General features: G+C 62.8%; 63 protein-coding genes, 1 tRNA gene and 1 pseudogene (1 of these 65 only partly in view). 38 read left to right on the top strand and 27 right to left on the bottom strand.

Annotated features, from left to right (window positions below; translation table 11 throughout):
• From ribB to hisF, 6 genes are all read left to right on the top strand, one after another.
• Nucleotides 1-636, top strand: partial view of a 3,4-dihydroxy-2-butanone-4-phosphate synthase gene (gene ribB / locus AB0N24_RS18745; protein WP_364127592.1) — the 3' portion only. The gene continues 63 nt to the left of window position 1, outside the view; 636 of the gene's 699 nt are visible here — the last part of the coding sequence; its start codon lies off the left edge, out of view; the stop codon is at nt 634-636.
• Nucleotides 633-1,346 carry a GTP cyclohydrolase II gene (ribA, locus tag AB0N24_RS18740; protein ID WP_364127421.1) on the top strand — a complete coding sequence of 238 codons (714 nt, stop codon included), beginning with the start codon at nt 633-635 and terminating at the stop codon, nt 1,344-1,346. The genes ribB and ribA overlap by 4 nt, the downstream gene beginning before the upstream one ends.
• A gap of 60 nt (nt 1,347-1,406) precedes the next feature.
• Nucleotides 1,407-1,892: a 6,7-dimethyl-8-ribityllumazine synthase gene (ribH, locus tag AB0N24_RS18735; RefSeq protein ID WP_364127418.1), complete on the top strand. Its 486-nt coding sequence runs from the start codon at nt 1,407-1,409 to the stop codon at nt 1,890-1,892.
• A 114-nt stretch (nt 1,893-2,006) separates the two neighbouring features.
• A complete protein-coding gene (locus AB0N24_RS18730; RefSeq protein ID WP_028270786.1) occupies nt 2,007-2,270 on the top strand; it encodes a phosphoribosyl-ATP diphosphatase in 264 nt (87 codons plus the stop codon).
• A 59-nt stretch (nt 2,271-2,329) separates the two neighbouring features.
• Entirely contained in the window at nt 2,330-3,187 is an 858-nt protein-coding gene (hisG, locus tag AB0N24_RS18725; protein WP_364127414.1) for an ATP phosphoribosyltransferase, read from the top strand.
• A 58-nt stretch (nt 3,188-3,245) separates the two neighbouring features.
• Complete coding sequence (gene hisF, locus AB0N24_RS18720; protein WP_364127412.1) at nt 3,246-4,022, top strand: imidazole glycerol phosphate synthase subunit HisF; 777 nt, start codon at nt 3,246-3,248, stop codon at nt 4,020-4,022.
• A 95-nt stretch (nt 4,023-4,117) separates the two neighbouring features.
• Here hisF and AB0N24_RS18715 read toward each other — a convergent pair whose 3' ends face one another.
• Nucleotides 4,118-4,762, bottom strand: coding sequence for a TIGR03085 family metal-binding protein (locus AB0N24_RS18715; RefSeq protein ID WP_364127589.1), 645 nt, complete (start codon nt 4,760-4,762; stop codon nt 4,118-4,120).
• Between the two features lie 100 nt (nt 4,763-4,862).
• On the opposite strand from AB0N24_RS18715, the gene hisI reads away from it, so the two are divergent.
• From hisI to pyk, 11 genes are all read left to right on the top strand, one after another.
• The gene (gene hisI, locus AB0N24_RS18710; protein WP_364127409.1) at nt 4,863-5,324 is read left to right on the top strand and encodes a phosphoribosyl-AMP cyclohydrolase; all 462 of its coding nucleotides are present in this window, start codon (nt 4,863-4,865) and stop codon (nt 5,322-5,324) included.
• A gap of 86 nt (nt 5,325-5,410) precedes the next feature.
• Entirely contained in the window at nt 5,411-7,018 is a 1,608-nt protein-coding gene (locus tag AB0N24_RS18705; RefSeq protein ID WP_364127407.1) for an anthranilate synthase component I, read from the top strand.
• A 35-nt stretch (nt 7,019-7,053) separates the two neighbouring features.
• Nucleotides 7,054-7,677, top strand: a complete 624-nt coding sequence (locus AB0N24_RS18700; protein ID WP_364127404.1) for a Trp biosynthesis-associated membrane protein — start codon at nt 7,054-7,056, stop codon at nt 7,675-7,677.
• 88 nt (nt 7,678-7,765) lie between these two features.
• Nucleotides 7,766-8,053 (top strand): HGxxPAAW family protein, encoded by a 288-nt coding sequence (locus AB0N24_RS18695; protein WP_104174908.1) that lies wholly within the window; start codon nt 7,766-7,768, stop codon nt 8,051-8,053.
• Nucleotides 8,054-8,055: 2 nt separating this feature from the next.
• Nucleotides 8,056-8,874: an indole-3-glycerol phosphate synthase TrpC gene (gene trpC, locus AB0N24_RS18690; RefSeq protein ID WP_364127402.1), complete on the top strand. Its 819-nt coding sequence runs from the start codon at nt 8,056-8,058 to the stop codon at nt 8,872-8,874.
• A gap of 84 nt (nt 8,875-8,958) precedes the next feature.
• Nucleotides 8,959-10,290: a tryptophan synthase subunit beta gene (gene trpB / locus AB0N24_RS18685; RefSeq protein ID WP_364127399.1), complete on the top strand. Its 1,332-nt coding sequence runs from the start codon at nt 8,959-8,961 to the stop codon at nt 10,288-10,290.
• On the top strand, nt 10,287-11,105 hold the full coding sequence (trpA, locus tag AB0N24_RS18680; protein ID WP_181038921.1) for a tryptophan synthase subunit alpha: 819 nt from the start codon (nt 10,287-10,289) through the stop codon (nt 11,103-11,105). The genes trpB and trpA overlap by 4 nt, the downstream gene beginning before the upstream one ends.
• A gap of 3 nt (nt 11,106-11,108) precedes the next feature.
• The gene (lgt, locus tag AB0N24_RS18675; protein WP_364127397.1) at nt 11,109-12,296 is read left to right on the top strand and encodes a prolipoprotein diacylglyceryl transferase; all 1,188 of its coding nucleotides are present in this window, start codon (nt 11,109-11,111) and stop codon (nt 12,294-12,296) included.
• A gap of 263 nt (nt 12,297-12,559) precedes the next feature.
• On the top strand, nt 12,560-17,176 hold the full coding sequence (gene gltB / locus AB0N24_RS18670; RefSeq protein ID WP_214955020.1) for a glutamate synthase large subunit: 4,617 nt from the start codon (nt 12,560-12,562) through the stop codon (nt 17,174-17,176).
• On the top strand, nt 17,169-18,626 hold the full coding sequence (locus AB0N24_RS18665) for a glutamate synthase subunit beta (protein WP_364127395.1): 1,458 nt from the start codon (nt 17,169-17,171) through the stop codon (nt 18,624-18,626). The genes gltB and AB0N24_RS18665 overlap by 8 nt, the downstream gene beginning before the upstream one ends.
• A 72-nt stretch (nt 18,627-18,698) precedes the next feature.
• A complete protein-coding gene (gene pyk, locus AB0N24_RS18660; protein WP_364127393.1) occupies nt 18,699-20,189 on the top strand; it encodes a pyruvate kinase in 1,491 nt (496 codons plus the stop codon).
• Between the two features lie 136 nt (nt 20,190-20,325).
• Here pyk and AB0N24_RS18655 read toward each other — a convergent pair whose 3' ends face one another.
• Nucleotides 20,326-20,931, bottom strand: coding sequence for a response regulator (locus tag AB0N24_RS18655; protein WP_104174901.1), 606 nt, complete (start codon nt 20,929-20,931; stop codon nt 20,326-20,328).
• A 207-nt stretch (nt 20,932-21,138) separates the two neighbouring features.
• On the opposite strand from AB0N24_RS18655, the gene AB0N24_RS18650 reads away from it, so the two are divergent.
• A tRNA-Leu gene (locus AB0N24_RS18650) sits at nt 21,139-21,220 on the top strand.
• A gap of 87 nt (nt 21,221-21,307) precedes the next feature.
• Nucleotides 21,308-22,438 (top strand): tyrosine-type recombinase/integrase, encoded by a 1,131-nt coding sequence (locus tag AB0N24_RS18645; RefSeq protein WP_364127390.1) that lies wholly within the window; start codon nt 21,308-21,310, stop codon nt 22,436-22,438.
• Nucleotides 22,439-22,456: 18 nt separating this feature from the next.
• Here AB0N24_RS18645 and AB0N24_RS18640 read toward each other — a convergent pair whose 3' ends face one another.
• Both AB0N24_RS18640 and AB0N24_RS18635 read right to left on the bottom strand, forming a co-directional pair.
• Nucleotides 22,457-22,702 (bottom strand): hypothetical protein, encoded by a 246-nt coding sequence (locus tag AB0N24_RS18640; RefSeq protein ID WP_364127387.1) that lies wholly within the window; start codon nt 22,700-22,702, stop codon nt 22,457-22,459.
• Nucleotides 22,703-22,759: 57 nt separating this feature from the next.
• Nucleotides 22,760-23,035, bottom strand: coding sequence for a winged helix-turn-helix domain-containing protein (locus AB0N24_RS18635; protein ID WP_364127385.1), 276 nt, complete (start codon nt 23,033-23,035; stop codon nt 22,760-22,762).
• Between the two features lie 230 nt (nt 23,036-23,265).
• On the opposite strand from AB0N24_RS18635, the gene AB0N24_RS18630 reads away from it, so the two are divergent.
• A complete protein-coding gene (locus tag AB0N24_RS18630; protein ID WP_364127382.1) occupies nt 23,266-23,769 on the top strand; it encodes a hypothetical protein in 504 nt (167 codons plus the stop codon).
• Here the strand turns inward: AB0N24_RS18630 and AB0N24_RS18625 are convergent.
• A complete protein-coding gene (locus tag AB0N24_RS18625; protein WP_364127380.1) occupies nt 23,723-24,046 on the bottom strand; it encodes a helix-turn-helix transcriptional regulator in 324 nt (107 codons plus the stop codon). The two genes, AB0N24_RS18630 and AB0N24_RS18625, sit on opposite strands and share 47 nt — an antisense overlap.
• A gap of 311 nt (nt 24,047-24,357) precedes the next feature.
• Here AB0N24_RS18625 and AB0N24_RS18620 point away from each other — a divergent pair, with 311 nt between their 5' ends.
• Nucleotides 24,358-25,140: a hypothetical protein gene (locus AB0N24_RS18620; RefSeq protein WP_364127378.1), complete on the top strand. Its 783-nt coding sequence runs from the start codon at nt 24,358-24,360 to the stop codon at nt 25,138-25,140.
• A gap of 777 nt (nt 25,141-25,917) precedes the next feature.
• The gene (locus AB0N24_RS18615; protein WP_364127376.1) at nt 25,918-27,039 is read left to right on the top strand and encodes an NlpC/P60 family protein; all 1,122 of its coding nucleotides are present in this window, start codon (nt 25,918-25,920) and stop codon (nt 27,037-27,039) included.
• Nucleotides 27,040-27,420: 381 nt separating this feature from the next.
• Here AB0N24_RS18615 and AB0N24_RS18610 read toward each other — a convergent pair whose 3' ends face one another.
• The 3 genes from AB0N24_RS18610 to AB0N24_RS18600 all read right to left on the bottom strand — a co-directional run bounded on the left by AB0N24_RS18610 (nt 27,421) and on the right by AB0N24_RS18600 (nt 29,838).
• Nucleotides 27,421-27,675, bottom strand: coding sequence for a hypothetical protein (locus AB0N24_RS18610; RefSeq protein WP_364127373.1), 255 nt, complete (start codon nt 27,673-27,675; stop codon nt 27,421-27,423).
• A gap of 1,014 nt (nt 27,676-28,689) precedes the next feature.
• The gene (locus AB0N24_RS18605; protein ID WP_364127371.1) at nt 28,690-29,109 is read right to left on the bottom strand and encodes a hypothetical protein; all 420 of its coding nucleotides are present in this window, start codon (nt 29,107-29,109) and stop codon (nt 28,690-28,692) included.
• Between the two features lie 261 nt (nt 29,110-29,370).
• The gene (locus AB0N24_RS18600; RefSeq protein WP_364127368.1) at nt 29,371-29,838 is read right to left on the bottom strand and encodes a DUF2199 domain-containing protein; all 468 of its coding nucleotides are present in this window, start codon (nt 29,836-29,838) and stop codon (nt 29,371-29,373) included.
• Nucleotides 29,839-30,012: 174 nt separating this feature from the next.
• Between AB0N24_RS18600 and AB0N24_RS18595 the strand changes: the two genes are divergently transcribed.
• Nucleotides 30,013-30,705 carry a helicase associated domain-containing protein gene (locus tag AB0N24_RS18595; RefSeq protein ID WP_364127366.1) on the top strand — a complete coding sequence of 231 codons (693 nt, stop codon included), beginning with the start codon at nt 30,013-30,015 and terminating at the stop codon, nt 30,703-30,705.
• Between the two features lie 34 nt (nt 30,706-30,739).
• Nucleotides 30,740-31,654, top strand: coding sequence for a hypothetical protein (locus AB0N24_RS18590; RefSeq protein WP_364127364.1), 915 nt, complete (start codon nt 30,740-30,742; stop codon nt 31,652-31,654).
• 251 nt (nt 31,655-31,905) lie between these two features.
• On the opposite strand, the gene AB0N24_RS18585 is transcribed toward AB0N24_RS18590, so the two are convergent.
• From AB0N24_RS18585 to AB0N24_RS18565, 5 genes and pseudogenes are all read right to left on the bottom strand, one after another.
• Nucleotides 31,906-32,100, bottom strand: a complete 195-nt coding sequence (locus AB0N24_RS18585) for a hypothetical protein (RefSeq protein WP_364127361.1) — start codon at nt 32,098-32,100, stop codon at nt 31,906-31,908.
• Nucleotides 32,101-32,295: 195 nt separating this feature from the next.
• On the bottom strand, nt 32,296-33,315 hold the full coding sequence (locus AB0N24_RS18580; protein WP_364127359.1) for a PASTA domain-containing protein: 1,020 nt from the start codon (nt 33,313-33,315) through the stop codon (nt 32,296-32,298).
• 3 nt (nt 33,316-33,318) lie between these two features.
• A complete protein-coding gene (locus AB0N24_RS18575) occupies nt 33,319-33,507 on the bottom strand; it encodes a hypothetical protein (protein ID WP_364127356.1) in 189 nt (62 codons plus the stop codon).
• A 110-nt stretch (nt 33,508-33,617) separates the two neighbouring features.
• A complete protein-coding gene (locus tag AB0N24_RS18570) occupies nt 33,618-33,779 on the bottom strand; it encodes a class I SAM-dependent methyltransferase (protein WP_364127612.1) in 162 nt (53 codons plus the stop codon).
• Between the two features lie 58 nt (nt 33,780-33,837).
• Nucleotides 33,838-33,960, bottom strand: a pseudogene (locus tag AB0N24_RS18565) (class I SAM-dependent methyltransferase); the annotation flags it as partial.
• A 153-nt stretch (nt 33,961-34,113) separates the two neighbouring features.
• Here AB0N24_RS18565 and AB0N24_RS18560 point away from each other — a divergent pair.
• Nucleotides 34,114-34,479, top strand: coding sequence for a hypothetical protein (locus AB0N24_RS18560; protein WP_364127354.1), 366 nt, complete (start codon nt 34,114-34,116; stop codon nt 34,477-34,479).
• Nucleotides 34,480-34,494: 15 nt separating this feature from the next.
• On the opposite strand, the gene AB0N24_RS18555 is transcribed toward AB0N24_RS18560, so the two are convergent.
• Together AB0N24_RS18555 and AB0N24_RS18550 are read right to left on the bottom strand one after the other, a co-directional pair.
• A complete protein-coding gene (locus tag AB0N24_RS18555) occupies nt 34,495-34,881 on the bottom strand; it encodes a DUF4238 domain-containing protein (protein ID WP_364127351.1) in 387 nt (128 codons plus the stop codon).
• Entirely contained in the window at nt 34,875-35,492 is a 618-nt protein-coding gene (locus tag AB0N24_RS18550) for a DUF4238 domain-containing protein (protein ID WP_364127349.1), read from the bottom strand. Before AB0N24_RS18550 ends, AB0N24_RS18555 begins: the two co-directional genes overlap by 7 nt.
• Nucleotides 35,493-35,632: 140 nt before the next feature.
• Here AB0N24_RS18550 and AB0N24_RS18545 point away from each other — a divergent pair, with 140 nt between their 5' ends.
• From AB0N24_RS18545 to AB0N24_RS18535, 3 genes are all read left to right on the top strand, one after another.
• A complete protein-coding gene (locus AB0N24_RS18545) occupies nt 35,633-36,334 on the top strand; it encodes a hypothetical protein (protein ID WP_364127346.1) in 702 nt (233 codons plus the stop codon).
• Nucleotides 36,335-36,338: 4 nt separating this feature from the next.
• Nucleotides 36,339-36,665, top strand: coding sequence for a hypothetical protein (locus AB0N24_RS18540; RefSeq protein WP_364127344.1), 327 nt, complete (start codon nt 36,339-36,341; stop codon nt 36,663-36,665).
• Nucleotides 36,666-36,760: 95 nt separating this feature from the next.
• A complete protein-coding gene (locus tag AB0N24_RS18535) occupies nt 36,761-37,333 on the top strand; it encodes a hypothetical protein (protein WP_364127342.1) in 573 nt (190 codons plus the stop codon).
• A 41-nt stretch (nt 37,334-37,374) separates the two neighbouring features.
• Here AB0N24_RS18535 and AB0N24_RS18530 read toward each other — a convergent pair whose 3' ends face one another.
• Nucleotides 37,375-37,602, bottom strand: coding sequence for a hypothetical protein (locus AB0N24_RS18530; RefSeq protein WP_364127341.1), 228 nt, complete (start codon nt 37,600-37,602; stop codon nt 37,375-37,377).
• A gap of 136 nt (nt 37,603-37,738) precedes the next feature.
• Here AB0N24_RS18530 and AB0N24_RS18525 point away from each other — a divergent pair, with 136 nt between their 5' ends.
• Complete coding sequence (locus tag AB0N24_RS18525) at nt 37,739-38,566, top strand: PH domain-containing protein (RefSeq protein ID WP_364127339.1); 828 nt, start codon at nt 37,739-37,741, stop codon at nt 38,564-38,566.
• A 40-nt stretch (nt 38,567-38,606) separates the two neighbouring features.
• Here AB0N24_RS18525 and AB0N24_RS18520 read toward each other — a convergent pair whose 3' ends face one another.
• Both AB0N24_RS18520 and AB0N24_RS18515 read right to left on the bottom strand, forming a co-directional pair.
• The gene (locus AB0N24_RS18520) at nt 38,607-39,857 is read right to left on the bottom strand and encodes a GIY-YIG nuclease family protein (protein WP_364127337.1); all 1,251 of its coding nucleotides are present in this window, start codon (nt 39,855-39,857) and stop codon (nt 38,607-38,609) included.
• 276 nt (nt 39,858-40,133) lie between these two features.
• Nucleotides 40,134-40,865 carry a DUF2511 domain-containing protein gene (locus tag AB0N24_RS18515; protein ID WP_364127335.1) on the bottom strand — a complete coding sequence of 244 codons (732 nt, stop codon included), beginning with the start codon at nt 40,863-40,865 and terminating at the stop codon, nt 40,134-40,136.
• A 173-nt stretch (nt 40,866-41,038) separates the two neighbouring features.
• Between AB0N24_RS18515 and AB0N24_RS18510 the strand changes: the two genes are divergently transcribed.
• Complete coding sequence (locus tag AB0N24_RS18510) at nt 41,039-41,623, top strand: hypothetical protein (protein WP_364127333.1); 585 nt, start codon at nt 41,039-41,041, stop codon at nt 41,621-41,623.
• A gap of 325 nt (nt 41,624-41,948) precedes the next feature.
• On the opposite strand, the gene AB0N24_RS18505 is transcribed toward AB0N24_RS18510, so the two are convergent.
• Nucleotides 41,949-42,965, bottom strand: a complete 1,017-nt coding sequence (locus AB0N24_RS18505) for a hypothetical protein (RefSeq protein ID WP_364127330.1) — start codon at nt 42,963-42,965, stop codon at nt 41,949-41,951.
• Nucleotides 42,966-43,077: 112 nt separating this feature from the next.
• On the opposite strand from AB0N24_RS18505, the gene AB0N24_RS18500 reads away from it, so the two are divergent.
• On the top strand, nt 43,078-43,401 hold the full coding sequence (locus tag AB0N24_RS18500; RefSeq protein ID WP_364127328.1) for a hypothetical protein: 324 nt from the start codon (nt 43,078-43,080) through the stop codon (nt 43,399-43,401).
• Here the strand turns inward: AB0N24_RS18500 and AB0N24_RS18495 are convergent.
• From AB0N24_RS18495 to AB0N24_RS18485, 3 genes are all read right to left on the bottom strand, one after another.
• A complete protein-coding gene (locus AB0N24_RS18495) occupies nt 43,379-43,849 on the bottom strand; it encodes a hypothetical protein (RefSeq protein ID WP_364127326.1) in 471 nt (156 codons plus the stop codon). The two genes, AB0N24_RS18500 and AB0N24_RS18495, sit on opposite strands and share 23 nt — an antisense overlap.
• 435 nt (nt 43,850-44,284) lie before the next feature.
• Nucleotides 44,285-44,458: a hypothetical protein gene (locus AB0N24_RS18490; protein WP_364127324.1), complete on the bottom strand. Its 174-nt coding sequence runs from the start codon at nt 44,456-44,458 to the stop codon at nt 44,285-44,287.
• 256 nt (nt 44,459-44,714) lie between these two features.
• On the bottom strand, nt 44,715-45,191 hold the full coding sequence (locus AB0N24_RS18485; RefSeq protein WP_364127322.1) for a hypothetical protein: 477 nt from the start codon (nt 45,189-45,191) through the stop codon (nt 44,715-44,717).
• A 234-nt stretch (nt 45,192-45,425) separates the two neighbouring features.
• Here AB0N24_RS18485 and AB0N24_RS18480 point away from each other — a divergent pair, with 234 nt between their 5' ends.
• The 3 genes from AB0N24_RS18480 (at nt 45,426) to AB0N24_RS18470 (ending at nt 46,609) form a co-directional block, all read left to right on the top strand.
• Nucleotides 45,426-45,899 carry a hypothetical protein gene (locus tag AB0N24_RS18480; protein WP_364127319.1) on the top strand — a complete coding sequence of 158 codons (474 nt, stop codon included), beginning with the start codon at nt 45,426-45,428 and terminating at the stop codon, nt 45,897-45,899.
• A 76-nt stretch (nt 45,900-45,975) separates the two neighbouring features.
• Nucleotides 45,976-46,119: a hypothetical protein gene (locus AB0N24_RS18475; RefSeq protein ID WP_364127316.1), complete on the top strand. Its 144-nt coding sequence runs from the start codon at nt 45,976-45,978 to the stop codon at nt 46,117-46,119.
• Nucleotides 46,120-46,198: 79 nt separating this feature from the next.
• The gene (locus AB0N24_RS18470) at nt 46,199-46,609 is read left to right on the top strand and encodes an endonuclease VII domain-containing protein (protein ID WP_364127586.1); all 411 of its coding nucleotides are present in this window, start codon (nt 46,199-46,201) and stop codon (nt 46,607-46,609) included.
• A gap of 307 nt (nt 46,610-46,916) precedes the next feature.
• Here AB0N24_RS18470 and AB0N24_RS18465 read toward each other — a convergent pair whose 3' ends face one another.
• The 5 genes from AB0N24_RS18465 to AB0N24_RS18445 all read right to left on the bottom strand — a co-directional run bounded on the left by AB0N24_RS18465 (nt 46,917) and on the right by AB0N24_RS18445 (nt 49,080).
• Complete coding sequence (locus AB0N24_RS18465) at nt 46,917-47,270, bottom strand: hypothetical protein (protein WP_364127313.1); 354 nt, start codon at nt 47,268-47,270, stop codon at nt 46,917-46,919.
• Nucleotides 47,271-47,288: 18 nt separating this feature from the next.
• Entirely contained in the window at nt 47,289-47,774 is a 486-nt protein-coding gene (locus AB0N24_RS18460) for a GNAT family N-acetyltransferase (RefSeq protein WP_364127311.1), read from the bottom strand.
• Between the two features lie 91 nt (nt 47,775-47,865).
• Complete coding sequence (locus AB0N24_RS18455; RefSeq protein WP_364127308.1) at nt 47,866-48,048, bottom strand: hypothetical protein; 183 nt, start codon at nt 48,046-48,048, stop codon at nt 47,866-47,868.
• 280 nt (nt 48,049-48,328) lie between these two features.
• On the bottom strand, nt 48,329-48,739 hold the full coding sequence (locus AB0N24_RS18450) for a hypothetical protein (RefSeq protein ID WP_364127306.1): 411 nt from the start codon (nt 48,737-48,739) through the stop codon (nt 48,329-48,331).
• The gene (locus tag AB0N24_RS18445) at nt 48,736-49,080 is read right to left on the bottom strand and encodes a PadR family transcriptional regulator (RefSeq protein ID WP_364127304.1); all 345 of its coding nucleotides are present in this window, start codon (nt 49,078-49,080) and stop codon (nt 48,736-48,738) included. The genes AB0N24_RS18450 and AB0N24_RS18445 overlap by 4 nt, the downstream gene beginning before the upstream one ends.
• A 1,011-nt stretch (nt 49,081-50,091) precedes the next feature.
• On the opposite strand from AB0N24_RS18445, the gene AB0N24_RS18440 reads away from it, so the two are divergent.
• From AB0N24_RS18440 to AB0N24_RS18425, 4 genes are all read left to right on the top strand, one after another.
• Nucleotides 50,092-51,159: a site-specific integrase gene (locus AB0N24_RS18440; protein WP_364127301.1), complete on the top strand. Its 1,068-nt coding sequence runs from the start codon at nt 50,092-50,094 to the stop codon at nt 51,157-51,159.
• On the top strand, nt 51,156-51,509 hold the full coding sequence (locus AB0N24_RS18435; protein ID WP_364127298.1) for a helix-turn-helix transcriptional regulator: 354 nt from the start codon (nt 51,156-51,158) through the stop codon (nt 51,507-51,509). The genes AB0N24_RS18440 and AB0N24_RS18435 overlap by 4 nt, the downstream gene beginning before the upstream one ends.
• A gap of 3 nt (nt 51,510-51,512) precedes the next feature.
• Entirely contained in the window at nt 51,513-53,249 is a 1,737-nt protein-coding gene (locus tag AB0N24_RS18430) for a hypothetical protein (protein WP_364127296.1), read from the top strand.
• A 1,153-nt stretch (nt 53,250-54,402) separates the two neighbouring features.
• Nucleotides 54,403-54,828 (top strand): sigma-70 family RNA polymerase sigma factor (locus AB0N24_RS18425; RefSeq protein WP_364127293.1); only part of this gene is annotated, 426 nt, incomplete at its 3' end.

Raw genomic sequence — 54,828 nt, 5'->3', positions numbered from 1 at the left:
GTCGCCGTGCGTGCGATGGCTGCCGGCCGTCCGGTCCTGGTAGTGGACAACGAGGACCGTGAAAATGAAGGCGACATCATTTTTGCCGCCCAGCACGCCACTCCCGCCCTGATGGGTTGGACCGTCCGGTACAGCTCCGGGGTGATCTGCGTACCGCTCGACGGCGCCCGCGCCGACGCCCTGCTGCTGCCGCCCATGGTGGAGGTCAACGAGGACTCCAAGGGCACTGCCTACACGGTGTCCTGCGATGCCGCCGTCGGCGTCAGCACCGGAATCTCCGCAACGGACCGGGCACTCACGGCCCGGGTGCTGGCGGACCCCGGGAGCAGTCCGGGATCAATCACCCGTCCCGGGCATGTTTTTCCGTTGCGCGCCGTTAACGGTGGAGTGCGTGAACGTCCGGGCCATACCGAGGCGGCCGTGGATTTGTGCCGGCTTGCCGGTCTGGAACCGGTGGGCGTGATCGCGGAGGTTGTATACGACGACGGAGAAATGATGCGCCTGGACGGACTTCGCGGCTTCGCTGCAGAACACGGTTGCCCCCTGATCTCGATCGAGGATCTGGTGGCCTACCTGGACGCAGCACAGCCCGGCGGACAGGCAGCGGTACCGGCAGGGAAAGAGGAGATACGATGACGGCTTCAGAGGCACGACATGAGGTCAGGGCCGAGCGCGGTACCCACCCGGTGAGCGGGGGTCCCATTGTCCAGCTGCCCAGCGAATTCGGGGAATTCGTGGCACAGGCCTGGACAGACCTGGTGACCGGCGCGGAGCATCTCGCGATCAGCTCCCCCCTCCCGCCCGTCGACGGAAAGCCGCCGCTGGTGCGGCTGCACTCGGAGTGCCTGACCGGAGACGTCTTTGGCTCCTACCGCTGCGACTGCGGTGAACAGCTGGCGTACGCGCTCGAAAAGATCAATGAAGAGGGCGGGACCCTGCTGTACCTGCGGGGCCAGGAAGGCCGCGGCATTGGCCTGGCCAACAAGATCAAGGCTTACGCCCTGCAGGAGGCCGGCTTCGACACCGTGGAAGCCAACGAGCACCTGGGCCTGCCTGTTGACGCCCGGCGATACAACGCTGCCGCGCAGATCCTGGCGGAGATGGGCCTCCACGATGTGCGGTTGCTGAGCAACAACCCGGACAAGCAGAACCGCCTGGCGGATGCCGGCGTCAACGTGGTGGAAATGGTCCCCACGGAGGTTCCGTCGCGCGAGCAGAACATCCGTTACCTGCAGACCAAGAAGGACCGGATGGACCACCGGCTGGTCCTGGACACCCAGACGGCGGAGCCGGTGACGGCACTGCCGGCGGCCGGCCAGGGCACCTTCCAGCACGAGCAAGACTGACCCGAACACGACTGACCCCAACACGTCTGACCAGATACAGAAACGAACCAGGAGACTTTAATGAGTGGACACGGCGCACCGGAGATTGACCTCACCACCCTCGACCCGGCGGAGACGTCGCAGCTGAAGCTGGCCATCGTGGCCGCCAGCTGGCACACCCAGATCATGGATGGGCTGCTGGACGGCGCCCTCCGCGCCGCGAAGGACGCCGGCATCAATGAACCCACTGTCCTGCGGGTGCCGGGCAGCTTCGAGCTTCCCGTGGCCGCCGCCCGGCTTGCCAAGCACTTCGACGCCGTTGTGGCGCTCGGCGTCGTGATCCGAGGCGGCACGCCGCACTTCGAATACGTCTGCGAGGCAGCCACGATGGGCCTGACCGACGTCAGCGTCAACACCGGCGTACCCGTTGGCTTCGGCGTGCTCACGTGCGATACCGAACAGCAGGGCCTGGACCGTGCGGGCCTTCCCGGCTCCTCCGAGGACAAGGGCCACGAGGCCGTCACCGCTGCGCTGGCCACCGCCGTCACCCTCAAGCAGTACCGGTAGGCGTCCCGCCTTGCTTGCTCCGGTGCCGTGTTTGTTGTGTGTTGCCTCACATCCGCGCCGTCACGGAACGGCCCGACAGGCGGGGTCAGGCCCGGAGCAAGTAGGCTGGAGGGCGTGAAGAATTTCGAGACGCTGTTCGCAGAACTGAGTGAGAAGGCAGCCACCCGTCCGGCAGGCTCCCGCACCGTCGCAGAATTGGAGTCCGGAGTCCACGGCATCGGCAAGAAGGTCGTGGAGGAAGCCGCCGAAGTCTGGATGGCAGCCGAGTACGAATCCGATGAGGCCGCAGCCGAGGAAATCTCCCAGCTCCTGTACCACCTGCAGGTCCTGATGCTCGCCAAAGGCCTGACCCTGGAAGACGTCTACAAGCATCTGTAGCCATGCTGAGCGTGGCCGATTGCCTGTAACCAAGACTTCCTAACCCAGAAAGACCCCTCATGCTGCGAGTTGCCGTCCCCAACAAGGGATCCCTGTCCGAAGCGGCTTCGGCCATGCTGTCCGAAGCCGGCTACCGCCAGCGCCGCGATACCCGCGAACTGGTCATGGTGGACCCGGACAACGACATTGAATTCTTCTTCCTCCGCCCGCGGGACATTGCTGTCTACGTCGGCCGGGGCACCCTCGACGTCGGCATCACCGGCCGCGACCTGCTCCTCGACGCCGAGGTGGAAGCCGAAGAGCTGCTGCCGCTGGGCTTTGCTGCCTCAACGTTCCGCTTCGCCGGCCCGGTGGGCGATTTCACCGCAGCTGACCAACTGGAAGGCAAGCGCCTGGCCACCAGCTATGACGGCCTCCTGCGCGGCTACCTCGCCGAGCGCGGCATCAACGCCAAAGTGGTCCGCCTGGACGGCGCCGTTGAATCATCGGTGCGCCTCGGCGTCGCCGACGCGATTGCCGACGTCGTCGAAACCGGCAACACGCTGAAGGCAGCCGGGATGGAGATCTTCGGCGAACCGATCCTCAAATCGGAGGCGGTGCTGATCCGCCGCACCGGCCAAGGCACGGCGAACGGCACGGCCAAGGAGATCGAGGTGCTGATCCGCCGCCTGCAGGGCGTGCTGGTGGCCCGGCAGTATGTCCTGATGGACTACGACATCCGCAAGGAACTCGTGGAGCAGGCCGCGGCGCTGACGCCCGGCCTGGAATCACCCACGGTCTCGCCGCTGCGCGATTCGGAATGGGTTGCCGTCCGGTCCATGGTTCCCAAGAAGGAAACCAACCGGATCATGGATGAGCTCTACGACCTGGGCGCACGCGCCATCCTGGTCAGCAGTATCCACGCCTGCCGGATCTGATCCGGGCCCGTCCAACGGCCCTCACCGAATCCCCTCCAGCGAATCCTCAGGAGTAATCATGGCTGTAGCAGTGCGCGTCATTCCGTGCCTGGACGTTGACGCCGGCCGCGTGGTCAAAGGCATCAACTTCGAGGGCCTCCGGGACGCCGGGGACCCCGTTGAGCTCGCGCACCGCTACGACAACGGCGGAGCCGACGAACTGACGTTCCTGGACGTGACCGCGTCATCGGGCAACCGCGAGACCACCTTCGACGTGGTCCGCCGCACCGCCGAGGAAGTCTTCATTCCGCTGACAGTCGGCGGCGGTGTCCGCGGCGTCGCCGAAGTGGACAAGCTCCTGCGCTTCGGGGCGGATAAGGCCTCCATCAACACGGCTGCCGTCGCCCGGCCTGACGTCATTGACGAAATAACCCGGCACTTTGGCTCGCAGGTCCTGGTGCTCTCGGTGGACGCCCGGCGCACCCGCCCCGGATCCGAGCCGACGGCGTCGGGTTTTGAAGTGACGACGCACGGCGGCCGGCAAGGGACCGGTATTGACGCCATTGCGTGGGCACGCGAGGCCGCGGAGCGCGGCGTCGGCGAAATCCTGCTCAACTCCATCGATGCGGATGGCACCAAGGATGGCTTCGACATCGAACTCATCCGCCTGGTCCGCGCTGCAGTCAAGGTGCCCATTATCGCCTCCGGCGGCGCGGGCAAGCCTGAACATTTTCCGCCTGCTGTCGCGGCCGGGGCGGACGCCGTCCTGGCGGCGTCGATCTTCCACTTCGGACCCGACGACATGATTTCGCAGGTCAAGACCGCCATCCGTGCGGCGGGCTTCGAAGTCCGCTAGCCGACAGCCTTAACGACAACGCGGGGCCACGTGCGCCGTCATCCTTTGATCGGATGGCGCAACGTGGCCCCGCGTGTCCCGTTAAGAGGGATTTGTTAGAGGCCGACTTCGGCTGACTGCAGCAGCGCGACGGCATCCGGCTGGCCTTCGAAGGTGACCAGCGCGTGGCGGGTGCGCCCGTGGGCGTGCATCAGCAGTTCGCCGGGTTCGCCGACAATGGCCACCGACACGGGGGCGCGCTTGGCGACGTGGCGCGGACCGGACGGACGCACCAGCACGATGCCCAGGTCCACTCCGCGGTACAGGATGGCTGCGCGCTTGACGAGTTCGTCCCACAGCGCGTCTGAGTATTCCTCGTCGAGGGCCCGCGGCGCCCAGCGGTCCACCGCACGGCGGACGTCTTCGGTGTGTACGAAGTACTCAATGAGGTTGGAGCTTTCGGCCAGGGCTTTGATCCGCAACGGCGACAGCGCAGGAGGGCCGCCGCGGAAGGTGTTGACCAGGCGGGCGTAGTCCTCGGACGTCTTGACCTTGGCGGCCAGCTTCGCGGTGGCCTCATCGGAGGCCTTGGCCAGGCTCTTGATGACCAGGCCAAGTCCGACGCCGGCCTTCCGCTCACGCAGGTAAAGGTGCGCGGCGAGGTCACGCGTGCGCCAGCCCCGGCAGAGCGTGGGGGAGTCAGGACCGGCCGCTAACAGGGTTTCGGCCAGGACTTCTCGGGACGGATCGACGAAATGCATCACTTGTGAAACTAGCACGAGAGGCGGCGAGTTGCGCAGTGGAAGCGTTGCGAATTTCGAGCTGATCGTCACACTGCAGTGAGGCACTAGACTTGGTCTGATGTCTGAGCAGCCCGCCCCCGCCCCAGTACCTTCTGCAGTGCCCGTTTCGGCACCCGATACTGCACGCGCTGCTGCCCACAACGGCAGCGTTCTCCCTGCCGACGTAGCTGCCGCCCTGAAGCGCGACGGTGCCGGCCTGGTGGCCGCCATCGTCCAGCAGTTCGACACCAACGAGGTCCTTATGCTGGGCTGGATGGACGACGAGGCGCTGCGGCGCACCATGACTACCGGGCGCGTGACGTTCTACTCCCGCTCCCGCCAGGAGTACTGGCGCAAGGGCGATACGTCCGGCCACGTGCAATGGGTCAAGTCGGTTGCATTGGACTGCGACGGCGACGCCCTGCTGGTCCGCGTCGACCAGGTTGGCGCAGCCTGCCACACGGGCACGCGGACCTGCTTCGACGGCCGCGGGCTGTCCGTTGTTGCCGGCGAAGCCAGCGTCACCGGAAACGCCAGCTAGGACTTTCCAGGCCGGGAGCGGCGCAGTCGCGGGCTCCCACCCACAAGATTCAGGCACCACTTACGAAGAGGCGGACAACCATAGCCATGCAGGACCTTGGAATCATCAGCCCGGGCCTCGAGGAATTCCGGGAACTCGCCAGCCACAGCCGCGTCATCCCCGTCCGGCTCAAGGTACTGGCCGACGCGGAGACGCCCATCGGGCTCTACCGGAAGCTGGCAAACGGCCAGCCCGGCACCTTCCTGATGGAATCCGCCGCCGTGGGCGGGGCCTGGTCCCGCTATTCCTTTATCGGCGCCAAATCCCGTGCCACCCTGACCACCAAGGACGGCCAGGCGCACTGGCTGGGCCAGCCGCCGGCCGGCGTACCCGTCGACGGCAACCCTGTGGATGCCTTAAGGGACACTGTGGAGGCGCTGCGCACTGACCGCTTCGACGGGCTGCCGCCGTTCACCTCCGGCCTGGTTGGCTTCCTCGGCTGGGAAACCGTGCGGCACTGGGAAAAGCTCACCAGCCCGCCCGAAGACGACCTGCAGCTGCCGGAACTGGCCCTGAACCTGGTCACCGACATGGCAGTGCACGACAACATGGACGGCACGGTCCTGCTGATCGCCAATGCCATCAACTTCGACAACAGCTCCGAGCGCGTGGATGAGGCATGGCACGACGCCGTGGCCCGGGTCAAGGCACTCCTGGCCAAGGTCAGCACGCCCGTGGAACAGCCGATTTCGGTCCTGGAACCCGCCGCGCTGGACTTTGCCTCCAGCGTGCAGGAGCGCTGGAACGAGCCCGACTACCTCGCTGCGCTGGACCGCGGCAAGGAAGCGATCGTTGACGGCGAAGTGTTCCAGGTGGTCATCTCACGCCGCTTCGAGATGGAGTGCGGGGCCGATCCGCTGGATGTGTACCGGGTCCTGCGGAACACCAACCCCAGCCCGTACATGTACATCTTCAGCCTGGAGGACGCCGCCGGCCGGGAGTACTCCATCGTGGGTTCTTCCCCGGAGGCCCTCGTGACGGTCACGGGCGAGGAAGTCATCACGCACCCCATCGCCGGTTCCCGTCCGCGGGGCAAGACCGTGGAGGCGGACAAGGTGTTCGCCGAAGAGCTCCTGGCCGACCAGAAGGAACGCGCCGAACACCTCATGCTGGTGGACCTGTCCCGCAACGACCTCTCCAAGGTGTGCGTTGCCGGCACGGTGGATGTCACGCAGTTCATGGAAGTGGAGCGGTTCAGCCACATCATGCACCTGGTCTCCACGGTGGTGGGCAGGCTCGCCCCCGCCGCCAAGGCCTACGACGTCCTGAAGGCCACGTTCCCCGCCGGCACGCTCTCCGGAGCCCCCAAGCCCCGCGCGCTCCGGCTCCTGGACGAGCTGGAACCGCACCGCCGCGGCATCTACGGCGGGGTGGTGGGCTACCTGGACTTCGCCGGCGACATGGACATGGCCATCGCCATCCGTTCAGCGCTGCTCCGCGAAGGCCGGGCCTACGTACAGGCCGGCGGCGGCATCGTGGCCGACTCGGTCAACCCGACGGAAGCCCTGGAAACCGTCAACAAGGCAGCCGCGCCGCTGCGGGCCGTGCACACTGCCGGATCCCTGCACAACATCACCGCCGAGTCCGTTCCGGAGCCGGGACAGACAGCCGGCGGAGACGCCGGCGGCACACCAAGCCAAAGCTCGGACCGCTGATGGGTGTCCGGGAAGACGGTACCCAGAATGGCGCCGTGCAGGAAGACGGGGCCAGCCAACCGGCCGCCAAGCGCACCGGGGCCCCGGTGTGGGCGCGGAAGTCCTCGCTGGTGCTGATCATTGCGGCCATGGCCCTCGCGGCCTTCGGCAGCACCACCCAGACCTGGCTGACCGTCCACCTTGACCCGGCCCAGCTGGGCCAGGCGGTCAACAGCCAGGACGGCCTCCAGGTGCAGGGCAGCAAGGCCGCCACCACTGTCACCGCGCTGGCCCTGGTGGCGCTGGCGGGCGGCCTGGCCGCCTCGATCGCCGGCCGGATTGCCCGCTGGATCATCACCGCGATCATCGTCCTGGCCTCGGCCGGCATCGTCACCGCGGCCGTCACGGTAATGGTGGACCCGCTCGCTGCGGCCCAGGGCTCCATCGCGGCAGCGACCGGGATCACCGGGAGCAGCGTGCAGGTGAACGTTTCCGCGTTTCCTGCACTCGCCGTCGTCACCGGAATCCTGCTGGGGCTGGGTGCCCTGCTGATTATCCCGGCGGGACGCTACTGGAAGACCCGGACCAAGTATGACGCCGCAGCGGCCGGCGCAGCCGAGGGCCCGGCGGACGAGATCGACAGCTGGGACAGGCTGTCCCGGGGCGACGATCCCACGTAGGCCGGGCCCGCCGATGTCCCCGGCCGATGTCCAAGGTACGGCCAAAAAATGGCAGAATGTAAGCAGTATTCATCCTGAGGAGATTTCCATGAGCAAAGCCACTGTTTCCGCATCCAAATCCGCTGCTGCGGAAAACGTCAACACCGGCGTCGACCACAGCGCAGACCTCGGCCACGGCAACAGCCCGGCAGCCTGGACGTGCGTGATCGTTATGCTGATCGGCGCACTCATCGCGTCCATCGCCTTTGTCATTGCCAGCACGCCCATCTTCATTGCCGGCGCAGCCGTGATGGTCATCGGCCTGCTTGCCGGCTGGATCATGCGCAAGGCCGGCTACGGCGTGGACGGCAGCAAGCTGAAGAACTCCGGCCACTAGCAGTGACTGTCCTCGACGACATCAATGCCGGCGCACGGGAAGACCTGGAGGCCCGCCGGCGCCTGGTGTCCCTCGCCGAGCTGAAGGAACGCGCCGCAGCGGCCGCCCCGGCGCGTGACGCATGGGCTGCCCTCGGCGGAGATTCCTCGCCACGGAACCAGCTGAAGGTCATCGCCGAGATCAAGCGGCGCAGCCCGTCCAAGGGCGACCTCGCGAGCATCGCCGATCCGGCCGACCTGGCTGTCCAGTACGCCGACGGCGGAGCTTCCGTCATCAGCGTGCTCACCGAACAGCGCCGCTTCAACGGGTCCCTCGCCGACTTCGACGCCGTCCGTAAAGCGGTGGATGTTCCGCTCCTGCGCAAGGACTTCACCGTTGACGAATACCAGATCTGGGAAGCCCGTGCCCACGGCGCCGACGTGATCCTGCTGATCGTGGCGTCACTGAGCGACGCGGAGCTGCGCGACTTCAGCCAGCTCACCCGTGAACTGGGCATGAACGCCCTGGTGGAGACGCACACGGCCGGGGAGATTGAGCGTGCCGTCGCTGCGGAGGCCCGGATCATCGGCGTCAACGTGCGCAACCTCAAGACGCTCGACGTCGACCGTTCCGTTTTCGCCTCCCTCGCCGGCAGCATCCCACCGGAAGCTGTCATCGTTGCGGAGTCCGGAGTCCGCGGCGCGGACGATGTCCGGCACTACGCCGCGAACGGCGCCAACGCCGTGCTGGTGGGCGAAGCGCTCGTGAGCGACGCAACGCCGCGCGAGCGGATTGCCGAATTTACTGCTGCCGGGGCGGAAGCCATCGCGGCAAGGGTCTGACGACCGGGGCTCCCGCCCGCAGGAAGCTGCGGGCGGGAGCCACCCGATATTTCTTAAGAACAGTGGAACAGGATGGTGAGACCGATGGTCGACGCGCCAACAACCGGCTCTGACGAGGGCACCGCGGACGCATTTCTTCAAGGAGACCGGTCCCTGCGCCACGCGCCAGGTCCCTATTTCGGCTCCTACGGCGGGCGCTGGATGCCCGAATCCCTCATCGCGGCCCTGGATGAGCTGGAGGACACGTTCGAAAAGGCGAAGGCCGACCCGGACTTCGTCGCCCAGATCGCGGACCTGAACAAGAACTACTCCGGGCGCCCGTCCCTGCTCACCGAGGCCAAGCGCTTCGCCGAGCACGCCGGGGGAGTCCGCATTTTCCTCAAGCGCGAGGACCTCAACCACACGGGCTCGCACAAGATCAACAACGTCATCGGCCAGGCCCTGCTCGCCAAGCGCATGGGCAAGACCCGCGTGATTGCCGAGACCGGCGCCGGCCAGCACGGCGTGGCCAGTGCCACCGCCGCGGCCCTGCTGGGCCTCGAGTGCGTGGTGTACATGGGCGCCGAGGACTGCCGCCGCCAGGCGCTGAACGTGGCCCGCATGGAACTTCTGGGTGCCACTGTCATTCCGGTGACCAGCGGCTCGCAGACCCTCAAGGATGCCATCAACGAGGCACTCCGCGACTGGGTGGCAAATGTCGGCCACACCCACTACCTCCTCGGCACCGCCGCCGGAGCCCACCCGTTCCCGGCCATGGTGCGGTACTTCCACGAGGTCATCGGCGAGGAAGCCCGCGCCCAGATCCTGGACCAGGCCGGCCGGCTGCCTGACGCCGTCTGCGCCTGCATCGGCGGCGGCTCCAACGCCATCGGCATCTTCCACGGCTTCCTGGACGATCCCTCCGTCAGGATCTACGGCTTCGAAGCCGGCGGCGACGGTGTGGACACCGGACGCCACGCCGCCACCATCACGCTGGGCAAGCCGGGCGTCCTCCACGGCGCACGCTCGTACCTGATGCAGGACGACGACGGCCAGACCATCGAGTCGCACTCCATCTCGGCGGGGCTGGACTACCCCGGCGTCGGCCCGGAACACTCCTACCTCGCGGACATCGGCCGCGTCAGCTATGAGCCCATCACGGACTCGGAGGCAATGGACGCCTTCCGGCTGCTTTGCCGCACCGAGGGCATCATCCCCGCGATCGAGTCCGCCCACGCACTTGCCGGCGCCATCAAGGTGGGCCAGCGCCTCGCGGCCGAGGCCGGCAGGGCAGGCGAAGCCGCAGCCGACAAGATCGTGATCGTGAACCTTTCCGGCCGCGGCGACAAGGACGTGGCCACGGCCGCTGAATGGTTCGACCTGCTGGACAAGGGTTCTGTAGAGGCCGAGATCGGCAAAGAGGGGGAGCAGCTGTGACCGGCGTTCAGGACATCACCAGCACCAGCAAATCGGCAGCCGCCATCGACAAGGCACGCGCTGAAGGACGGGCAGCCCTCATCGGCTACCTGCCCGCCGGCTACCCCGACGTGGAGCAGACCATCGCCGCCGGCATCGCGCTGGCAGAGAACGGCGCCGACCTGATCGAGATCGGGATCCCGTACTCCGACCCCGTCATGGACGGGGTGGTCATCCAGGCCGCCACCACCGAGGCCCTCGCCAAGGGATTCCACGTCCGCCAGGTCTTCGACGTCGTCCGCGGCATCACCAGCAAGACCGACGCCGCCGTATTGGTGATGACCTACTGGAACCCCGTCATCCGGATGGGCGTGGATGAATTCTCCCGTCTCCTGGCCGAGGCCGGGGGAGCCGGACTCATCACCCCCGACCTGATTCCCGACGAAGCCGCCGAATGGATGGCCGCCTCGGACAAGTACGGACTGGACCGCGTTTTCCTCGTGGCGCCGTCCTCCTCGCCGGAACGGATGAAGCGCACGGTGGATGCCAGCCGCGGCTTCGTCTACGCCGTGTCCATCATGGGCGTCACCGGTGCCCGCGAATCCGTCAGCAGCGCTGCCCAAGGCGTCGTAGCTGCAGCCCACGCGGCGGGAGCGGAACGCGTCTGTGTGGGGCTCGGCGTCTCAAATGCCGGCCAGGTCCGCGAGATCGCGGCCTACGCTGACGGCGTGATCGTGGGGACGGCGCTCGTCGCCGCCATCCGCGACGGCGGCGTGGAGGCTGTGGCTGCCCTTACCAAAGACCTCAGCGCCGGCCTGACCAGGGAAGAAGCCTAAACAATGCAGACTGTCCTCCACGCGGCGGCCATGCTCCCCGCCAGTATTCCGAGTCCGGACTGGTCCGGGTTCGACATTCCGCTGCCGTGGGGGTCACTGCGGATCCACGCGTACGCGCTGTGCATCCTGGCCGGAATCGTCGTTGGCCTCTGGCTGACGTCGGTCCGCTGGAACAAGCGCGGCACGCCGGAGGGCAGCCTGTGGGACATCGCCATCTGGGCGATCCCGTTCGGTATCATCGGCGGCCGCCTCTACCACGTGTTCTCGTCACCGGACGCATACTTCGGCCCCGGCTTCGACGGCACGGGTGACCTTTCCCTGATCCCGCAGATCCAGCGCGGGGGATTGGGAATCTGGGGTGCTGTCCTCCTCGGCGCCGTGGGCGCCTGGATCGGCTGCCGCCGTGCGGGGGTGAAGCTCACCGCGTTCCTGGACGCCGCCGCCCCAGGGCTGCTGCTGGCCCAAGCCGTCGGGCGCTGGGGAAACTACTTCAACCAGGAACTCTTCGGCGGACCCACCACCCTTCCCTGGGGCCTGCAGATCGACGCCGACAACGCGAACTTCCCGGCCGGAATGCCGGCCGATACGCTGTTCCACCCCACGTTCCTCTATGAATCCCTGTGGAACATTGCGGGTGTGGTGATCCTGCTGGCCCTGGACCGGAAGTTCAACTTCCGCCGCGGACGGCTGTTCTGGATCTACGCCATGTACTACACCCTGGGCCGGGTCTGGATCGAAGCCATGCGGATCGACGACGCCGAACAGATCAACCTGTTCGGCATCACCACCCGGCTCAACGTCTGGACCAGCATCGTGGTGTTCCTGGCGGCCCTGATCGTGTTCGTGGTGCTGGGTCTCCGCAAGCGCGATGAGCCGGATACTCCGTACCTTGCCGGTCACATTCCGGCGGAGAAGGACGGCGAAACTGAGTCCGGGAACCGTGAGGACGCCGAATTGGAGGCCGTTCCGGCGCACGGCAAAAGCATCCGGCATTCGGACAAGAGTGTCTCAGATAGTGAGTCCCGTGGTAATCTCCCAGATAACCAAAGCGGTCCGGGGCACACTTCCGCCCCAACTGAAGCGGTGACGGATTCGTCTGTCGGCACCAAGCCCGTCAAGGGCTCGCCGGCAGCCGGAAACCCCGATCACCAGGACTCCGGATCCGCGCCGGGCACTGACGGCACCAAGTAGTCAGTTCCGGCAACCGGGCCGCAGAGCTACCGCTCGCAGCGCCCGTTCCCACAGCGTCGTGGCACCAGGGCCCCGTACCCGTCAGCACAGAGCTGCCGACGGGTCAAGCCCGGGTCAGGGGCCTGCGTAACTGTTAGTTCAGCAGGCCGGGCTGACCTACAATTTCCAGTAAGTAACACTTTGTTGTGCCCGTCACACCGGCATCGCGAGTGGGGCCAACGTTGTCCCTTCCATACGCACGATCAGGAGGAAGGACGTCTCCCATGACCCAAACTCTTCACAGCCCCAGTTGGTCCGAGCCGAACCAGCCGGCTGCCGCCATGTCACCGTTCAAACGGTTCGCGGCGCTGCCGGAGGCCGCAGGACTGTACAACCCGGAGCAGGAGAAGGACGCCTGCGGCCTCGCCATCATCGCAACACTCCGTGGTGAGCCCGGATATGACATCGTCGACGCCGCCCTGACCGCCCTGCGCAACCTGGAGCACCGCGGTGCCGTGGGCGCCGACGAAGGAACGGGCGACGGCGCCGGGCTGCTGATGCAGATCCCGGACGAGTTCTTCCGTGCCGTCACCGAATTCGAGCTTCCGGCGCCCGGACAGTACGTCGCCGGTACGGCCTTCCTTCCGGCCGAGCAGCGCGAAGCCGATGCCGCCAAGGCGGGCATCGAGGGCCTCGCAGCCGATGAGGGCCTGACCGTCCTGGGCTGGCGTGAAGTCCCGATCGTGGCCGACCTTGTCGGTGCCATGGCCCGGGCCTGCATGCCGTACTTCTCCCAGCCGTTCTTTGCCTCCAGCACCGGGGAAGTGCTGGAGCGCAACGAACTCGACTCACGGGCCTGGCGCATCCGCAAGCGCGCCCAGAACAAATTCGGCGTGTACTTCCCGTCGCTGTCCTCCCGGACCATCGTCTACAAGGGCATGCTGACCACCGCGCAGCTGGAGCCGTTCTACCCGGACCTCTCGGACAAGCGTTTCAAGACCAAGCTCGCGATTGTCCACTCGCGCTTCTCCACCAACACTTTCCCGTCCTGGCCGCTCGCGCAGCCGTTCCGGACCATCGCCCACAACGGTGAAATCAACACCGTCAAGGGAAACCGGAACTGGATGCGTGCCCGCCAGTCACAGCTGGCCAACCCGCTGCTGGGGGATTCCCCCGAGGAGCTGTACCCCATCTGCACCCCGGGTGCCTCCGACTCGGCGTCGTTCGACGAAGTGGCCGAGCTGCTCTGGCTGTCCGGCCGGCCCATCACTCACTCGATCATGATGATGATCCCCGAGGCCTGGGAAAACCACGCCACGATGGATCCGGCCCGCAAGGCCTTCTACGAATACCACTCCCTGCTGATGGAACCGTGGGACGGCCCGGCCGCCGTGTCCTTCACCGACGGCAGCCTGGTGGGCGCAACCCTTGACCGCAACGGGCTGCGCCCGGGACGCTACTGGATCACCGAGGACGGACTGGTGGTCTTCGCCTCCGAGGTGGGCGTCATCGACGTCGAACCTTCCAAGGTGGTCAAAAAGGGCCGCGTCTCCCCGGGCAAGATGTTCCTGGTGGACACCGAAGCCGGCCGGATCATCGACGACGAAGAGGTCAAGGCCGAAGTCGCCGCCGCCAACCCGTGGGCGGAGTGGGTCAAGGACAACCTGATCGACCTCGACGAGCTGCCGGAACGCGAGCATGTGGTGCACACGGCCGCGTCCGTGAACATCCGCCAGCGGACCTTCGGCTACACCACCGAGGAACTGAAGATCCTGCTGGGCCCGATGGCCCGCACCGGTGCCGAGCCCCTCGGCGCCATGGGGTCCGATACTCCGGTGGCCGTGCTGTCCAAGCGTCCCCGGCTCCTCTTCGACTACTTCGTGCAGTCCTTCGCGCAGGTGACCAACCCGCCGCTGGACGCCATCCGCGAAGAGCTGGTCACGTCCCTGATGTGTGCCATCGGCCCGAACGGCAACCTGCTGGACACCAAGCAGGTCCGGCAGCCGCAGGTTTCGCTGCCGTTCCCGGTGATCAACAACGACCAGCTTGCCAAGATCGCCAACATCGAAAGCCCGGACGGCGACAGGATCGCCATGAAGGTCCGCGGCCTGTACCGCCCCGAAGGCGGCGAAAACGCCCTGCGTGCCCGCCTGACCGAAATCTGCGAGCAGGTTTCCGGTGCCATCAACCGCGGCGTGCAGTACGTGGTGCTCTCCGACCGCGACTCGAACGCCCAATGGGCGCCCATCCCGTCGCTGCTGCTGGTCAGCGCCGTGCACCACCACCTGCTGCGCAGCGCCAACCGCACCAAGACAGCCCTCGTGGTCGAGGCCGGCGACGTCCGCGAAACGCACCACGTGGCCGTCCTGATCGGCTACGGCGCGTCCGCCGTCAACCCGTACCTGGCCATGGAATCCGTGGAACAGCTCATCAGCAGCGGCGACGTTGTTGGCGTGACTGCCCAGGACGGCGTCTACAACCTGATCAAGGGCCTCGGCAAGGGTGTCCTGAAGATCATGTCCAAGATGGGCATCTCCACGGTTGCCTCCTACACCGGTGCGCAGACGTTTGAAGCCCTTGGCCTCGGCCAGGAACTGGTGGACGAATTCTTCGCCGGAACCCACTCTCAGCTCGGCGGCGTCGGACTCGACGTCATCGCCGCTGAAGTCTCCGCCCGGCACCAGATGGCCTACCCCGAAGGCGGCATCGAGCAGCCGCACCGCCCGCTGCTCGGCGGCGGCGAGTACCAGTGGCGCCGTGACGGTGAACCCCACCTGTTCAACCCGGAGACGGTCTTCCGGCTGCAGCACGCCACGCGTGAACGCCGCTACGACATCTTCAAGTCCTACACCCGGGGCGTGGACGACCAGTCCGAGAACCTCATGACCCTCCGCGGGCTGCTGAAGTTCAAGACCGATGCGCGTCCCGCGGTGCCGCTTGAGGAAGTGGAGCCCGTCTCCAGCATCGTGAAGCGCTTCTCCACCGGCGCCATGAGCTACGGATCCATCTCGAAGGAAGCCCACGAGACCCTGGCAATCGCCATGAACCGGCTGGGCGGCAAGTCCAACACCGGTGAAGGCGGCGAGGACGTGGACCGCCTGCTGGATCCCGAGCGCCGCTCGGCCGTCAAGCAGATCGCCTCGGGCCGCTTCGGCGTCACGAGCCTGTACCTGACCAACGCCGACGACATCCAGATCAAGATGGCGCAGGGCGCCAAGCCCGGCGAAGGCGGCCAGCTGATGGCGCAGAAGGTGTACCCCTGGGTTGCCCGGACGCGCCACTCGACCCCCGGCGTCGGACTTATCTCCCCGCCCCCGCACCACGACATCTACTCGATCGAAGACCTCGCCCAGCTCATTTATGACGCGAAGCGTGCCAATCCTTCGGCCCGGGTGCACGTCAAGCTCGTTTCCGAGGTGGGAATCGGCACGGTTGCCGCCGGTGTCACGAAGGCGAAGGCCGACGTCGTACTGGTTTCCGGTCACGACGGCGGAACCGGCGCCTCGCCGCTGAACTCGCTCAAGCACGCCGGTGTTCCGTGGGAGCTGGGTCTCGCAGAGACCCAGCAGACCCTGATGCTCAACGGCCTGCGCGACCGTGTGGTGGTGCAGGTGGACGGCCAGCTCAAGACCGGACGCGACGTGGTCATCGCTGCGCTGCTCGGCGGCGAGGAATTCGGCTTCGCCACGGCACCGTTGGTGGTGGAAGGCTGCATCATGATGCGCGTCTGCCACCTGGACACCTGCCCGGTGGGCGTCGCGACGCAGAACCCCGAACTGCGCGCCCGCTTCAGCGGCAAGCCGGAGTTCGTGGTCAACTTCTTCGAGTTCCTGGCCGAGGAAGTCCGTGAAATCCTGTCGGAGCTCGGTTTCCGCAGCATCGAAGAGGCCATCGGCCACGCCGAAATGCTGGACACCCGTGAAGCGATCAACCACTGGAAGGCCGAAGGGCTGGACCTGGATCCGATCCTGCACGGACTCGAGTTCGACGACGACGCCCCGCTGCGCAACCTGACCGGCCAGAACCACGAGCTGGACAAGCACTTCGACCAGCGGCTCATCACCATGGCCGCCGAGGCGCTGACGGACCGCAGCCCGGTGAAGATTGCCGTGGACGTCATCAACACGGACCGCTCCGTCGGCACCATGCTGGGCCACGTCGTCACCAAGACGTTCAGCACGGACGTCCTCGCCACGGACACGATCGACATCACGCTGACCGGTACCGCAGGCCAGTCGCTGGGCGCCTTCCTGCCCGCCGGCATCACCCTGCGCATGTACGGCGACTCCAACGACTACGTGGGCAAGGGCCTCTCCGGCGGCCGCATCATCGTCCGCCCGGACCGCACCAACGTGTTCCAGGCCGAGAGCAACGTGATCGCCGGCAACGTGATCGGTTACGGTGCCACCAGCGGTGAGATGTTCCTGCGCGGCCAGGTGGGCGAACGCTTCCTGGTCCGGAATTCCGGCGCAACGGCGGTTGTCGAAGGCATCGGCGACCACGGCTGTGAGTACATGACCGGTGGCCAGACCCTGATCATCGGCCGCACGGGCCGCAACTTCGGCGCGGGCATGTCCGGCGGAACGGCCTATGTGCTGGACCTGCGGACCACCCGCGTGAACAAGCAGGCGCTGGAGTCCGGCGAACTGCAGCTCCGCGAACTGGATGCCGAAGACCGCGACATTGTGCACGGCCTGTTGGTCAAGCACGTCGAGGAAACCGAATCGCAGCTCGCGGCACGGCTGCTCGAGAACTTCGATGACACCGCTGCCCGCATTACCAAAGTCCTGCCGCGCGACTACGCGGCCGTATTGCAAACCCGTCTTGACGCGATCGAAGAGGGCCTGGACCCCGATGGCGAAGAAGTATGGTCTCGAATCCTGGAGGTGACCGGTGGCTGATCCACGCGGATTTCTGAAAGTACGTCAGCGTGAAACCCAGCCGCGCCGTCCCGTTCCCGTCCGCATCATGGACTGGAAGGAAGTCTATGAGGCCCAGGAAAAGGGTGTCCTGAAAAGCCAGGCCGGCCGCTGCATGGACTGCGGCGTGCCGTTCTGCCACCAGGGCTGCCCGCTGGGTAACCTGATTCCCGAGTGGAACGACCTCGTGTGGCGGGACAAGGGCGAGGAAGCGATTGAGCGGCTGCATGCCACCAACAACTTCCCCGAATTCACCGGCCGGCTGTGCCCGGCTCCGTGTGAGGCCTCCTGCGTGCTGGGGATCAACCAGCCCGCAGTGACCATCAAGCAGGTTGAGGTCTCCATCATCGATGAAGCCTTCGACAACGGCTGGGTCAACCCGCTGCCGCCGACCCGCCTGACCGGTAAGACCGTGGCAGTGGTGGGCTCGGGCCCTGCAGGCCTGGCCGTTGCCCAGCAGCTGACCCGGGTGGGCCACACCGTCGCTGTTTACGAACGCGACGACAAGATCGGCGGGCTCCTGCGGTACGGCATCCCCGACTTCAAGATGGAAAAGGAGCAGGTCGACCGCCGTCTTGAGCAGATGAAGGCTGAAGGCACCCGCTTCCGGACCGGAGTCGCTGTCGGTACCGACGTGACGTGGGAGCAGCTGCGCCGCCGTTACGACTCCGTGGTTGTTGCCACCGGCGCCACCGTGCCGCGCGACCTGCCCATCCCGGGCCGCGGGCTCGAAGGCGTCCACTACGCCATGGACTACCTCGTTCCGGCAAACCGCGTGGTGGCGGGGGAACAGGTGGAGAACCAGATCCACGCCAAGGGCAAGCACGTTGTAATCCTGGGTGGCGGCGACACCGGGGCCGACTGCCTCGGAACCGCCCACCGCCACGGCGCCGCCTCCGTGACCACTCTCGCGATCGGCAAGCAGCCGTCCGTGGAGCGCACCCCGAACCAGCCCTGGCCCACCTTCCCCACCCTCTTCGAGGTTGCGAGTGCGCACGAAGAAGGCGGCGAGCGTACATACCTTGCCTCCACCGTGGAGTTCGTCGGCGAAAACGGCAAGCTCACCGGCGTGAAGGTTGCCGAGACTGAATTCGTGGACGGTAAGCGGCTCCCCAAGACCGGCACCGAGCGGATCATTCCCGCGGACCTCGTATTCCTGTCCCTGGGCTTCACCGGTGCAGAGCCTGCGGGCATCACCGAGCAGGTCCACGCTGAATTCGACGGCCGCGGCAACGTGGCGCGCGACGGCTACTACATGACGAACACCGAGGGTGTGTTCGTTGCCGGTGACGCGGGCCGCGGGCAGTCGCTCATTGTGTGGGCCATCGCCGAAGGCCGTGCCTGTGCGGCGGCTGTTGACAAATTCCTGATGGGAACAACGATCCTGCCTGCCCCGGTTGCCCCAACCGACCGGGCGATCGCAGTTCTCTAGTCACAAACGGGGGACCCGGAAGTTCACCTGCGGTACAACTCCAATCCAGCAACAGACCAATAGGGTAGGTATATGAGACGCGCTAAGATCGTGGCAACATTCGGACCGGCTATTTCCAGCTTCGAGAACACCCTCGCAGTTATTGAAGCCGGCGTCGATGTTGCCCGCATGAACATGAGCCACGGAGACTACTCCGTGCACGACGTGACTTACGAGAACGTTCGTCGGGCCTCGAAGCAACTCGGCAAGCCGGTTGCCATCATGGCCGACCTTCAGGGCCCCAAGATCCGTCTGGGTCGCTTTGTTGACGGCCCGCACCTGCTGGCAGTCGGCGACATCTTCACCATCACCACCGAAGACGTCCCGGGCACCAAGGAGATCTGCTCCACCACGCTCAAGAGCCTCACCGACGACGTCAACGTCGGCGACGCGCTGCTGATCGACGACGGCAAGGTGGCCCTTCGGGCCCTCGAGGTCGACGACGTCAAGGTGGTCGCCCAGGTGACCGTCGGCGGCATGGTTTCCAACAACAAGGGCATCAACCTGCCCGGTGTTGCCGTCAACGTTCCCGCGCTGAGCGAAAAGGACGAGGACGATCTGCGCTGGGCCATGCGCCGCGGCGTGGACATGGTGGCCCTGTCCTTCGTCCGTGACGCCACGGACATCAAGCGCGTCCACGAAATCATGGACGAAGAAGGCAGCCGCGTGCCGGTGATCGCCAAGATCGAAAAGCCGCAGGCCGTGGAGCAGTTGCACGAGATCATCGACGCCTTCGACGCCATCATGGTGGCCCGTGGCGACCTCGGTGTGGAGCTTCCCCTCGAAGAGGTTCCGATCGTCCAGAAGCGCGCCATCGAACTGGCCCGCCGCTGGGCCAAGCCGGTCATCGTCGCCACCCAGGTGCTCGAGTCCATGATCGACAACCCGCGCCCCACCCGCGCTGAGGCCTCCGACTGCGCCAACGCGGTGCTCGACGGCGCCGACGCAGTGATGCTCTCGGGCGAGACCAGCGTGGGCAAGTACCCGATCGAAACTGTCAAGGTCATGGCCCGGATCATCGAGTCCACCGAAGTCCACGGCCTTGAGCGCGTTCCTCCGCTGGGCACCAAGCCCAAGACCCGCGGCGGCGCCATCACCCGCGCCGCCGTCGAAATCGCCGACCAGCTGGACGCGAAGTACATCTGTGCGTTCACGCAGTCCGGTGACTCCGCGCGCCGGCTCTCGCGCCTGCGCCCGATCAAGCCGGTCTTCGCCTTCACCCCGGTGGAGCACGTCTGGAACCAGCTCGCGCTGACCTGGGGTATTCAGCCGGTCCTGGTCCCCATGGTGGACCACACGGATGAAATGACCGCACAGGTGGACCGCAGCCTCCTGGAACTGAACCTGGTGGAAGACGGTGACCTGGTGGTCATCGCCGCCGGTTCCCCTCCCGGAAGGGCCGGTTCCACGAACTCCCTGAAGGTCCACAAGGTTGGGGATCTGGCCGACACCACGTTCGTGGGCGAAGCTGCCAGCAACAAGGAAAAGCTCGGACCGTGGCCGGAAAAGAAGAAGAAGGCCTAGTCTTCTAGACAAAAGGAAGGATCCCCGCCAGTTGGCGGGGATCCTTCCTTTTTTGTCTCTGCCTACCGGATGGCGGGCCGGGCCGGGCTGCCGGTAGGCAGGCCGCCGTCGTGCGGTGCCTGCCGGGCCGGTGTGGTTAGTTGACCTGGTTGATGATGGTTTCGGCGACCTCGCGCATGCTGAGGCGGCGGTCCATGGAGGTCTTCTGGATCCACCGGAAGGCCTCGGGCTCGGTGAGGCCCATCTTGGTGGTCAGCAGGCTCTTGGCGCGCTCCACGAGCTTGCGTGTGGCGAACTGCTCCTGCAGGTCCGAGACCTCGTTTTCGAGGGCCTTGATTTCTTCGTGGCGCGAGAGTGCGATCTCCAGGGCGGGGATCAGGTCCGCGGGGGTGAAGGGCTTGACGACGTAGGCCATGGCGCCGGCGTCGCGGGCGCGCTCCACGAGTTCCTTCTGGCTGAAGGCCGTGAGGAGCACGACGGGGGCGATGCGGGCCTTGACGATCTTTTCGGCGGCCGTGATGCCGTCCATGACGGGCATCTTGACGTCCATCAGGACGAGGTCGGGCTTGAGTTCCTCGGCGAGCTGCACGGCCTTCTCGCCGTTGTCCGCTTCGCCGATGACGTCATAACCTTCGCCCCGCAGGATTTCGATAATGTCCAGGCGGATAAGGGTTTCGTCCTCGGCGACAATCACGCGGCGGGCCGGCTGGGTGTTGGGGTTTGACTCCGTCTGTTCTGACACGGGGACTCCTTGAAAGGTACGGCGGGAACTAGTCCATCTTAGTTGTGCCCGCTGTTGTACTTGGAACTGCTTGGGTTCGTTGCGGCGGCACTGGCGCGATTCTGGAATTCAGCCTATCTGCATGTAGAGTAATTTCGCGCACTGGAAGCGATCGCGTTGCTCACAACGGAGCTCTGAGCTTAAGATTGTTACTTCGGTGTAATCCGCGCCCGAGTGGCGGAATTGGCAGACGCGCCGCACTCAAAATGCGGTATCGAAAGGTGTGTGGGTTCGAGTCCCACCTCGGGCACAGTGTTTCCGCAGGTCAGCGGCCTAATGGGCCGTTGACTGTGGACAAATCTCCAAAAAGTGTGGACAGCGGCGTAGCATTTTTCCTATGGCCAGCATTCGAAAGCGCACAAAAAAGGACGGAACTACGTCCTACATGGTCTGCTGGCGGGACCCGGCCACCACTAAAGAACAAGGCATTACATTTGCCAACGAGGCAGAAGCCGTCACGCTCAAGCGACTCCTTGATGCCAACAAGCAGTCCTTCGAAATCGCCCAGCATGCGATGGTCAAGAACCAGACCAGGTTCCCTACAGTTGCGGCAGTGATCCAGGAACACATCGACCTCTTGGTGCGCCCTTCCGCCGGGACGGTCCACACGTACCAGACGATGTTGAAGCTGCACATCGCGGACGTCATCGGCCACATTCCCGTGGACAAGCTCGACTACCGGCACCTGACCTACTGGATCAAGACGATGCAGAAGAAGGGCAGGTCTCCGAAGACCATCAAGAACAACCATGGCCTGATCTTCGCGGCCATGGAGACCGCCGTCATGCTGCGCTACCGGAAAGACAATCCCTGCCGGCACGTTCAGCTCCCATCAGGTGAAAAGGCTGAGGACGAGGCCCGGTTCCTGACGCACGCTGAATTCGGCATGATCCTTGAGGGTATGGGGGAGCGGTACCGGGCTTTCACCGAGTTCCTGGTCATGACCGGAACCCGCTTTGGCGAGGCAACTGCCGTGACCGTTGCAGACGTCGACCTCATGTCCAAGCCGGCCACAATGAGGATAAATAAGGCATGGAAGCGAGGCGCGGATTCCGAGTACTACATCGGTGCCACCAAGACGGGCGCCGGCAAGAGGACAGTCTCCCTGAACCCGCATTTAGTGGAGGTCCTCATTCCGCTGGTGGCCAGCCGCCCTGGCTCGGCTCTCTTGTTTACGACGCCAAAGGGTGAACGGATCATCCATAAGCTGTATTGGCATCACTACTGGGTTCCGGCAGTGAAAGCGGCGCAAGCGCGCGGGCTGACCAAGTCGCCCCGAATTCACGATCTGCGCCATACCCATGCATCATGGCTGATCCAAGACGGCGTTTCCCTATTCACTATCTCCAGGCGCCTGGGGCATGCGTCCACTCGTACAACGGAGCAGGTGTATGGCCATCTGATGCCTCAGGCCCTCCAAGATGCCGCGGATGCCGTTGAGCGGTCTGCCGTTGTCTGGCGTGGTTAGCTGCGGCACTCGCCAAAGCTAGGAGTATTTCTGGCGTGCCTGGGCCCGGGTCCCGATCATTCGGACGGAGGTCGGGGATGTACTCGTTGACCGGACTTCGCGCAGCTGGGCAATCTCCTTCAAATGGACAGACGTAAAGACGATCTTTCCCTTGCCCCAGACGGAATGCGGGAACTCTCCCTTGGCGGCCCCTTCACGGAGCCACGCCTCTGAGCACTTGAGGACCGAGGCCGCCTCGGCCGGCTCGAAGAATTCGAGTTTCATGCCTTCTTCGATCCTTTCGTGATTTCGCTGCGGCAGTGCTCCGTGCTGAGTCCTGCCCTAGTTCATCGGAGCTGGGCCATCCGGCTGCATGACCGCGTTGCAGAAAGTCGCAGCAAAGTCATCGGTCTGGCGTTGCACTCGCTCCGGAGAAGCCGTGAACTGGCTCGAGGCGCGCTGCACGAGGCCTGCGTCACCAAGGAAGTTGAGCTGCCGGCGGATGGTCGACGGCGAGGCCTGCAGCCCGGCTCCGATTTCGCTGCACGTTGATGGACCGTTCTTGAGTAAGAAGCGGACAATTTGGCTTCGCGTTCGGTTCATCAGGATGTTCGACATGGAGACCGGAACCTAAAGAATGAAAGGGAGCGTGCTGCTGTAGACGGGTCTACAGCAGCAGGTTACGCCTACTGTGGTCATGATGGAAGGGCTTATTTCCGCCCATGAATCTTCCAAGGCGCCGGGACCCTGATTGCCGAGCCGTAAGACTCGCGGAATACTGGGCGGTAGGGTGGCCGAGAGTAGCTTGCCGGTCCGCCGGTGTTGAAGTGGCTGATCAAGGGGCGGTAATGCGGATTGACGAGACAGGGCATGGTGAGGGGCTGTCGCCTCAGGCGCAACTTGCCCGTCGTCTGAATCTCCTCCTCGACGTCGTCGTCGCCGAGCGCGGGAAACCGGTCACGTTCAGGGAAGTTCAAGCGGACCTTGCCGTCAAGGGCATCAAGCTGTCGCGCGCACGATGGTTCTATATGAAAGAGGGGACTGGCCGCTTGGTCAGCGATCCTGTGTTGCTGGCTGGCCTCTGCGACATCTTCAAGGTTGACCCGTCCTATCTGATTGGCGATGACGCTACCTTGCCGGAGCGAATCGATTCGCAGCTTGAGTTCGTCAAGTCGCTCCGCGCGGCCCGTGTGAAGACCTTCGCCGCCCGAACTCTTGGGGATGTATCACCCGAGACTTTGCAGGCCATCTCTGAGTATCTCAACGAGGATATTGGGCGGCACCCGGCAGCAGAGCGGGCGGCGGCTAGCCCTCCAGAAGATAGTCAAGATGAGCCGCCAGCAACTCCTTGATCCGTGCCGGGTTGGCTGAATAGCGCGGCGACCGGCCGTGGCGACGGCCTGGTTCCACGTCGACTACGATGGCGCCCGATTCCTCCAATGCCAGAAGGTGCTTGGCCACGCTTGGTTCGCCGGCGCTGACTGATGCTGCAATGTCCCCACGGGAGGCGGGGCCGTGCGCCGATAGGTAGCGGAGGATCTCATTCCGTGAACGGTTGCCAAAGGTCGCGACGGCGGCTTCGACGTCGGCTGACCATGCGTCGTCGTGAGGCTGGGTAATCCGTGGCATGGAACCATTCTTATCTACAGTTCGACAAAAAGTAAGACTCGTCGTCTTGACGATACTTTAATTATCCTTGAGAATAGTTTGCATAGCCTTAGTGCATTCGTGGTCGGCCGTGGTTTAGCGGCCATTCTTGAGGTGTCGGGCGTGCCGTCACCGGTCCTATTGGAAGCGTTTAGTCGAAGCGGTGAAGACCCGTGCGAGTCGAAGCCAGAGCAAATCAGGCCCAACATGACGAACCAAGTGCAGTTACCGTTGATGTTTCCTTGCGCAGGCCGCCAGCGCCGACAGTGCTGGCAGTCCCGGTGGATCAGATCATGGTCGCCGTTGACGGTGTGCGCCGATATGTCGTTTCGCATCTGTCCCGGATCGGCCGGGCCTGCGACGTGGACGACGTTATGCAGGACATCCGGGTAGCGGTTTGGGATGGAGTGAGTCGAGGACTCTATCGCCAACTACCGGGAGTCCCTTTCGAGGCCTGGGTCCAGGGAGTGTGCGCCAACGTGTGCGCCGCGCATATCCGCAAGGAGCTGAGCCATCCTACGTTGCCGTTGCTGATGGAAGCCGGGGATGTGGACGGATCGGCGTCGCTCGATGCACTCGCGATTCTGGGTATCGACGGAGTGGATCGTGGTGCTGAGAAGATCGTCGATCAGGAATGGGCGCGAACGATTATCGAACTGACCCGGGCAAACGTGCCGGGCGGAGTTTGGGTACTTGCCGTTGACAGTCTGACCGGGCCACGCCAGTACGGCCCGCCTTCGCCACAGGACCGCCGCCGATGGCATGCGGCGACGGTAGTGCGCCAAACGGCGAGGACTGTTCAAAACGCACTGGAGGTTGAACCGAAAGAGATCCGCAATATAGGGGACGTTTGCCAGCGTGCGGCAGAATGCCTGCCCACGCCGGTCCTCCGTCAAACTGCGGCAACCATCGTTCGTCCCGATTTGCGAGGGCCAGACCGTGCCAGGGCTTTGGCGGCGTTGGCCGCTGAGCTTGGAGTCACGGAGCGCTATGTGGCCGTGCAGATTGGATTCGCCCGGCGGCTGTATCAAACGTCGTGGCGGATTCTCCAGGGTGCAAGGCGACCTGCACGCTAAGTCATGTCCTCAACGGCTCATTCTGCAATGAACTGGCGAGGAGGCTGGAATGTCGTTGACCCGGAGAATTGTATTGCCTGGCTCGAGCAGCCAACGGCGATGGTTGTTCCTAGTGTTCGTGGTTTTGAGTGTGGCGACCGTGTTGTTGGCTTTGACGTGGCCTACCCCGAGGCCCGCACCTGAGCCAGGTCCAGCGCTGTCGATGGCGCCGACTCCCCAGAGTTCGGCGGCCTCCTCCACTGGGTCGCAGTCAGAAGCGCTGACGACGGCTCCCCCCGCCGTCGAAAGACCCGACAGGTATGGCCCGCCTCGGACAACGGACTTCCGCAAGCTGGCATCGGCGGCGGCGACAGCTGTCTATACGTGGGACACGCGTGGGGCTTCGTACTCCGAGGTGTACTCCGGCCTCCGCAACTGGTGGCAAGTGCTCCCTGACGGGTCCAATCCTCTGGCCGTGTTTGTCCAGGAGTTCGAAGCGACTGGGATCAATGCCGGAACCTATCAGTATCTGGCCGGGCAGCAGGCGTACCGTTCGGCAAGGGTGGAATCCATGATGTGTGACAGTGAGCTTGCCAAGGTGCGAGAGCGACCGGCGCCCTGGGCGGGTCTCCACGTGTGCACGGTCTCTCTTCATGTCTTAGATCAGTCAGTTTCTGCCCACAACACGTATACGGCCCCAGTCAGCGTCATGGTCAACTGTCCGCCAGCCGCCAGTGCTCCTTCGGATCATTGCGTCGTGGTCGGCTTCTACGCCGCGCCCAGCAGGATCGTCTACTAATGCCGGCTCCGGCGATGCTGGCTGTCCTGGCACGGCGCCGGATCATCCTCCGGGCTCTGGTGGCCGCGGCCACGACCGCGATCCTGGCGGGTGCTTTTGCGCTCTGCGCGGCCGTTGCAGTGCTCGGCGCCAACGCGACGAGCACCGGCTCGATCTGCTCTTCAGCAAGGTTGAGTGGTCAGCGAGGCGCCGATGTGGGTGGTGCCTTGGACATCGGCAATAGCAGCCAGGCGCCGGTCAACCTGACGGCCCGGCAATTGAGCCTCGCGGGGGACTATATTTCAGTCGGCAAGCAGTTGGGCGTTCCGCGAGACGCCCAGATCATCGCAATCATGATGGCTCTGCAGGAATCAAGCCTCAGAGTGCTGGCCAACGTGAACGTCCCCGAATCTCTCAACTATCCGCACGACGGTGTTGGAAGCGACCACGACTCCCTTGGCACCGCTCAGCAACGTCCAGCTGCCGGCTGGGGGAGTGTCGGTGAGCTGATGGATCCCGTCTATAACGTACGGGCTTTCTATGGCGGACCGTCTGGTCCCAACAGGGGAAGCCCTCGCGGATTGCTGGACATCCCCGGATGGCAAACCATGAGCAAAGGCCAGGCTGCCCAGGCTGTTCAGGTCTCGGCGTTTCCTGAGCTGTATGCGCGATGGGAGTCGGAAGCGTCGGCCATCGTTGATGCGCTCGACGGCGGGACAGCACCTGCTACTTGCGTCGATCCACCGCCCGTCTCGGCGCCAACAGCAACGTCGGCAGATCTGAGCCACATCCGAATGGATATCCTGCGGTTTACCCAAGCCGGTGTCGGTGGGTCCTATGTGTGGGGCGGGACGGCCTTCAAAGCGTGGGACTGCTCCGGCTTTGTCCAGTGGATCTACCGGCAAGCCGGAATCAACCTCCCGAGGGTCGAGCAATGGAGGGTTGGTAAGCGGACGAACAATCCGACGCCAGGAGACTTGGTCGTTCAGAACGCCCAAGGGCCGGACAATTGGGGACATGTTGGCATCTACGCCGGCGACGGGATGATGTACAGCGCGCTCAATCCTTTGGTGGGCACGTTGCTGCATCCAATTGCCTGGAATTCGGATACTGCCTACTTTGATCTTGTAGCGTACCGGTAGACCTTGCGGCCGCCGGCGACGCCCACCACCGCCCGCTGTCCGGTTCTCCCGGGACATGTCCTTAACCATGCATGCCCGCGCCGCTGCGGGAGGTGACCGCGATCGCGGTGAGGCCCATCTGTAATGTGGTTTGGCGCTGAGAATCCCGTGTCTCAGCTTCAGCGGCCACGGCGGGTGGCCTGCGGCCGCGGAAGAACTATCCACCCGGCGGCCAGAACGTAGGCGACTGGGAGAGCTACGATGCGTGCGCCGCCCTGCTCGAACGCGGTGACTGGGACGGCCTCACCCGACGCGCATTCGCGGCTGCCCAGGAACGTGGCCAGACCGACGGGTTGGACTGGGAGGTGTTCGAGGCAATGTACCGCCAGCTCCGCGGACACGTCATCGGCCGTGTCCGGCTTTCCCCGTGATTGTCCGATCCAGGGCGCTTCGGTCTTGTGCTTCCGCTCTTGCTCTTATCTCCTCGGCCTCCTTGCGCTTCCCGACGAGCAATTCGACCAACTGCTCGTCAGTGATCCAGTTATGCAATGCCTTGAGTCTGCGGCTGCGCCACATGCCACCAGGCACCTTCTCGTAGATCAGCGCGAAGCCCACCCGGACACGGGTGCCCACCGGCAGGTGCCTCAAGTCGCTCATGTCTCCTCCTCCATGTGTGGTTCCATTCTTCTCCGCGACCCGCATCTCGGACAGAGCGGGAAAGGTGGCCGCCTGATGACTTAGGCCAGTGAGCCCTCGGGACATTAAACGAAGAAGCCTGAAAGCGCCATACTTTCCCGCTTCTTTTTTCTTGTCCCGGAAACGCGCACATCAGAAGCGCAATCGCCGTCAAGCGGAAATGGGCAGAAACTGCGCATTTCCAGCTGACCCCGACAGCCCACAAAAATCGAAGGAACCGAAGCAACGACAGGGAGTAGGTTCGTACCGTTTGAGGCGAACGGTCCGTCGGTGCCAGCTCAAGCAGATACTCCGTAGCCGGAGCGAACTCCTCGCCCATCGCGTCGAGGACAACGAATCCAGGAACACCTGAGCGAGGAATCACCCTCCCGACGTTCGCGACAGTCAGTCCCTCCGCCCGATGCCGCTCCAAACTGCGATCCGAGAGATCCATGCCCAAAGCATGACCCTGACAGGGCTCGTCCCAAGCCTGCGACACGCGCCGTTAACCATCGACATAGTCCGGTAAACAGATCATCGGTGAGGACACATTCTGCCCGGGCTTCCAGCTCAAAGACGGGCACTTTCACGAACCGGTGCTGCGGCTGTTTGACCACGCCATGGTGCTGAAGATTCCTCACAACGTGTTCGCCGCCTGGATGGTCAGCCCACTGCCGGCAGAATCCCGTTCCCGGCCTGTAGACATACTGGGCAGCATGACGCTGCTCCAGAGCTCCCTCGCGGCCTTTGGTGACAGGTACCGGCCGATCGAATAGCGCCGCTGATCAATTGGAGTCGTGAAATCCTTAAGGCGCTGCCGCTCATGGCCCCGAGGTGCCAAGTTGGTGATTTGCTGGCGAGTGCGCGCAACACGTGAAGGCAGTAGCTCTTGGCGACTCTGATTCATGTGGTTGTGTAACGCTCTGATCCCACATAAAAGGCACGGTGGTCCCTTCTCGGTTGCACCGGGCTCATTCGTGCTTGGGGGTTCAGTGCCTAATCACGCCGCATCTGAACGGTGACCCAGTAGGAATCGGAGCCTTCTGGAGACTCTTCTATGCAGAGCGACTCTTCGCTCACTCCGTCAAACTCGGTCTTGATGCAACCCACATACAGTCCCGTTGACGGGTCGTCCACCCTGGATTTCCCGCCGAACCTGTCTGCGGCCTCTTTCAGGCTGACCTTGTGATCCACGGACCACCGAGCGGTCAAACGCAAGCACGATGTGTCGATGGAGAGACATCCGGGATCGACCTTGGGGTCGTAGCGGGCAACCTCAACCCAATCATCCTCCGGTACGTTGTCAGCCCGGGCCATCATTTCACTGGCCTTCTCCTGCTGGGAGCCTCCACCACCGTTGATCTCCTGGGCGAGAGCAGAGCATCCAGCGAAGCCGAGGATGGAGAGCAGAGTCACGGCCATCACAATGCTGCCGAGTATCCACCAGAACTTGCTCTCATTCTTCTTTTGTGGAGGCGGAGTCACCTGCCACTGAGGCTGTGGTGGTCCATAGTAGGGCTGTTGGGGATACTGACCCTGGCGAGAGTGGGGCGGTTGAGGTGGATACGGCGGCTGGTGCTGTTGGTACGGGTCCATTCCGTAGCCTCTCTGGTTGAATTACTTGCCTCACCTGCTGGTTTCAAACCCACCGGGCTGCCTGAACTCAGCGGCGGTATCTCATGGCAGCGAAGCGAGGATGTCGTGGGACCATTCTTTAGTGAGCACGTCGTTCAGCTCCTCGTTAGGGCTGCTCACGCAATACGGCGTGTGGTTCGTGTCCAGCACGGCGAGGTCAACCGGAACAGCGAACAGGCCCCAGGGCTCAATCCTGTTGGCCAGGTAGCCAGTGAGTTTCAGGTCGCCGTACTCGGGGGCGTTCCAGACCCGACAGGCCAGTTGTAAGTCGTCGGGGTGAATGGCGATCCAGACCCCGAAGCGGAATTCGTGACCGCCTTCGAGCTTCACTGGGAGCAGTGCCCGAACGAACGGGCTGATGTTGGGGATCTGCATGAGAGTGGCCTTGTTGGGATCCGGGTCGCTCAACCAGCTGTCTTCAGCGCGGTGCTGCTCCGGACTCTCCAGGACCGGCTCCGGGAGGCGGAACCGGACATCCCTGTCATGTTCCGCTGTCTTCAGGCCACACATTTCGCACGTGTGCCTTTTCCCAAAGATCATCCGTCCCCCAGTTCTTTGATCTTTGGGCGATTCTACGCGGGCACATGGGCGTCGGAGGTTTCAGCAGCAACGGTACAGATCGGCGCGTCCCGGAAGCCGGCGGTTGTCGGATGCCCTTCCAGTTGAAGATGGCAGGATAATCCCGTGGCTACTGTTCAAAGGATTGCGGCGCCGAAGGCGGAGTGGGTGCTGATGTACCGGAGCGGCCTGACCCGTACCCGGATCGCGGCTTTGACCGGGGCTCCTGCCTCGACCGTCGGCTATCACCTCGCGGTCGCGAGGGCTGAGGATCCGGGTCTTGCCACCGCACACGAGGAAGCCGTGGCCGGGAAGACGCCCCGGGCCAGCGCGCACGGGCTGGAGCGGATGCAGGAGCTTGTGGCGGTAGTGCAGGAAACGGGACGGTATCCATCCCCGCGGGCCGGGACGGCGGCCGAACGGAGCCTGGGCGTCTGGCTGGATCGCCGACGCCGCGAAGCCGCCCATGGAACACTGGCGGCTGAGTACCGCGAGGGACTTGGTGTGTTGCCGGGCTGGCAGGGCGCACCGCGCGCGGCGACCGACGAAGCCAGGTGGCAAGACAGGCTGGCGTCCCTGGTGACGCACCGGGCGGCCGGGCAGGACTGGCCCCGGCACAAGGCGACCGTGACCGGTGAGGAGCACGATCTGGGCGTGTGGTTGCATACCCAGCGGTACAAGCACCGCCGCGGTGAGCTGGACCCGGCCAAGGCACAGGCTCTGGATGAATCACTACCGGGCTGGCGTGCGGGCCGGCAACGCGGGCGTAAGCGCGGGGCCCGGGGTAGCGGTGACGGTTTGGTCTCTGCAGTCTCGTAGACTGCGTCTGAGCTTGTAGGGCTATGGGGGAGATATGCAGACGAACGACATGGTGTTCAACACCAAACGAATGCCCGAAAAGTGGCGGCGTCACTTCAAGATCTACCGGGCCAAGATCAGCATCTATCTGGATACCGTGGACTTCGGCACTCCGCTCATGGTGGACGCTTCCGAGATGATGGAATTCCTGCCCGCAGGCGTAGACCAGGCGTCCTTCGTCGAGAAGATCGGCCCCGTCACGCCAGGCGCCGAAGCGCTATGGGTTGAAGCTGAAGTCCCCGAGGGTTTGCCGTCGCGCCCCAACGTTCGACGTATCGGGGCGATGGTGCACCACAGTAAGGCCCGGACCAGCTTCATGGAGAAGCCTTTCACTGGCGCGGACCACGAACACTGGATAGAAGCCTATCTCCGGGACGCCGACGGACTCTCGACCCGGCTGGAGCAGGATCTCCGGTTCCGGCTGGATGACCGGGGGTTCCTGGTCGGGCTGGAGCTTATGTCGTACCGGAGCATTCTTCGACCAGGGAATCCGTTCTTGAAGGATGCAAAAAGCATGGTCGCCAGCGACTACGACGATCAGGAACAGCCGACCGCACCAGCTGTTGAGGCGATGAACAGGGTGTTTTTCGCCCTGGCCCTGATGAACTGCCGGAATGTGAGCCTGCGGGAGCGCGGCGCGGGCAAGCTCAAAGGTACAGCCCAAACGGGCGATGCCTTCCACGAGGTCGTTATCGACGGGAACACCCGAGGGTCCGCCGGCAACGGGGGAGAGGCGGCCGACGGTACCGGCAGACGCCACCTGGCCCGCGGTCACTTCAAAACCTTTACCGAAGATGCGCCGCTGCTCGGGAAGCATGTGGGGACGTACTGGTGGGGCTGGCAGCTTCGTGGCCAGGAAGGTTCCGGCGTCATCGAGAAGACCTACACGCTGAGGGCTGGTCGCCGTTGACCCTGCGGGATGGCTGACGCTGTTCGGACTTAACCCCATCGGCTCGGGCCGTGCCGCGATGGCCGCAGCCTGGGTAGATGGTGTGGGTCACCGGGATTGAGTTGTACAGGACAGCAGGAAAACAAAAAAATGCTTCTACAGCCCGAGCGCAGCGAAGTCCGTCATTATGACCGGGGGGCTGGCAAAGCAGGCCACCTCTAAGTACCGAAAGTCCTTAGACGTCTCACTGAGCGCGTCTCAACGATCACGTATCAATGCTCACGCAGGTACTGCCGTTTCTGCCACGAGTCGTACACTTCGGCACGCACGATGAACTTCTCTACAGCTTCCCGAAGGGTATCCAACCACTCGGCCTCGACAGGATTCTGCTGATCCCAGGCCTGCTCAACCTTGTCCATTGCGTCGATAGCCAGAGCCCTGTACTGGTGGATAGGACTAGTTGCCATGTCTAGAGTCTGCACCAACCACAGGACACGAAAAAGCCCCTGCCGCCGGAGGGACCCATAGTTTTGGCTGGTCAAGCAAAGCGGTCGGCTCGAATCTCTCCGCGCTGGCCGCCCAGCATCTTCAATGCTCTTACTGGCCTTGGTGACCGCCTCGTTTGCTTCCATAGCGTGGAAGCGCGGGTTCCTCTGCGGAAATCAGCCGACCTTGGTCCACACCCCGCAGTCGTTCGTCGTGAAGCCCTCGCCGACATAGACGGTGACCGTCGCGCCGTTCGGGGCGAACTCGATGAAGTCGTTGACGATGATGTCTCCGCCACCGGTAGTTCGAGACCAGTAGCAGTTCTTGACCCCAGGCTTGGTGCCGTAGGTGCCGGGCTCCATGCTTTTGCCCACTGTGTAGCTTTGGCCGCTGTCGTACTTCACAACAGTGAGTGCCTGCTGCAGCAATGCGGCGTGCGGTGCGTCGGGGCACAGCGCCAAGGCGCCTTGGATCCGTTGTTTCAGGGCGGCACCGGAACGGCCAATGATGGTGTCCGGGAAGTCCTTCGGGACTGTGGCGCAGAGCGCCATTACGTTAGCGAAGGTCTCGGCGGGGTGGCCGCTGCTGCCGTTGGGGCCGACGATGTTCACGATTGCTTGCTCCGATGGCAACAGTGCGATTGGGTTGTCAAGCGCGCCGATGCTGGGATACCGGCCGTCGATTTGCACGGAGCATTTGTCGGACGAACCAAATTCCGGGCTGGACCACACGTCTTTGTATGACTTGAACTTCGGCTTTGAAGAGTCGGAGCCGCAGCTGATCGTGTACCTGTTGGCTAACTTCGCGTCAGCGGATGCCTTCACCTCGGCCGCTTCGGCATCTGCCTGCTTCATGTCCAAGACAAGCTTGACGGTCCCCTTGGTCGTGGTCGCGCCAGCGGGCGGATCGGTCGAGACCACCTTGGCACTATTGCTCGGGCCACCCGTCCATACAACCCCGTCAGGCCCGACCAGCGTGGAGTTTAGAGGCACGTTGTTCAGTAGTGCCCGAGCATCGATAGCGGGCTTGCCCACGACGTTTGGAACCACCTTTGACACTGGTGTGGGGGTGGCCGAGGAGCTCGTCGTTGATGACGATGTGACTGAATTGATCGCGGTCGGCCCTGCACTCCCACCGCATCCGCTTAGACACAAGACGAGTGCGGCTGAGCAGGCTGCGATCCACGAACCCTTCATGTCCTACTGTCCACCTTGGTTGATCGAGCCCACGCCAGCGCCGACTCCAACCAGACAACGGAATCCAGCCGATGTGGCCAGGCCCTGAGCGTAGTTATCGTCGATGGCTTCTAGTGCTTCATCGCCCTCACCCACGTTTCGGCGCAGGCTCTGTGTGAACTCTTCGAACAGCTTGACGGTTGATTCGGTCATTGTTTTCCCCCATGGAATGCACCTATCTCGTGATGCTACCCGCCGATGGGAGGAAACCTCCCTGAAAAAGGGCAGCATTTACCGAGGATTGTGCAAGTCTCGATTTTGGGTTAATGGAAATACAGAGACAACTTCAGAGTGCGTGCGATCACCGAGAGCACCGCAGGCAGATCGTCGGGGTGGACGTGGACCAAGGAGTACCAGGCGAGCACCCCGTGCAGGAAGCCGTCCGGTACGCCAAGGTTCCGCAGCGAGGCAACACGGAATGGCACGCCCGGAAAAGCGTTCCTGGGCGCTGTCGATGAACTCTGGGACGAGGTCGATGCCCTGCGCTTCCACGCCGTGCCGGTGCAGAAAATCAGTCCAGTGGCCGGGACCGCAACCAGCGTCGATCACCGGGCCCTCGATATGTTCGGCCCATCGTTTGATGCAGAGCCGGTCGAGCTCGTGCATGTCTTCAACGGAGCCGAAAAGACTCGTGTACTCAGCAGCGCGCGCCCCATAGGCGGCCCAGACGTTGTCATCAGTCACGCCCTTGAGCCTACAGAAGGATGGCTTAGAGCTCTCGTCCCACAAAGGACATGCGCCGCGTTCTACAGTGCAGCCATGACACACAACGATACGTATTTGCTCAGTAGGCCCTTCACACCACGTCCCTTCTTCATCCCTGGTTCCCTGGATGAAGAGGCAGCGGAGATTATCTACGGAGGAGCTGCGAAGAACCTTCACGGCGAAGCGGTACCGGCAGCACGAATCCAACGACTCGACTACCCGCACGAAGGAAGGACGTTGCGCGCGGAAGTCGGCCAGCCGGAACCGCGCGGCGAAGGAATCGTGATGGCGATCTACGGGCCGTCCTCGCTACGAAACCTCTACTACGTAGTAACCCTGAACCGCGGCATGTTCGCAGCGGATCCAATCATGATTGGTTGCGATGACGTTGAGAGGGTTTACGAGTTCCTGGCCGACTGAGGTATCAGGCAGCCCCTAGCCCGAAATGACCTCGGACTCTACCTCCCGGACACGGGGGCCGGGCAGGTCATCCGGAACTAGCTTTGCATCGTCGGGATGGTGAAAGACCCAATTGCGGGCGTTGGCGATTGTATGGCTGTTGAACAGATATGCCCACTTGGTTGAACCAGTCTGTTCGTGATCATGTCTTCCGGCAACGATGTCCTCGGCCACCTGCTCCGGATTTTGCTGTTGCTGGTCAACTGCCTCCTCGAAAACTGGCCCAGGATGACTCAGAAGGAGTCCGACTTCCCTGGTGAGAGGGACCGTGATTCCCCAGGCAGTGCCAACCCCCACCCCTCTAAACACGTCTTTCAATTCGGGGTCACGCACGAGTGCAACGGGGGTATCGCACGTCAGCAACTTCTTGCGGTTGAACCTGAGAAGAGCCCAAGGGCGTCGACAAAATAGAGCAACAGCTCCGGAGCCAGTCCGAGTATGTGTTGGATATGGCCCACAGGAGTGGTTTTCATGGTTATTCCATCCGGCTGAGACGCCTGCTGGACCAGCCGATCCACCACGTCGTCATCGACTTCCTTGCCTGCCTTACTCAGCGTGTCCCGAACACCGTCCGCACCCATCTGGGCGATTACCTTGGAGAACACTGTCCCGTGCATCTGGTCCATCGACGTTCTGGTGTCCGGTCCTCTGAGGAACTGAAAGGTAAGGAAGGTGCCAAGGTTCTCCCGGTCGTCACGGGACAGCGGCCAAGTCCCATCAACTGCCTTCTTGATGACGGTTGCTGCATCACCTTCCAGCTGGGACAGGTCTTTCTCAAAGACATCGGCTCCATCGGGATGGCCGTCCAAGGCGTAGAAGTTCTTCCGGACAGTCGCGTGAGTAGTAGGTATGATCAACCGCTTCCCGTCGCGACCAGCCGCGCCTATTTGTGGCGTGCTGTCCGCGCTGTCCTTGGATCCAAAGCCATTCAAATAGAACTTCGGAACCGTGTGGTGCCGCTTGCTGACCCCCATTTAGGTTGTACCTTTCGTTGAGCATCTCCGTCGTGAATAGTGCTTATTGTCCCGGGTCCGCCCGGAGGACAAAAGTCCGGGCATGTTGCATCGTGCAATATGCGAAGGTAAGGGGACCATCTACCTGGGGGAGACAAACCATGCCAGATGTACCAGCTAACCTGAGGATGAGATTCGAGAGGTGGGACGCGGAGGGGCGTCCACCGCAGAAGGCCTTCGCATGGGAGAAACCGAGCTGGCAAAAGTACCTCGGCAACCGCAGCATTCTCGAAACGCTTCCGAAGCCTATTGACCGCGCTGGCGTCCTGGAGCCGTTCCAGCTCGTCCATGACCAGGACTCTGCGCTTGATGCATACATCGCCAGCTACCTCTGGGGTTATGCCAATGCCAACTTTGGACCCTACCGGGCCGCGCGGGTCATCCGGCTGAACACAGATCCGGATTTCGCCGCTGAGTTGCACGAGCTCGCCAAGTTGGCGATGACCAAGGGCGGGAACGCAGCTTTCGAGTATGTCGTTGGCAAGCGACAAAGCAACAGGAAGTTCTTCGATCAGTGGGGGCCGGCGTTCGCGACCAAGTTCATCAGCTTCGCTACTAAGGTCTCCGACCAGGTGCCCACAACCACGATCATGGACAGCATCGTTGTCGATTGGTTCCGTGAACACTGCAAAGCGATCGGTCCCCTCTGGCTCAACTGGAACAGTGCCGGTAGCTACCGCCGGTACACCGAATGCACTGCCGAATGGGCAGAATACCTCGGCATTGAACCCGAGGAAGTCGAACAGCTCATCTTCGGGAAAGACGTGCCGCCGGAGGTCCTTCAATACACCCGCATAGGATGACCCCATGTCTGAACCCGAGCAGGTCACCATCCGCAACAGCGTGCCGAACATCCTCGCCAATGAAGCGTACGGCCCCGACTGGAAACGCACCCAGGAGGTCATGGTGGTCAACACAGCCGGTGGCACCTCGACGCATCTGTCTTTGAAGTCTGCGCTTGCCACGACATTGTGCGGCCAGCAGTCTGCAAGAGTGGCCCGCGCCTGGTTCCTCCTGAGCGGCTGCAAGAAGTGCTCAAAGGCGGCTCTCAAGCAGGGTATCGCCACGATCACTGATGCCGACGGCTCTCTCATCGACCTGGCCACCAACACCGAGATCCAGCCGCCGTCATGACACCCGCGCGCCGTGCCAAGCCTCAGATCACCGCGCTATTGGGCATAGTCGCGGCAGCAGTTATCTTGGCCGGCTGTTCAGGCAGCCCCGAAAGCATGACTACCGATACCGCCATGGGGCGTGCGACAGAGAACCCCGGCTCTGCTTCCGCCGGACTAATTCAAGCTGTACACGACCAATGCGATTTCGGAAGCAAGATCCTCCACTACCTCGCGACAGGGGATAACCAGGGCGACCCTAAACTGGATACCGCCTTCTCGCAGCATGTGGGCGTCCCGGTTCCCCAGGCTCGCGCGATTGCCGACCAGGCCATTGAGCGATGCGACGAGTCCCTCTCGAAGCAAGAAGCAGCGCAGGCATCAGCCGCAGCATCAGCACAAACTAAGGCCTCCGCTGCCGCAGCGGAGGCCCAGGCGTCAGCCAAGGCCGCGCAGGACAGGGCAGAACGGCTTGCCAAAGAACAGACAGTCTGTGCTCCGCTCGGCGGGACCGTGCGGGCGGGCGGCGACATTAGCGCTGACCTCTGCGTCTCGAACAACAAAGGCCAGACAACCGACGAGGCACACCTATCCTGCGCGTACGCGACCATCCCGTTCCAACCAGACGGAACGCTCTCCGCCGCAGACATAGGCAGCTTCAAAGAGGGCTACCCTGGCTGCTTCTCCTGAAACCGAGAGCACAAGCCGAAGGTACGCCTCATCCGATGGGGTCAGTCGGGCGTGCCCTCGCCGGGCTGGTCCTTCTTGGCTCGTTTCTGCATTCCAATGATGAGGAACGTTGCTCCCATCGTGAGGAAGGCGATCCACGCCAGATTTCCCATAATCAGCAGGACCACCCCCAGTATGAAAAAGACGATGCAGAGCTGGAGGAATGCCGGGCCCCCGGATTTGTCGGCTCGGCTATTCGGCTCTGACATCGGCTTTCTGTCACCGTTCATGGGTTCACTCTACTGACGCGGTTTCGGCCGATCGGTGAGGCCAACGCTCTTACGGTGGGCTAATCGCCCCGCCAGCCCCCACGCGGTACGTGCGTCCAAACGCGATTTCCGGCATTCGGCAGGCTACAGTTCTGGCATGGCGACGATTTCCCGGACAGTTGAATGGACCCTGCTCACCGACCACGAGACAGCCCTTAAGGTGCTCCCTTTAGCTGTTGAGCAAGCGAAATTCAAAGTTAAGTCTCTGAACCCGGATGAGATTGCTGTAGACGTTCCGCAGGCGCTGCTGAGCAATCAGTGGGCCGCAAAGATCACCGGGTCAATCGTTCCTGATGCTGACAAGACGCACATTGAGTGGCGCGTCGAAGGCCTCGGTAACAAGCACTACAAGCACCTGATCAAAATTTCCGAAGGGCTTCCGGAGGGCATGCTGGACGATCATGGGGTTCAGGCCGCGGCCAGCCAGGTAGCGTTGCGCATTTTTGGCCGGAAGGAAATTGCCCACCTCGCCAACGTTCTGGACCGTGGCGAAACCGTGCAGGCGATTGGAGTGGGGAGGCTGGAAAACAAGGCCGGGATAGCTGCAGCCACGGACCGCCGCCTGCTTTTCCTCGAAAAAAGCATCGGATCAGAGGACCTCACTTCCTTTTCGCTCGGCGCTATCCAGGCCGTCGACCTGAAGAAAGCGATCGGAGGGGAAACCCTGACGATCAACCACTCCGGGACCAAAGCATTGGTCACGGCCCTCGGACATGGGCAGGGCGACTCGCTCGCCAAGGCGATCCGCAATGCCCAGACTGCCACCGCACATCAACCGACGGCGCCGGATTTCGCTCCGGTTACTGCTCCCGCGGACGATTTCATCGCTCAGCTCGAACGCCTCGCTGAACTCCACGCAAAGGGAATCCTCAACGACGAAGAGTTCCAGACGCAGAAAGCAATCCTCCTGTCCAAGCAAGGCTGAAGTGATGCTAGCGCTCGTAAAGCCTGCCTTCAGTAAAAGCTCATCCTGCCGGCGGGGAGTTTAGGGTGAGCCCGAGCCGGAACTCCTCAGCCTCGGCTTCGTCGACCCAGTCAACCAGCTCCACGTCGTGCTTCTGAAGTGCGGCTAAAACCTCGTCAGGTCGGACCCGGAAGAATTCCTTGCGGCGGTTCACTTTGTTCACACGGCGGTCATCGAAGTGGCCGTGCAGCATGGTCTCAATGCCCACGGCATCAGCAGAGAAGAACAGGGCATGGACGTCATATCTGTACGGCACCGAGGCGCTGCTCAGTTCCCGGATGCGGTCCAGTGGCTCCAGCCGCCTGGTCAGACCGATCTTGACAATGTCAGGACCGAAGGCGCCAATGTTGGAGATGACGTAGACGTAGCCAGCTCGGATATTCGCGGCACGGAAGTCGATTTCTTTCAGCTCCTCTTCAAGAGCGAGGATCTGCTCTTCCACCCGGGCGATTCCGGACGTATCACCCTGCGCCTCCAACGCCACCATGACGTTGTAGTAGTGGTCTAGCTCCTTCTGGAGTTTTGCACGCTCTGCCTCGAGTTCCTGCTGGACTTTGAGTTCTTCCCGCAGCTCGGCGCGGCGTTCACGCTCTTCCTCCTTCTCCCTCAGGACGCTGTTCCTGTGGACCTCCAAGAGCGCGAGTTCCTCTTCACGCAGTGAGAAGTACTCATAGTCCAGGTAGCCGCCGAACTGCTTAGCAACTTCGTTGAGCTTGTCCCAGGTCTTGTTGAGGCGTCGCTTGCCCTCCCAGAAGCTGCCAGTCCTGCGGGTTGCTTCGATCTCGACCTGAAGATTCATAATGCCGAGGAGGAGCGGTCCGATATTGGCCATGAATTTCTTCGACATCTCGAAGGAGAACCCGTCGGCGGAAGTCATGTCTGCGGGAAAATCCGATATTGCAGCTTTGCTGCGGAGAACCGTTTTCGCCCGTGAGCGGAGCGACTTGATTTCACTCATGACGGACTCCGAGTTGTCCGCAATCGATTTGTAATCGCGAAAGCCGAGGGCAGCTGGAAGGTTATCGGTCGGCGTAGCCTCTACCGTTTCCTGTAGATTCCGTAGGGCCACCTTGGCAGTCTCAATTTCGGATTGCAGCCTGCCAAGCTCGGCTTTTCGAGCGTCACGCTCTACGTCATCGACGACGTTCCCGAGGCGGAATTCCCACCGACTTCCGTCCCACCATTGGACGAGGTCGACTAGGTGCGGATAACTCGGGCACGGATACCAGCCTGGTGGTCGAGACGAATCCATGGTGCCCCCTTAGTTAGCGCCTGAGTGCGCACGAGATGAGGCTACCAACCACCGGCTCCTTCCAACCCAACTCATGCTCCTCGATAACATGCCCTTCCCGCAGGGGCAGTCGAACTCGTACCGCTCTGTGTCCCCGGAACCTGCCCCAAAGCCAGTGTGGCAATCCAGCGAGGAATGCCGTCGTTCGGTGCGGATACCCCGCTCGCTTTCCCTCATGATCTGAACCCATAGGAGGGGTTCCCGTCGCAGTGCGAACGAGAAGTATCCCTGCGAGGGTCAATTACACAGCCCAAGCGCGGCATCATTGACCGGGCTGATGTCGATTTTCAGGCCGGAGACATCTGGATGCGGTGCCCAGATTGGATCAATGTCGGGATGGCTGCTGTGGTCCTTGGCCGTGCCATTGCCTGCGTAAGTCTTACCCCCGGGGGCATCGAGAAAGACAGCCTTGAGGCGGCGGCCGTCTACGGTGATGGCCTGACAATGGGCCGTAACGTAAGGAACTGTCAGCGGCCACTTATCTCCGAAGTCGGTGCTGACAAGAAGACCCGGATCTTTGGCTATCTCTGACGGCACCTCAACCTTGGTGGGTGCTTTGGCAGCTGCTGGTGCATAACCTGCGCAGGTTCCGTCTTTGGGCTTACTGAGGGCGACCGCAGGAAAGCTGACTACGACGTAGCCTGCGTTCCCGCCGACATGATCCGGGCCTCCTCCTGGAGCCCAGGTGCGGTCAACGCAGATCTCGGAGTCGTCCACGACGACGCCTTTGAAAGTCATGCCCTTCCAGATGGGCGCGTTGGGAAGTTCGGCCTGGACTTCGGCCTCCGCCTTGGTCACACGCTCCGCGTCAGTCAGCGTGCTGACCGGAGCCGCTGATGCTGTGGACACTGTCGAAGTCGACGGTGTTGAAGTCTCCTGGGCAGTCGGGGACGCGGGCGCTGCGCAGCCAGCGAGAAGCAGCCCGGCAAAGGCGATGCAGGCCGGCGCTGTGTACCGAGAAGTAATCATGGGCTCACTCTACTGACGCGGCTGCGGTCGATTGGTGAGGCGAACGCAACGACGCAAGAATCGTGCGATGCTCCCGCGAGGTCCACGCGCCGGACGTCCCGGCCGCGCTCCACGAACGCAGACTTCTCGAACGCTGATCGTCCCGACTCAGGGTCGCTGTTACGCTCCAGAACATGGCCGACACGAAGATGACCAAGAGCGCGGGGGAGCACTGGGTGTGTTCGGTGCTGTCACGGTACGGCTGGGCCGTGGCCCTCACCCGGGACGGGCTTGAGCGCACCGACATCCTCGCCGTCCAGACCGAAGGGAAGCGGCAGACCATCGAGGTGCAGGTCAAGTCGATGAGAAGACAACGGTTGGAGGCCAAAAACCGGTGGCAGCTCGGCGTGAAGTCGCAGCAGCGGGCGCTCTCCCAGCACGAGTGGTACGCGCTGGTCATGCTCGACCCCGATGTGCCGACGGCGGCGCCCCGGACCTTCATCGTCCCGAGAGACCACATTGCGGCCGCAGCATGGATCGGACACAGGAACTGGCAGAACGAGCCGGGCGTACCTGCCGGGAGACGCAATCCCGGGATGGAACAGGCTCGTGTCGGCACCGACATTGTCGCGGACTACGAGGACCGCTGGGACCTGCTCGGCATGCCGACAGACGAAGTCCCCATCATGCTCCCGCCGTGGTACCGCGAACTCGCCGTCGACCCAAGAATCGGCCTGCCAGAGGATCACCCTTGGAAGGAGGAATTGCCGGAGTGGTAGGCCACCAGGAGCCGACTGTGGATCCTTCCATCTCGCGATCGTGTACTGAGGTCCCATGCACGACATGGAAGTGCTCTTAATGCCCTCGAACGTTGACGTCCTAAGTTCGACGCCGGCCTTGAGGTCAGCCCTAATCGGGCCTAGGGCCATTATGCGGCGGTCGGAAGGTCCCTCACTGTTGACGCCGACCGGACCATCCTCTCGCGAAGAAAGCGTTGGCGATTTCACTGAGCTCCCGGTTGCTCATCTCCGGATAGGTCAGCCGGATCGTAGTCCCACTCCTGCGTCGCCCGCATCCTCAAAATGGCAATAATCCAATACATCGCTATTGGGAGGGATAGGCCCATTCCCAGCCGCTGGTGGCACCGGAGGGGCGCCAGATGAGGGTTCCCGCGCCTGGGGGCACGTCGAACGCCATCTTGCCGACGATCCTTTCGCTTGGACCAATCTCTGACGGGACCCGTTGCGCCGGCGCGATGCAGTTGATGTTATCGAGTCGGCCGTTCACGGTAATTCCGTCGGCGGTAACTGCCTTCCAGTCGACAATTGTGGTGAACGTCGGGTAAAGGGCTTGGCCCAGTTCCGGCGTGGTGATGATCTCCATGTCCAGCACAACTGACTGCCCCTGATCGGGGTTGAACAGGGACGAATAGCATTCCGCGTTGGGGGTGATGCCCTTCACTGTGATGGCAACAGTCCTGACTCCGTTGTGCTGGAGTTCGAGCACGTCACCCGCTTGCACAACGAGATTGCCGCGAACACTCTTTGGTGAGCCAGCCGGCGCCGGTGTAGGAGTAAGTGTCGTCGTGGGAGTCTTACTCGGCGGCCGCGCTGCAATTTCTGCATTGGACTCTGCTACCTGCTCGGGACACAGCTCAAGTATCTTGTTGCCGGCGGCTTTGAAGCCATCAATTTCAATGGTGTGGCTCCCCGAATTAGCGGAGAGGAGGGCCGTAAACGGTTTGCGGAGTTCCTGCACCTGATGCTTCAACTCATCGTTGGCGCCATGCGCAACAGAGTCGAGATCCTGGGAGATGGTCTTGGCTTCCATCAATTCATCCGGCGTGATGTTGGTGCTGAAGTCCTTCAGGAATGCTGTTGCCTTAATGAATCGGCTGTCCTTCCCGCCAGAGAAGAGCTGAGTACAAGTCGTTTCTTTTGAGTTGGCGGTGTCGGACGGTGTCGCCGAGGCGGAGTTCTGGGGGAACGGACCCCCGCCACAGCCGCTCAGTACCAGGACGGTGGCCAGCGCGGTGACCGGAACAGCTCTCTTCAATTTTGCCCCCATTTGTTCGAGTGAATGCTCGAGTAGTACTACCAAAAACCCCTGGATCGTGGGCACCAATTTCGACCCGATGCACTTGTTCCCGAGCTTTCCCTAAGCAGCCCTTGAAGGCTACGCCCCTGATGCCGAGAACTGGCTCAAGTTTGGATCAGGAATCGTACAAGAACTGATGATTGAGACTGGACCGGTCAAGGTTTGGAGTAAGAGTGATTTTCGAAGGGACTCGGGTGATTTCAAGAGCGCAACTCCCGGGGCACGCAACGCCGGGCCGGATCAGGCTCATGTCGGGACTGAGACAGTCCAGGCTTATGAGGACCGCTGGGATCTGCTCGGCACGCCGACCGACGAAGTGCCCGTGATGCTCCCGCCGTGGTACCGCGAGCTCGCCGCCGACCCGAGAGTCGGCCTGCCTCCCGAGCACCCTTGGAACAAGGAACTGCCTAAGTTCGACACCGGCCTTGAGGTCAGCCCTAATCGGACTTGGGGTCATTGATTCGCCGGGCGGAGGGTCCCTCACTGTTGACGCCGACGGACCTTCCCCTCGCGAAGAAGGCGTTGGCGATTTCACTGATCTCCCGATGGCTTTTCTCTTGATAGGTCAGCCGGATCCACTCGTAGTCCCACTCCTGCATCGCCTGCACGTGGCGGGCATGCTTGGTGGCGCGCATCTGGGCCGCGAGGTCATCGTTGACGAGGGCCTTGGGCTCAGGAATCCGGACCGGATTGGGCGGCCGTGCCGTGGCAGGAGGGGCGGGGGTCCTGGCGTTATGCACCAGTGCCACGGTCAGCGTGATCACCCCAAATGCGATCAAGAGAACCCACCAATACTGGATGAGAAGCCCGATCGCGGCGAGTGCGAGGAAGAAGCCGAAGGGGCCACACCCGAGCGCACCGGCGCCTGCTGCGGACGCCTTGCTGGATCGGCGACGCTTGCTAGCCATGCTTCAGGATCCCACCAGGCGCTGACAATTTATACAGGCCTGAGGCGAACTTGGGGACGGCGGTCTCGCTTGCCCTAATGTCCAGGGACTATGAGGTCAGCCCGGAGTCGCGTTTTATCCGCAGCGAATAACTTGTCCTCCTCATCCATCCAGCGGTGCCACAGTTCCCTATGACCTTCTCCGTCGCGCTCTATGCCACGTCGCAGACGCTCATCCTTTTGAGCCTCCACCCATACCGCAAATGCAATCCTGCCGATGCTCTCTCGTCTGGTGCACGTAACGCCTTCGACGAGCACCACCGGACTCCAGTTCACCGTTGTCCAGCGTCCCAGGGAATCACCGAACTCGTCGCCCTCCCAAGCGGGCCGGGTATCCGTTGAGTAGGGGGTCCAGGACCTGTTGCTCGAACCTAGGCCACCATCCGCCAAAGTTGTTCTAGGAAACGAAATCGTCAATCGGAATGATCGGGGCATTCAGTAATGGGGCCAATTTCCCCGCCAATGTGCTCTTGCTTGACCCTGAAGGCCCATCGATTCCGACGATCTTGATGCCATGAACGGCCGGCGCACTCAGCACAGCCTTCTGGATGTTCTGCAAGGTGCTGTTCACGTGACAATCCTTCGTGCAAGTTGTCTGTGGCTCTCTGGCGGTCGCCGTCGTCGATGCTAACGCAGCTGGATGAGACCAGCGTTGGCGGGCCGGAAACCACACGCATCAAAGTAGAAGCTTCTCAGGTGGTCGTCGAAGTCAACATGAAGCAATGGTCTCTTCGGCTGTCGGGGACACGGGTGCTGCGCAGCCGGCGAGAAGCAGCCCAGCAAAGGCGATGCGGGCCGGCGCTGTGTACCGAGAGGTAATCATGGGCTCACTCTACTGACGCGGTTGCGGCTGGTTCTTCGTCCGACACCGGTTTCCGGGCGTGCACGATGTTCACGGTCGAAGTCACTCTGCCGATCTTGCGCAGAGCGAGGAAGATACTGACGAGCATCAGGAAGAAGCCTCCCAGGATCAGAAGGCCGCCGCATATCGAGAGGAAGGTGTACCAGTCATCCTCACTGCGGTATGCGGAGTTGGCGGACCGGCCCCCGAGCGGGAATAAGAGTATCCAGCCAATGGGCAGCAGGATTACTCCGGTGAGAAAGCCGGTGCGTTGTATGTTCGAGCCATTTCGTCCCCCAGGAATTGGCAGCGGCGGAAGCTGAAAGATGAACCGGTCGTCGGGTGACCAACTGTGCCCGTCATCGCATCGGTAACCACGCAGCCACGCTCGACCGTCTACGACGCGAAGATAGAAGCCCTTCGGATACTCGTCGTCTCTGCTAAGTGCTTCGGAGGCCTGCATGGTCGTTTTCCTCTTGGCGGGGAGAATCGAGTACCGGGTACTCGTGCGCTTCAACCCGCAGTGACTTGTACTGGTATTTGTACTAGAGCGCTGCCCGCATGCCGCTGCGAACATCAAGTGATCAAGTGGATGGGGGAATCGAATATGAAGCAGTATCGCCCATCTCAGAGCCCTTGCTGTGGCCCCTATGCATCGGGGTGCAGTGGGAAGACAACTTGAAGGAGAACGGTCAGTATGACCCCTCGCGAAGCGCAAGCCCCCGGCTTCCGGGTTGGGAAGCCCGTCCCCGAGCCGACGCAGTACGAAGCTGGAGGGCGGTTGAAGCCGCGGCCATGGCCTGTTGGCCCGAGTGAGAGCTACGGGAAAGTGGACTTTGATGACAGCGAGGGAAAGGCCGTCCTCACCGTCTACGTACAGCGCGAGCCCGATGAAGGTTACGTCCTGCACGTCGAGCACCTAGCCGCGCCGCTGCGGGTGGATGGTACGCTCCTTCGCCTGAGCCCGGCGCCTCACGTTGATAGGGACGCCGCGGACTTCCGCCGGATCACCGCTGCCCGGACGGCTGCCGCGAAGGCCCAGGCCGAGCTCGACGCCGCCGTCAGCGCCGCCCGCGCGAACGGAGACTCCTGGGAGGTTATCGGTGCGGCCCTCGGCATGTCCGCTCGAACTGCGCGGGAGCGGTTCGGAAACACACCGGGACGGCCGTGAGGCCGACGAGGTGACGCACGTGCAGGGCCTGTTCTCGCTTCTCCACGCAACACCCGCAAGTAGGAGATAGCCACAGATGGCAACAGATACGATCGCATCCGCCGTTACGACCGGGGAAGGCGCGACGGAGGAAACCTTTCAGCAGAAGAAGAACCGCATCGACAAGGCTGCGTCACCCCACCACCCGGCATCGGCATTCCCCGAGGCTGGTGAAGCGTGATGATGTCGCTCACCAAGGCCAAGGCCGTAGCCAAGGACCCGTCCGCCTACAAGCTGGTCGCCCCCGAGGCAGGTGCGTGATGGAGATGTGCCCCAGATGCAAGGAGTTCTACCCCTCGACGGAGTTCGTCGCTGGGAACGGGAGCCGCAGGAGGTACTGCGGCACGTGCCAGCCGGTGGTGAATTTCCACTACAGCCTCCGCAAGTACGGCATCGACATCCCCACATACGAAGCCATGGCCACTGCGCAGGACCACGAGTGCGCCATCTGCCGTACAGCGGAGGCGGATACGGGCGAGCGTCTCCTGCTCGACCACTGCCACGTCACCGGGAAGGTGCGTGGTCTGCTCTGCCGGAACTGCAACACGGGACTGGCCCGCTTCAAGGACAGCACGATGATCCTGCAAAACGCCTTTGCCTACATGCAGAACGCGCTGTGGGACGTTGGCCACGACCTCACGGACATCGAGCAGTACCTGCGTCGCTCTTAGACCGGGAGCAGGCGGGGTCTTTTGGTTGGTAGCCGCCCCGTCTGCCCCCTAATCCAATGGCTACCAAGTGTGTCCACCGTCTGGTTAGGACTGGATCACAACTGGATGGGCGGTCGCATCGAAGGGACGGTCTACTCATGCCGTCACAAAGACCAGGGCCTCAAAGCCGAGAGCACGTCGGCCGCCGGCTACGGTTCGGCCGAACACCATGAGAAGTTCGCTGAGTCCCTGGAAAAGACCGGCGCGAGATCAGCCTGGCGGCAGTGGGGTTATGGCGTCGGGTGTTGGAAGAAGCGGACCGACACTGTTATTTCGCCTGGTCTGGGTCCCAGCCCTCCGGGTCATGCTTCTCCAGCGTCTCGATCAGAGGTTCAAAACCGCCCACGCCGGTAGCCGCGGACACTACGCGGATCTCCGCCGCCAAGTCCCGCCAGATACCCGCATACCAAGCAGCGGGATCAGTGCCGTGCTCCAGCAGGAACGCATCCAGGGTCGCCTTACGGTAGACAAGCCTGGCCCCTCGCTTCTCAACGAGCGGACCCCGCCCGACGTACCTCAGACTTCGCAGAAACTCCGCGCTCAAGGTGTATCCGACCGGTCCGCTCAGGTATGCCGCAGCCTCCCTGGAACTCATCTCCATGTCAGGAGTCAGATCGTCCATTGAACCAGCCTTCATTGCCTACCGCAGGACCGGCAAGGATTTCGCCATGAACCACGGCGGCCTCGTCGAATAATCGCTGCAAGGGTCCATGTACTCATACCCGTGTTTACGGTAGAAGCTAAGAAGCCTCTCTTTCTCCCCCTTTTCGTCGGGAGACACCACAACGAGATCGCGGCCTGCGTCCTGGGCGTCTCTTTCAAAGAACGCCAGAAGGTCGGCACCGATGTCCTGGCGCCGCCTCTCTTTTTGCACGAAAAACTTCACAATAAGCGAGCAGGCCCAGTTGTCGGGCTGGTCCTCGTACGCAGCGAGAAACTGCCATACCCTCGCGTCGTGTTGTCCCGAAATCCAGCCCACTATCCCGTCAGCGTCCTCGGCGACGAACTCACGTTCGCTGACCCGACCACGCCCATCCTTGTACCTCGGACCGTTGTCCCGGTCCCAGGGGAGTATCAGGTTGCCTATTGCCACCTGGTCACCCCGGTCGGCTCGTCTTATGTCCATGTCCCTGCTTCAGTTTGTGCCCGTATCCGGCTGCCGTATTCAGCAGCATGATCTTCCCACAGACGCCTTCCCGGGATGGGCAGTGGGGCCCTCAGTGGCCGTACTTGTTGACCACGATCTGCACGATGTTGGTGTCGTCGTCCTGGCCGTAGTCAGTGATCGAGATGCGTACGTTCCAGCCGTCAATGACCCCAATGCCCCGGCAGGTCAGTCCGCCTGCGTTGAGGCGGGGGTTCCGCTCGCACGCCTCGAACTCCTGAGGGATCAAACCCACTTGCTGAACGTATCGCTCCAGGTCACCTTCCCGGTACTTCCGGTGAGTGTCCCACCTGTATGCGTACTGGGAACAAGGTCCATCAAGTGGGATGCACAGTGCAGCAGCCACCGGAGGCTGGGTATCCAAGTTCTCCCACCCCGGCTCTGGTTGAAGACGGTCGGCAATCGACTTCAGCTCAGCGACGATCTGATCGCTCCTCCAAGATGCCCAGAGGAAGAAGGCGGTGACAGACACGGCGATACCAGCCAGCACACCGAGCCTTACTTTGCGGCTCCTGCTACTCACGGCCTGCAACTACAGTCGGTTTTTCGCGCTTCTGCGCCGGTTGGAAGTAGTCGGTGAGAAAGCCAGCCAGTAGACCAACCAGGACAAGTCCTGCGGCCGGCAGGAGCGTGACCGGCCCGACGAAGTCGCGGATGTCCACTCTGAAGACGAGCATCAGGACGACCACGAGCAGGACATAAGCCACAGCCAGGGCTGTGCTGATTGCATTGATGGTCTTCCCCCGCGTCCGCCTCTTCTGCTTGGGGAACTGCTTCGCATACTCCTCGGCTGTGCCGAATTCGGCTTCCGCAGGAGTCCCGGTGGCTGCCTCGTGTGCCCGGACTTCATCGAGGGCTTCGGCTATTTCAACCTCAGAGAGCCCACGCACTCTGAGATTGAAAGTCAGGCTTCGCTCGTAGCTCATGGTCGTTCCTGTCGTGTCGTCTGGATGTCGGTGAGTGCCTGGCTCATTCGGCGCCAGGCTGTCGCCGAGCGCTCCAGTTCCTGGCGGCCCTGCTCGGTGAGCCTGAACTGCTTGCGGCCCGGACCTGCCTGGTCATGCTGCCATGTGTGCTCCACGAAACCCTGGTCCTCCAGTCTCTTCAAAAGCGGGTACAGCGTCCCGCCTTTGATGCGCGTGAAGCCGTGCTGACGAAGGACCTCGGCGATCGCGTAGCCGTGACTCTCGCCGTGACTGAGCACCGCGAGCACTGCCTGCGGAAGCGCTGCGCGGGTCAGCTCCTGGTCAAAGTCGATCTCACTCACAGATAGATAGTGTCACTAACTAGGTAGCTGCGCAACCAAATCGGACTAAGGGCCAATCGTGGCTACAAAGCGGCCCGGTTTGAAGGTTGGGGGTTGGGTGTCGAGGCCCCGGCGGCCCGCGTGCCTATGCAAAGCGGCTGTTCAGAGGGACTTTCGCTACCCACCCCCCCGACCGCGGCTATGGTGCTGGGGTCCTGGTGCGGGGCTGAGAAACTTCGAGCGATTCGACGAGCCGGTCGTGCTGCCCAAGGAGATCAAGTGAGTCGGTGACGTAGCCCAGGGCGCGATAAACGACCTGCGCGCCCATGGTCACCGGCGCTCGCCTCTCAGTTTGAGGGCGAGTACGGAACGCCGGTCGAGATGCTGCGTGTCGACCAACCGCACGGGTGAGCTCAGCTAACATGTCGACGGGCAAAGTAGACAATATCCGCACGCAGTCATCTCTGGGTGCTGGAGTCGATCTCAGAGGACTATTACAGTCCACTCTCGCCTTTCCACTCTTCCGGTGTCACCCGCTTGATGCTCGATGAGTGTGCCCAGCCCAGATGGTACTTACCTGAAGAGTCCAGCCATTCAACCAGGCCGTAAGCGTGCGTCCAGCCCACAGCCTTGCCGTAGATCCCGCTCACGTAGACCAGAGGCCGGCCATACTTTGGGAACTCTCGGATTGGAGCTGGGTCATCAATCGGTCGGCTCTCCTCGGCTTGAATCCGGGCAAACATACGCTCGGAGTCGTCGGGAGTGCCACGCTTGATCACCGAATAAGTATAGAACATATATTCGAATGACACCCTCACCCAAAACCTGGTTCCACGGCGAATTGCATCAGATGCAGGATTCCAGTCGTGTGCCGAAGTTTTAATAGCTCCGTGATGCTATCCGTCACCCCTGTCATTGTTGACAGGATCAGATTTTCCTGCATTTAATGCATGAAACATGCGACAGGGGGTTGTCTGGATGGGTTCCCGGAGAGCTTTCGAAGGCTCTGCGTCACTGTTTCTCGTTCCTGGCGTGGCGTACCTTGACGCGGAGGAGACCGTATTTGCAGCGATGCTCGAGGGGTGGCGCGCTCAACGCATCGGGGCCCGTAATCTGCGCAAGCACACCGTGGCGACCGGGCTCGGAATCGTCAAGCAGTTCAGGGAAGCGTCAGGTCTGTATCCGTGGCATTGGACGCCGGCGGTGTTTGATGAGTGGATGGAGGACTTAGTGTCCGTCCGCCAGCGGGCCCCGTCGACAGTGCGGAACTACCAGATCGCCGTCGGACAGTTCTGTGAGTTCATTTGCTCTCCGTTATATGGGTGGGTTGCCGAGTGCGAGGAGCGGTTTGGAACGCATCCCATGCAGGTGTGCACCGAGTGGAACACGACCCGCCATCTGCAGGATTTCGAGGGTCGCCCTCGGAGGCGCCCGATGACCAGGGCGGAGGTGCAGCGCTTCCTTGACTACGCAGACGAGCAGGTCGAGATGAGGCTTGCCTCCGGAAGGAAGGGCGCGCTGGGCGCCTATCGGGATGCGTCGCTGTTCAAGGTCGCCTATGCCTGGGGTCTGCGAGCCCAGGAGGCAGCGTTGTTGGAGGTGACCGACTTCTATCGGAATCCGCACGCGCCCGAGTTTGGGAAGTTCGGCATGCTGCTCGTCAGGAACGGGAAGTCTTCCAGGGGAGGGGCGCCCAAACGCAGATCCGTTGCAACGCTTCACTTGTGGGCTGCCGAAGCGGTGAAGGATTACGTTGAGAATGTGTGGCCGATCGTGCGCAGTGAGTCATCGAATGCTTTGTGGGTCTCTGAGCGCGGAGGCCATGTCAGCCCGGATCATCTGAACCGGCGGTTCGCTGAGTACCGCGACGAGCTCGGGATGGATCCTGTCCTGTCTCCCCATGCCCTCCGGCACAGCTACGTGACTCATCTGACCGAGGACGGCGTCGACCCGGTGTTTATCCAACGACAGGTCGGACATGTCTACCAGTCCACTACAGCCCTCTACACTGCCGTCAGCGGCGCTTTCGCGAACAAGATGATGCGTAACGCCATCTCTGGCGTTCTTGAGGCAGCCCAGAATCGGAAGGAAATCGAATGAACGCCTTGGACTACGAGTGGCGGCTGCGGGAAGTCATGGCCACCAGGGGCTTATTCAGCACCACGAAGCTGATTCCTCTGCTCAACGAGCGGGGCGTCCACCTCTCAGCGAGCCAGGTTTACCGTCTGGCCGCGGAGAAGCCTGAGCGGCTCAACCTTCAGGTCCTGGTGGCCCTGATGGACGCTCTGGACTGCAGTGCCGATGATCTCATCGGCAAGATCGCAATACCTGCCAGCCGTCGAGGAACAGGCACTGACCATTCGGCGCCGACGGAATTCGGAGTAGGTGTTCTGAAGGAGAAGGGGTTTCTGCCGCGGCGTGCCTCAGTCCTGCCTCCAACTGGCGAGTAAACCATGTCAGCGGATCCGGCCGCCCCGGATTCCCGGGAAACAGCAGATGTCTGTCTTGCCTGCGGAGTGCCTGCGGGCGGCGGGCATTCAGCCGGGATCGGTGTCGTGTGCCCGGGCTGCTGGAAGATCGCACTGCCAGCGGCAACAACACGGCTGTGCCAACGGGTCCAAGGTCTGCTGGAGGACCTCCACCCGGTCGCCGCCCCGGTGGTCGCACAGGCTGTGGAGGCAGCCCTTCCGGATCCGGAGGACCGCCTGCGGGTCTGGTTTGAACTCGACACCCGTGGTCTTATCCCGGACGGCCAGACAGGGCGAAGGCCCCTCAAGCTCCTCGCCCTCGTCCACCAGTTGCGCCGCGCCGGAGTCTCAATCTCGCTGCGCGGCTCACCCACCCACGGTGTCTGCGGGCAGTGCCTGAACACAAGAGAGCTCCGCGGCCGACGAAAGGGCATCCCCCTCTGCGGGGACTGCTGGTCCAACTTGCCGCCCCTGCTCCGGCCCTGCACGCGCTGCGACGACGTCGACCACCGGAGCGCACCCGGCCGTCCCCGGCTCTGCCGTGAATGCCTGTTCCACGACAAAATCCGTGAGGTGTTCAGCCAGGACGTCCTGCGGAATCAACCCTCCCTGGCCGGTGCCCGGGACGTGCTCCTCGCCGCAGACACATCACACTGGAGCAGATTTTTCGCCGGAGTGACAACCTGGCCGATTCTCAAGAGAATGCTCGCCGACGGCGATGTCATTACTCACGAATCCCTTAATTCCTACGGGACGCCGGACCAGATCAAAATTCTTCGATCCTTCCTCGTCACGACCGGGGCACTGCCCGTGCGTGACGAGCGGGTTGTCGCCCTCGAGACCTGGGTCAACAACAAAGCCGAGCAGATTGGCCGTGCGGAAGACCGGCGGTCCTTCCTACGATTCGCCCGCTGGCGTCATCTGAGGCAGGCGCGCCTAAAGGCCCTCACCGAGTCCCAACTAAGTTGGCGTCGACGTGAACTCATCCTCGTCTCACGGTTCCTGCACTCGCTCCACTCCAGCGCGTGCACCCTCCAAACCGCCAGCCAGGCCCACGTTGATGCCTGGCTTGCCGCGGGGACCAAGGACCGCATACGAATACGCCCGTTTCTTCAATGGTGCCGGGACAACTCCATCATCCGCATAGCTCACCTTCCAGTCCTGCCCATCTCGTCGTTGCCGAAGACCGCCGCGCTGGCAGAAAGCCAGAGGCAGAGGCTTCTGCGTGAGGTGCTCAACCCGGCCGTGGAACTTGACCCGGGCCTTCGTCTGGCAGCAGGGCTGGTACTTGTGTATGGATCCAGGCCGCACGAGCTCGCGGGCCTGCGCCTGCAGGACTTCATCGCCGGGGAAAGTACCATCCACATCCGTTTCGGTCCGGAGCCCCTCCAACTTCCGGAGGCGCTCGAAATCCACGCCCGGGCGACGATGGCCGCACGCTCTGTGGCACGATTTGGCGGCATCGGCGAAGACCACGAGTGGCTATTCCCCGGGCCGATCCACGGCCGGCCGGTTACACCGTCAACCATGAACCGGCGGCTCCGCGCGATCGGACTGGAACCCGCGCCCGCGCGCAGTACAGCCATGGGCCAACTTGCAATGCAGCTGCCCCCGGTCATCCTGGCCCGGCTGACGGGCATCACCGTGGCACGGGCTGCTGTATGGCACGCGGCAACATCAGCCAGCCAGGCACGCAATCTGCCGGACCCGGCTAGGAACTAAAGGACAACCGCTCCCAAGAGTCGTTGAAGTCGAACCTGATGTTCACACGAGAAAGAAGGGCGCCGCGTGCGTCCATGGCGAAGAACGCCCGCGGCCATCCCCGTCCAACCGACCAGCTCCCGCTGGATCCTTCCGGGCTGTGCTGCAATAAGGCCCTTCCCCGGACAATTCATCGGAGCGGTCTTACGGGACGTTTTGTCGGCCGCCGTTGAGTCCTCCAGGGCCCGGCCAATGTGCTCCCGCTGAACGACCGATGCTTACGGGACGGCGTCTGCGGGCGGGTGTGCGAGAAATGTTTCGCTGTGTTTCGAGGGGTGGCTGGTCCGCACGGGTGCCCGGAAGGGTACCTCGGCCGTCGGGGTACTGCACGGGTGTCCGGAACCGAGGCCATCGAGTCGCTCAGCCGATCGGTACCTTAACTGGCATGAACCTGTACGGACCTCCGCACTCGCGGCCATAGGGATACTCCCCGGTGGGCTCCGTTTCGATTCGAAATGTGTGGGCAATGCGGGAACCCGAAGAGAGCGCGGCTTCAACGTAGACAGTTCTCACGCTGGCGGGTGGGACGAGGTAAGGCGCTGACTGGGGCACCATCCACTTGCCATCAGGGCTTTTGGCCACCGGCGCTGGAGTGCAGTCTTCCTCGAAGCAGGCTGCGACCGACGTGGGTTCATGGGAAAACTGGAGCTCCACTGGGCCGACGTACGCGTAACCCATGGCCGGGCACACCCCGCTCCCTGGCCGGCTAAACAGCAGGAGTGCCAAGGCCACAACCGCGGCACCGACGCCAAGACCGACTAGAAGTAACCCGCGAGGCTTCATGGTGCGAGCTTAACCCCGAGCGGCTCCCGTCGGCAGACGCCAGTTTTCGGCCCGGTTTGGGTTGGCGGCCGCGGCCATCTGCAGTACCGCTGGCGTCCAGCGGGGCGTCTAAAAAGTTGTGCTCATTCCTGATGGAACTGCCAAGGGGTTGCCGGACACTTATGGGTATGGGGAACCAAGGGAAGGCACATACGGACAATGAGCTGTGGTCGCGGGTCCTGGAGGGCGACGGCCCTGCCTTCGCCGAACTTTTCGTTCTCCACCGGGACCGAGTCTTCGGTCACAGCCTGCGCCTCGTCAGAACTTCCCATGAGCAGAAGACATCACCGCGATGGTATTCCTCGAAGCCTGGCGCTGCAGATCAAGTGTCAGGCTGGTCAACGATTCAATAATCGGGTGGCTGATGGTCACCACCACCAACGTGGCCCGGAACCGCATCAGGTCCAACCTCCGGTATGAGCAGCTCATCCGGAAACTCCCCCGCGCCGAGACGGCACCGGATCACGGCGACTCCGTGGCCGACGCCGTTGACCAGGACCGGCGCTCTCAGCTCCTGCACCGCGCCTACCGTTCACTCGGGCGAAAAGACCAGGAAATCATCGCCCTCTGCGTTCTCGAGGAAATGAGTACCACTGAAGTAAGCCAGTTGCTGCGCATCCCGCCTGGCACGGTAAAGTCGCGGCTCTCGCGCGCCAAACACAAACTCTCACAGCTGCTAAATCCACAAGCCGGACTGCGGCCGGCCAACCCACTCACC

The organism is Arthrobacter sp. NPDC093128, assembly GCF_040683875.1.
GTDB lineage: Bacteria > Actinomycetota > Actinomycetes > Actinomycetales > Micrococcaceae > Arthrobacter.
This window is presented reverse-complemented; position numbering and strand designations above follow the sequence as displayed.

Coding starts and splice junctions, on each gene's coding strand:
- ribA (WP_364127421.1), top strand. CDS start 633: ATGACGGCTTCAGAGGCACGACATGAGGTCAGGGCCGAGCGCGGTACC.
- ribH (WP_364127418.1), top strand. CDS start 1,407: ATGAGTGGACACGGCGCACCGGAGATTGACCTCACCACCCTCGACCCG.
- hisG (WP_364127414.1), top strand. CDS start 2,330: ATGCTGCGAGTTGCCGTCCCCAACAAGGGATCCCTGTCCGAAGCGGCT.
- hisF (WP_364127412.1), top strand. CDS start 3,246: ATGGCTGTAGCAGTGCGCGTCATTCCGTGCCTGGACGTTGACGCCGGC.
- AB0N24_RS18715 (WP_364127589.1), bottom strand. CDS start 4,762: ATGCATTTCGTCGATCCGTCCCGAGAAGTCCTGGCCGAAACCCTGTTA.
- hisI (WP_364127409.1), top strand. CDS start 4,863: ATGTCTGAGCAGCCCGCCCCCGCCCCAGTACCTTCTGCAGTGCCCGTT.
- AB0N24_RS18705 (WP_364127407.1), top strand. CDS start 5,411: ATGCAGGACCTTGGAATCATCAGCCCGGGCCTCGAGGAATTCCGGGAA.
- AB0N24_RS18695 (WP_104174908.1), top strand. CDS start 7,766: ATGAGCAAAGCCACTGTTTCCGCATCCAAATCCGCTGCTGCGGAAAAC.
- trpB (WP_364127399.1), top strand. CDS start 8,959: ATGGTCGACGCGCCAACAACCGGCTCTGACGAGGGCACCGCGGACGCA.
- lgt (WP_364127397.1), top strand. CDS start 11,109: ATGCAGACTGTCCTCCACGCGGCGGCCATGCTCCCCGCCAGTATTCCG.
- gltB (WP_214955020.1), top strand. CDS start 12,560: ATGACCCAAACTCTTCACAGCCCCAGTTGGTCCGAGCCGAACCAGCCG.
- pyk (WP_364127393.1), top strand. CDS start 18,699: ATGAGACGCGCTAAGATCGTGGCAACATTCGGACCGGCTATTTCCAGC.
- AB0N24_RS18645 (WP_364127390.1), top strand. CDS start 21,308: ATGGCCAGCATTCGAAAGCGCACAAAAAAGGACGGAACTACGTCCTAC.
- AB0N24_RS18640 (WP_364127387.1), bottom strand. CDS start 22,702: ATGAAACTCGAATTCTTCGAGCCGGCCGAGGCGGCCTCGGTCCTCAAG.
- AB0N24_RS18635 (WP_364127385.1), bottom strand. CDS start 23,035: ATGTCGAACATCCTGATGAACCGAACGCGAAGCCAAATTGTCCGCTTC.
- AB0N24_RS18630 (WP_364127382.1), top strand. CDS start 23,266: ATGCGGATTGACGAGACAGGGCATGGTGAGGGGCTGTCGCCTCAGGCG.
- AB0N24_RS18625 (WP_364127380.1), bottom strand. CDS start 24,046: ATGCCACGGATTACCCAGCCTCACGACGACGCATGGTCAGCCGACGTC.
- AB0N24_RS18620 (WP_364127378.1), top strand. CDS start 24,358: ATGGTCGCCGTTGACGGTGTGCGCCGATATGTCGTTTCGCATCTGTCC.
- AB0N24_RS18615 (WP_364127376.1), top strand. CDS start 25,918: ATGCCGGCTCCGGCGATGCTGGCTGTCCTGGCACGGCGCCGGATCATC.
- AB0N24_RS18610 (WP_364127373.1), bottom strand. CDS start 27,675: ATGAGCGACTTGAGGCACCTGCCGGTGGGCACCCGTGTCCGGGTGGGC.
- AB0N24_RS18600 (WP_364127368.1), bottom strand. CDS start 29,838: ATGTGTGGCCTGAAGACAGCGGAACATGACAGGGATGTCCGGTTCCGC.
- AB0N24_RS18590 (WP_364127364.1), top strand. CDS start 30,740: ATGCAGACGAACGACATGGTGTTCAACACCAAACGAATGCCCGAAAAG.
- AB0N24_RS18585 (WP_364127361.1), bottom strand. CDS start 32,100: ATGGCAACTAGTCCTATCCACCAGTACAGGGCTCTGGCTATCGACGCA.
- AB0N24_RS18580 (WP_364127359.1), bottom strand. CDS start 33,315: ATGAAGGGTTCGTGGATCGCAGCCTGCTCAGCCGCACTCGTCTTGTGT.
- AB0N24_RS18575 (WP_364127356.1), bottom strand. CDS start 33,507: ATGACCGAATCAACCGTCAAGCTGTTCGAAGAGTTCACACAGAGCCTG.
- AB0N24_RS18560 (WP_364127354.1), top strand. CDS start 34,114: ATGACACACAACGATACGTATTTGCTCAGTAGGCCCTTCACACCACGT.
- AB0N24_RS18550 (WP_364127349.1), bottom strand. CDS start 35,492: ATGGGGGTCAGCAAGCGGCACCACACGGTTCCGAAGTTCTATTTGAAT.
- AB0N24_RS18545 (WP_364127346.1), top strand. CDS start 35,633: ATGCCAGATGTACCAGCTAACCTGAGGATGAGATTCGAGAGGTGGGAC.
- AB0N24_RS18540 (WP_364127344.1), top strand. CDS start 36,339: ATGTCTGAACCCGAGCAGGTCACCATCCGCAACAGCGTGCCGAACATC.
- AB0N24_RS18535 (WP_364127342.1), top strand. CDS start 36,761: ATGACTACCGATACCGCCATGGGGCGTGCGACAGAGAACCCCGGCTCT.
- AB0N24_RS18530 (WP_364127341.1), bottom strand. CDS start 37,602: ATGAACGGTGACAGAAAGCCGATGTCAGAGCCGAATAGCCGAGCCGAC.
- AB0N24_RS18525 (WP_364127339.1), top strand. CDS start 37,739: ATGGCGACGATTTCCCGGACAGTTGAATGGACCCTGCTCACCGACCAC.
- AB0N24_RS18520 (WP_364127337.1), bottom strand. CDS start 39,857: ATGGATTCGTCTCGACCACCAGGCTGGTATCCGTGCCCGAGTTATCCG.
- AB0N24_RS18515 (WP_364127335.1), bottom strand. CDS start 40,865: ATGATTACTTCTCGGTACACAGCGCCGGCCTGCATCGCCTTTGCCGGG.
- AB0N24_RS18510 (WP_364127333.1), top strand. CDS start 41,039: ATGGCCGACACGAAGATGACCAAGAGCGCGGGGGAGCACTGGGTGTGT.
- AB0N24_RS18500 (WP_364127328.1), top strand. CDS start 43,078: ATGATTGAGACTGGACCGGTCAAGGTTTGGAGTAAGAGTGATTTTCGA.
- AB0N24_RS18495 (WP_364127326.1), bottom strand. CDS start 43,849: ATGGCTAGCAAGCGTCGCCGATCCAGCAAGGCGTCCGCAGCAGGCGCC.
- AB0N24_RS18485 (WP_364127322.1), bottom strand. CDS start 45,191: ATGCAGGCCTCCGAAGCACTTAGCAGAGACGACGAGTATCCGAAGGGC.
- AB0N24_RS18480 (WP_364127319.1), top strand. CDS start 45,426: ATGACCCCTCGCGAAGCGCAAGCCCCCGGCTTCCGGGTTGGGAAGCCC.
- AB0N24_RS18475 (WP_364127316.1), top strand. CDS start 45,976: ATGGCAACAGATACGATCGCATCCGCCGTTACGACCGGGGAAGGCGCG.
- AB0N24_RS18470 (WP_364127586.1), top strand. CDS start 46,199: ATGGAGATGTGCCCCAGATGCAAGGAGTTCTACCCCTCGACGGAGTTC.
- AB0N24_RS18465 (WP_364127313.1), bottom strand. CDS start 47,270: ATGGACGATCTGACTCCTGACATGGAGATGAGTTCCAGGGAGGCTGCG.
- AB0N24_RS18460 (WP_364127311.1), bottom strand. CDS start 47,774: ATGGACATAAGACGAGCCGACCGGGGTGACCAGGTGGCAATAGGCAAC.
- AB0N24_RS18450 (WP_364127306.1), bottom strand. CDS start 48,739: ATGAGCTACGAGCGAAGCCTGACTTTCAATCTCAGAGTGCGTGGGCTC.
- AB0N24_RS18435 (WP_364127298.1), top strand. CDS start 51,156: ATGAACGCCTTGGACTACGAGTGGCGGCTGCGGGAAGTCATGGCCACC.
- AB0N24_RS18430 (WP_364127296.1), top strand. CDS start 51,513: ATGTCAGCGGATCCGGCCGCCCCGGATTCCCGGGAAACAGCAGATGTC.